Origin of the sequence: Pseudomonas sp. NPDC087639, assembly GCF_044743385.1 — a bacterium.
Lineage (GTDB): Bacteria > Pseudomonadota > Gammaproteobacteria > Pseudomonadales > Pseudomonadaceae > Aquipseudomonas.
Map to the genome: position 1 here is coordinate 1 of NZ_JBIUWI010000049.1, position 44,778 is coordinate 44,778.

Annotated in this window: 40 protein-coding genes, 1 other RNA gene and 1 pseudogene; 21 read left to right on the forward strand and 21 right to left on the reverse strand. The window is 59.2% G+C overall.

Annotation, left to right across the window (positions count from 1 at the left end; translation table 11 throughout):
• Nucleotides 1–187: 187 nt before the first annotated feature.
• From recC to ACIOVB_RS19425, 6 genes are all read left to right on the forward strand, one after another.
• A complete protein-coding gene (gene recC, locus ACIOVB_RS19400) occupies nt 188–3,640 on the forward strand; it encodes an exodeoxyribonuclease V subunit gamma (RefSeq protein ID WP_401270430.1) in 3,453 nt (1,150 codons plus the stop codon).
• The gene (gene recB / locus ACIOVB_RS19405; protein WP_401270432.1) at nt 3,637–7,326 is read left to right on the forward strand and encodes an exodeoxyribonuclease V subunit beta; all 3,690 of its coding nucleotides are present in this window, start codon (nt 3,637–3,639) and stop codon (nt 7,324–7,326) included. The genes recC and recB overlap by 4 nt, the downstream gene beginning before the upstream one ends.
• Nucleotides 7,323–9,428 carry an exodeoxyribonuclease V subunit alpha gene (gene recD / locus ACIOVB_RS19410; protein ID WP_401270435.1) on the forward strand — a complete coding sequence of 702 codons (2,106 nt, stop codon included), beginning with the start codon at nt 7,323–7,325 and terminating at the stop codon, nt 9,426–9,428. Before recB ends, recD begins: the two co-directional genes overlap by 4 nt.
• Nucleotides 9,429–9,550: 122 nt before the next feature.
• Nucleotides 9,551–10,126, forward strand: coding sequence for a YfiR family protein (locus ACIOVB_RS19415; protein ID WP_187681267.1), 576 nt, complete (start codon nt 9,551–9,553; stop codon nt 10,124–10,126).
• Complete coding sequence (locus ACIOVB_RS19420) at nt 10,123–11,391, forward strand: diguanylate cyclase domain-containing protein (protein WP_401270438.1); 1,269 nt, start codon at nt 10,123–10,125, stop codon at nt 11,389–11,391. The genes ACIOVB_RS19415 and ACIOVB_RS19420 overlap by 4 nt, the downstream gene beginning before the upstream one ends.
• Nucleotides 11,391–11,891, forward strand: a complete 501-nt coding sequence (locus ACIOVB_RS19425; RefSeq protein ID WP_187681269.1) for an OmpA family protein — start codon at nt 11,391–11,393, stop codon at nt 11,889–11,891. The genes ACIOVB_RS19420 and ACIOVB_RS19425 overlap by 1 nt, the downstream gene beginning before the upstream one ends.
• On the opposite strand, the gene ACIOVB_RS19430 is transcribed toward ACIOVB_RS19425, so the two are convergent.
• Nucleotides 11,888–12,835: a LysR family transcriptional regulator gene (locus ACIOVB_RS19430; protein WP_187681270.1), complete on the reverse strand. Its 948-nt coding sequence runs from the start codon at nt 12,833–12,835 to the stop codon at nt 11,888–11,890. The two genes, ACIOVB_RS19425 and ACIOVB_RS19430, sit on opposite strands and share 4 nt — an antisense overlap.
• A 149-nt stretch (nt 12,836–12,984) precedes the next feature.
• On the opposite strand from ACIOVB_RS19430, the gene ACIOVB_RS19435 reads away from it, so the two are divergent.
• Together ACIOVB_RS19435 and mmsB are read left to right on the forward strand one after the other, a co-directional pair.
• Nucleotides 12,985–14,511, forward strand: coding sequence for a CoA-acylating methylmalonate-semialdehyde dehydrogenase (locus ACIOVB_RS19435; protein ID WP_187681271.1), 1,527 nt, complete (start codon nt 12,985–12,987; stop codon nt 14,509–14,511).
• A 10-nt stretch (nt 14,512–14,521) separates the two neighbouring features.
• The gene (mmsB, locus tag ACIOVB_RS19440) at nt 14,522–15,424 is read left to right on the forward strand and encodes a 3-hydroxyisobutyrate dehydrogenase (protein WP_401270443.1); all 903 of its coding nucleotides are present in this window, start codon (nt 14,522–14,524) and stop codon (nt 15,422–15,424) included.
• Nucleotides 15,425–15,587: 163 nt separating this feature from the next.
• Here mmsB and ACIOVB_RS19445 read toward each other — a convergent pair whose 3' ends face one another.
• From ACIOVB_RS19445 to ACIOVB_RS19460, 4 genes are all read right to left on the reverse strand, one after another.
• Nucleotides 15,588–15,938 carry a cupin domain-containing protein gene (locus tag ACIOVB_RS19445; RefSeq protein ID WP_016770579.1) on the reverse strand — a complete coding sequence of 117 codons (351 nt, stop codon included), beginning with the start codon at nt 15,936–15,938 and terminating at the stop codon, nt 15,588–15,590.
• A gap of 106 nt (nt 15,939–16,044) precedes the next feature.
• Nucleotides 16,045–16,416: a MerR family transcriptional regulator gene (locus tag ACIOVB_RS19450; RefSeq protein WP_401270446.1), complete on the reverse strand. Its 372-nt coding sequence runs from the start codon at nt 16,414–16,416 to the stop codon at nt 16,045–16,047.
• Nucleotides 16,417–16,463: 47 nt separating this feature from the next.
• The gene (locus tag ACIOVB_RS19455) at nt 16,464–17,039 is read right to left on the reverse strand and encodes an NAD(P)H-dependent oxidoreductase (RefSeq protein WP_401270448.1); all 576 of its coding nucleotides are present in this window, start codon (nt 17,037–17,039) and stop codon (nt 16,464–16,466) included.
• A gap of 46 nt (nt 17,040–17,085) precedes the next feature.
• Nucleotides 17,086–17,967: a LysR family transcriptional regulator gene (locus tag ACIOVB_RS19460; RefSeq protein ID WP_401270451.1), complete on the reverse strand. Its 882-nt coding sequence runs from the start codon at nt 17,965–17,967 to the stop codon at nt 17,086–17,088.
• A 213-nt stretch (nt 17,968–18,180) separates the two neighbouring features.
• On the opposite strand from ACIOVB_RS19460, the gene ACIOVB_RS19465 reads away from it, so the two are divergent.
• Nucleotides 18,181–18,945 carry a sulfite exporter TauE/SafE family protein gene (locus ACIOVB_RS19465; protein WP_401270453.1) on the forward strand — a complete coding sequence of 255 codons (765 nt, stop codon included), beginning with the start codon at nt 18,181–18,183 and terminating at the stop codon, nt 18,943–18,945.
• Here the strand turns inward: ACIOVB_RS19465 and ACIOVB_RS19470 are convergent.
• A complete protein-coding gene (locus tag ACIOVB_RS19470) occupies nt 18,935–19,249 on the reverse strand; it encodes a putative quinol monooxygenase (protein WP_401270455.1) in 315 nt (104 codons plus the stop codon). The genes ACIOVB_RS19465 and ACIOVB_RS19470 overlap by 11 nt on opposite strands.
• A 182-nt stretch (nt 19,250–19,431) precedes the next feature.
• On the opposite strand from ACIOVB_RS19470, the gene ACIOVB_RS19475 reads away from it, so the two are divergent.
• The 3 genes from ACIOVB_RS19475 (at nt 19,432) to ACIOVB_RS19485 (ending at nt 22,122) form a co-directional block, all read left to right on the forward strand.
• Nucleotides 19,432–20,022 carry an NAD(P)H-dependent oxidoreductase gene (locus ACIOVB_RS19475; RefSeq protein WP_401270458.1) on the forward strand — a complete coding sequence of 197 codons (591 nt, stop codon included), beginning with the start codon at nt 19,432–19,434 and terminating at the stop codon, nt 20,020–20,022.
• A 191-nt stretch (nt 20,023–20,213) separates the two neighbouring features.
• Nucleotides 20,214–21,125 (forward strand): LysR substrate-binding domain-containing protein, encoded by a 912-nt coding sequence (locus ACIOVB_RS19480; protein ID WP_187676617.1) that lies wholly within the window; start codon nt 20,214–20,216, stop codon nt 21,123–21,125.
• A 103-nt stretch (nt 21,126–21,228) separates the two neighbouring features.
• On the forward strand, nt 21,229–22,122 hold the full coding sequence (locus tag ACIOVB_RS19485; protein WP_401270461.1) for an NAD-dependent epimerase/dehydratase family protein: 894 nt from the start codon (nt 21,229–21,231) through the stop codon (nt 22,120–22,122).
• A 375-nt stretch (nt 22,123–22,497) separates the two neighbouring features.
• Here the strand turns inward: ACIOVB_RS19485 and ACIOVB_RS19490 are convergent, their stop codons facing one another.
• Nucleotides 22,498–22,659: a hypothetical protein gene (locus ACIOVB_RS19490; protein ID WP_401270464.1), complete on the reverse strand. Its 162-nt coding sequence runs from the start codon at nt 22,657–22,659 to the stop codon at nt 22,498–22,500.
• Nucleotides 22,660–23,135: 476 nt separating this feature from the next.
• On the opposite strand from ACIOVB_RS19490, the gene ACIOVB_RS19495 reads away from it, so the two are divergent.
• The 4 genes from ACIOVB_RS19495 (at nt 23,136) to ACIOVB_RS19510 (ending at nt 27,306) form a co-directional block, all read left to right on the forward strand.
• Nucleotides 23,136–24,485, forward strand: a complete 1,350-nt coding sequence (locus tag ACIOVB_RS19495; protein ID WP_401270467.1) for a GntP family permease — start codon at nt 23,136–23,138, stop codon at nt 24,483–24,485.
• A 15-nt stretch (nt 24,486–24,500) separates the two neighbouring features.
• Nucleotides 24,501–25,361 (forward strand): MurR/RpiR family transcriptional regulator, encoded by an 861-nt coding sequence (locus tag ACIOVB_RS19500; RefSeq protein ID WP_187676621.1) that lies wholly within the window; start codon nt 24,501–24,503, stop codon nt 25,359–25,361.
• A gap of 1 nt (nt 25,362) precedes the next feature.
• Nucleotides 25,363–26,820 (forward strand): amidohydrolase family protein, encoded by a 1,458-nt coding sequence (locus tag ACIOVB_RS19505; protein WP_401270470.1) that lies wholly within the window; start codon nt 25,363–25,365, stop codon nt 26,818–26,820.
• Between the two features lie 117 nt (nt 26,821–26,937).
• Nucleotides 26,938–27,306: a glyoxalase superfamily protein gene (locus ACIOVB_RS19510; protein ID WP_187676623.1), complete on the forward strand. Its 369-nt coding sequence runs from the start codon at nt 26,938–26,940 to the stop codon at nt 27,304–27,306.
• A 227-nt stretch (nt 27,307–27,533) separates the two neighbouring features.
• Here the strand turns inward: ACIOVB_RS19510 and ACIOVB_RS19515 are convergent, their stop codons facing one another.
• Together ACIOVB_RS19515 and ACIOVB_RS19520 are read right to left on the reverse strand one after the other, a co-directional pair.
• Nucleotides 27,534–27,899: a DUF6124 family protein gene (locus tag ACIOVB_RS19515; protein WP_187676624.1), complete on the reverse strand. Its 366-nt coding sequence runs from the start codon at nt 27,897–27,899 to the stop codon at nt 27,534–27,536.
• A gap of 415 nt (nt 27,900–28,314) precedes the next feature.
• Complete coding sequence (locus ACIOVB_RS19520; RefSeq protein ID WP_401270475.1) at nt 28,315–29,331, reverse strand: AraC family transcriptional regulator; 1,017 nt, start codon at nt 29,329–29,331, stop codon at nt 28,315–28,317.
• A gap of 193 nt (nt 29,332–29,524) precedes the next feature.
• On the opposite strand from ACIOVB_RS19520, the gene ACIOVB_RS19525 reads away from it, so the two are divergent.
• Nucleotides 29,525–29,770 (forward strand): FitA-like ribbon-helix-helix domain-containing protein, encoded by a 246-nt coding sequence (locus ACIOVB_RS19525; protein WP_401270478.1) that lies wholly within the window; start codon nt 29,525–29,527, stop codon nt 29,768–29,770.
• Nucleotides 29,767–30,186 carry a type II toxin-antitoxin system VapC family toxin gene (locus tag ACIOVB_RS19530; protein WP_401270481.1) on the forward strand — a complete coding sequence of 140 codons (420 nt, stop codon included), beginning with the start codon at nt 29,767–29,769 and terminating at the stop codon, nt 30,184–30,186. Before ACIOVB_RS19525 ends, ACIOVB_RS19530 begins: the two co-directional genes overlap by 4 nt.
• Nucleotides 30,187–30,276: 90 nt before the next feature.
• Here the strand turns inward: ACIOVB_RS19530 and ACIOVB_RS19535 are convergent, their stop codons facing one another.
• On the reverse strand, nt 30,277–31,140 hold the full coding sequence (locus tag ACIOVB_RS19535) for a methyl-accepting chemotaxis protein (protein WP_401270513.1): 864 nt from the start codon (nt 31,138–31,140) through the stop codon (nt 30,277–30,279).
• Nucleotides 31,135–32,196, reverse strand: a pseudogene (locus ACIOVB_RS19540) (methyl-accepting chemotaxis protein); the annotation flags it as partial. The gene ACIOVB_RS19535 and the pseudogene ACIOVB_RS19540, both read right to left, overlap by 6 nt.
• Before the next feature lie 244 nt (nt 32,197–32,440).
• Here ACIOVB_RS19540 and ACIOVB_RS19545 point away from each other — a divergent pair.
• Entirely contained in the window at nt 32,441–33,112 is a 672-nt protein-coding gene (locus tag ACIOVB_RS19545) for a histidine phosphatase family protein (protein WP_401270484.1), read from the forward strand.
• Complete coding sequence (locus ACIOVB_RS19550) at nt 33,109–33,948, forward strand: phosphatase PAP2 family protein (RefSeq protein ID WP_401270486.1); 840 nt, start codon at nt 33,109–33,111, stop codon at nt 33,946–33,948. The genes ACIOVB_RS19545 and ACIOVB_RS19550 overlap by 4 nt, the downstream gene beginning before the upstream one ends.
• Here the strand turns inward: ACIOVB_RS19550 and ACIOVB_RS19555 are convergent.
• The 4 genes from ACIOVB_RS19555 to ACIOVB_RS19570 form a co-directional block, all read right to left on the reverse strand.
• On the reverse strand, nt 33,930–35,369 hold the full coding sequence (locus tag ACIOVB_RS19555) for an ArnT family glycosyltransferase (RefSeq protein ID WP_401270489.1): 1,440 nt from the start codon (nt 35,367–35,369) through the stop codon (nt 33,930–33,932). The two genes, ACIOVB_RS19550 and ACIOVB_RS19555, sit on opposite strands and share 19 nt — an antisense overlap.
• Before the next feature lie 69 nt (nt 35,370–35,438).
• Nucleotides 35,439–36,026 carry a ribosomal protein S5-alanine N-acetyltransferase gene (rimJ, locus tag ACIOVB_RS19560; protein WP_401270491.1) on the reverse strand — a complete coding sequence of 196 codons (588 nt, stop codon included), beginning with the start codon at nt 36,024–36,026 and terminating at the stop codon, nt 35,439–35,441.
• A 246-nt stretch (nt 36,027–36,272) separates the two neighbouring features.
• The gene (locus tag ACIOVB_RS19565) at nt 36,273–36,644 is read right to left on the reverse strand and encodes a DUF6124 family protein (protein WP_401270494.1); all 372 of its coding nucleotides are present in this window, start codon (nt 36,642–36,644) and stop codon (nt 36,273–36,275) included.
• Nucleotides 36,645–36,841: 197 nt separating this feature from the next.
• Nucleotides 36,842–37,768, reverse strand: a complete 927-nt coding sequence (locus ACIOVB_RS19570; RefSeq protein WP_187676634.1) for a hypothetical protein — start codon at nt 37,766–37,768, stop codon at nt 36,842–36,844.
• A gap of 241 nt (nt 37,769–38,009) precedes the next feature.
• Here ACIOVB_RS19570 and ACIOVB_RS19575 point away from each other — a divergent pair, with 241 nt between their 5' ends.
• Nucleotides 38,010–39,050 (forward strand): DMT family transporter, encoded by a 1,041-nt coding sequence (locus tag ACIOVB_RS19575; protein WP_401270497.1) that lies wholly within the window; start codon nt 38,010–38,012, stop codon nt 39,048–39,050.
• A 108-nt stretch (nt 39,051–39,158) separates the two neighbouring features.
• Here the strand turns inward: ACIOVB_RS19575 and ssrA are convergent.
• From ssrA to ACIOVB_RS19605, 6 genes are all read right to left on the reverse strand, one after another.
• Nucleotides 39,159–39,550: a transfer-messenger RNA gene (gene ssrA, locus ACIOVB_RS19580) on the reverse strand.
• Between the two features lie 96 nt (nt 39,551–39,646).
• A complete protein-coding gene (locus ACIOVB_RS19585) occupies nt 39,647–39,922 on the reverse strand; it encodes a hypothetical protein (RefSeq protein WP_401270500.1) in 276 nt (91 codons plus the stop codon).
• Between the two features lie 206 nt (nt 39,923–40,128).
• Nucleotides 40,129–40,410 (reverse strand): hypothetical protein, encoded by a 282-nt coding sequence (locus ACIOVB_RS19590; RefSeq protein ID WP_401270503.1) that lies wholly within the window; start codon nt 40,408–40,410, stop codon nt 40,129–40,131.
• 130 nt (nt 40,411–40,540) lie between these two features.
• Nucleotides 40,541–43,351 (reverse strand): FAD-binding and (Fe-S)-binding domain-containing protein, encoded by a 2,811-nt coding sequence (locus ACIOVB_RS19595; RefSeq protein WP_401270506.1) that lies wholly within the window; start codon nt 43,349–43,351, stop codon nt 40,541–40,543.
• A complete protein-coding gene (locus ACIOVB_RS19600; RefSeq protein ID WP_401270508.1) occupies nt 43,348–44,019 on the reverse strand; it encodes a lactate utilization protein C in 672 nt (223 codons plus the stop codon). Before ACIOVB_RS19600 ends, ACIOVB_RS19595 begins: the two co-directional genes overlap by 4 nt.
• Nucleotides 44,019–44,778, reverse strand: a 760-nt coding sequence (locus ACIOVB_RS19605; protein ID WP_401270510.1) for a lactate utilisation protein LutB domain-containing protein, incomplete at its 5' end; no start/stop codon positions are given. The genes ACIOVB_RS19600 and ACIOVB_RS19605, both read right to left, overlap by 1 nt.

A 44,778-nucleotide genomic window follows, 5' to 3' on the forward strand; every position in this document is an offset into this window, starting at 1 on the left:
TTTCCCCATGTGAGAGTAGGTCATCGTCAAGATTAAATTCCGAAACCCCAATTGCGAAAGCAATTGGGGTTTTGTTTTGCCCGCAGGAAAGTTCGTACAGCAATCACAGACGCCGTCCGGCTGTCATCACCTGCCGACAATGCTAAGGTTCTGACCTAGCTTTTGTACTTTTCTCCAAGGAAGTCTTATGCCGGACGCCCAGTCCCTCAACGCTGCATTCATGGTGGTTCAGAGCAATAGCCTGGACGAACTGCGCAGCCTGGTGGTCAGCATCATGCGGCGCTATCCACTGGCTCCCTTGGAAAATGAAATTGCCCTGGTACAGAGTAACGGCATCGCCCAGTGGCTTAAATTGGCCTTGGCCGAGGACCCTGAAGAAGACGACCTTGGGGGTTGCGGTATCGCTGCGGCGATTGATGTGCAATTGCCCGGTAGTTTCATGTGGCAGCTCTACCGCATGGTTTTGGGCCGAGATGAAATTCCGGCCAAATCCCTGCTCGATAAAGCCCCGCTGACCTGGCGCCTCATGAGGCTGCTACCTCAGGTTATCGACCGCGCGCATTTCGAACCTTTGCAACGTTTCCTGACTCACGACACTGACCTGCGCAAGCGATATCAATTATCCGAGCGCCTGGCGGATCTGTTCGACCAATACCAGGTGTATAGAGCTGACTGGCTTGAAGATTGGGCTGAAGGTCGACATCAACTGCGTAACGTCAGAGGCGAAGTAAAGCCACTATCGCCCACCAGTTGCTGGCAGGCTGAGCTCTGGCGTGCGTTGTTGGAAGATGTGGGTGCCCAAGGTATGGCTCAGAGCCGCGCCGGTGTTCATCAGCGTTTTATCGAGCGCATCGGTAACCTCGCAGAAGCGCCAGCGGGGCTGCCTTCACGAGTGATCGTTTTCGGGATTTCCTCATTGCCGGCCCAAGTGCTTGAAGCGTTGGCCGGACTCGCGCGTTTCAGTCAGGTTCTGCTGTGTGTCCATAACCCATGCCGCCATCACTGGGCCGACATCGTCGCTGACAAGGATTTGCTGCGTCACCAGTACAAGCGCCAATCGCGCAAGAGCGGTATGCCCGTAGTACTTGATCCCGAAACCCTGCATCAACATGCTCACCCTCTCCTCGCAGCATGGGGAAAACAAGGTCGCGACTACATCAACCTGCTCGACAGCTATGACGACCCCAACAGCTATCGCGCAGCCTTTCGCGACGGACGCATCGACCTGTTCAGCGAAACCCAGCCACATAATCTGCTCAATCAACTTCAGGACGACATCCTGGAACTGCGCCCACTCGATGAGACTCGCGAGCATTGGCCCGCGGTGGATCTGGCACACGACAAGTCGATCCGTTTTCATATTGCCCACAGCGCTCAACGCGAGGTGGAAATCCTTCACGACCAACTACTGGCGCGGTTCAGTGTCAATCCGGATCTACGCCCTCGCGACGTGATTGTGATGGTGCCGGACATCGACAGCTATGCACCTCATATCCGTGCGGTTTTTGGTCAGCTTGATCGCTATGACCCACGCTTCATCCCATTCACCTTAGCGGATCAGGGACAGCGCGGGCGTGATCCATTACTGATTGCGGTCGAGCACCTTCTCAAACTGCCGGACAGTCGTTTCCCCGTCAGTGAAATCCTCGACCTGCTTGACGTTCCCGCATTGCGCGCCCGTTTTGGAGTGGAAGAGCGCGACTTGCCGACGCTACACCGCTGGATTGAAGGCGCCGGTGTGCGCTGGGGCATGAACGCCCAGCAACGTGCCGGGCTAGGTTTGCCGGACGAGTTGGAGCAGAACAGCTGGCACTTCGGCCTGCGTCGAATGCTCCTTGGTTACGCGGTCGGTAGCTCAACAGACTGCGCGGGTATCGAGCCCTACGATGAAATCGGGGGGCTGGATGCCGCGTTGATTGGGCCCTTGGTAGCTTTGCTCGATGCGCTGGAACTCGCCCATCAGGAACTCACACAACCGGCTCAACCCAAAGAGTGGGGGCATCGCTTGCAGGCGTTGATGCAGCTGTTCTTCAAAGCCAGCAACGAGCACGACGATTACTTGCTCACTCAGCTTGAAGAGCTTCGCGAAACCTGGCTGGAGACCTGTGGGGCTGTAGGACTTGAAGATGATCTTCCGCTTACCGTCGTTCGTGAAGCCTGGCTCGCCGGACTGGATCAGGGCCGTTTGTCTCAGCGCTTTCTTGCCGGCGCGGTGAACTTTTGTACGCTGATGCCCATGCGTGCCATTCCATTCAAGCTTGTCTGTTTGCTGGGGATGAATGATGGCGATTATCCCCGCGCGCAACCACCACTCGACTTCGATCTGATGGGCAGCGACTACCGGCCGGGGGATCGTTCACGGCGCGAGGATGATCGCTATCTTTTGCTCGAAGCCCTCCTGTCTGCACGTAACCAGCTCTACATCAGTTGGGTTGGCCGCAGCATTCGTGACAATAGCGAGCGACCTGCTTCGGTGCTGATCGGCCAGTTACGCGATCATCTCGCCAGCGGCTGGCGATCAATCGACGAAAGCCAGGATCTGTTAAGCGCCATGACGGAAGAACACCCGCTGCAGCCCTTCAGTGCGCGCTATTTCCACGAAGGCGATCAGTTGTTCAGCTATGCCAGCGAATGGCAGGTTTTGCATCAAAGCCACGAGAAACAAAACGAGGCGGAATTGCTCGCGCCCCACGTCCAGGAGGAGCCATTGAGTCTCACCCTGTTGCAGGACTTCTTGCGTAACCCGGTTCGGCACTTTTTCACTCAGAGACTCAAAGTGTACTTTGAAGCCGCGCAAGCGCCGCAGGCCGATGAAGAGCCTTTTGTACTGGACGCTCTGCAACGATATACGCTCAGCGACAGCTTGCTCGAAGCGGCGCTCAGGCAACCGGACAATGTTGATCAGGCACTGGAAGCCCAGGCCCGACGTCTGCAAAACAGTGGGTTATTGCCAATGGCAGGGTTTGGCGAGTGCCTTCAACGGGAGCTGATCGAACCGTTACCCGACCTGCTGCAACGCTATCAGCAACTCCTGACCCTGTGGCCGACGCCGTTGACCAGTGCGACCCCGATCAGCCTCGAGTTGCAGGGCTTGCGTCTTGAAGGCTGGCTCTCGGCTTTGCATCAGCGCGCTGACGGAGGTCTGTTGTCGGTCACGACCATTCCCAACAGCATCGGCTCGATCAAAAGCCGCAAATGGCATCGACTCACAAAGCCCTGGGTCAATCACCTCGCGGCCTGCGCCAGCGGTCTCTCGCTGACCACGGCGTTGGTGGCCAGTGACGACACGTTGCTGCTTGAACCCATGGAGCAGGGGAGAGCCATTCGTTTCCTCGGGGATCTTCTACTCGCCTGGCAAGCGGGCATGCGCCAGCCTCTGCCGATCGCAGTGAAGACCGCTTTTGCCTGGCTGTCCCAGACCGACCCAGTCAAGGCCGAGGCCGCTGCCCGTAAAACCTACGAAGGCGATGGACAGACCAGTGAAGGCGAGCGCCGCGAAAGTCCTGCACTGTCCCGACAATTCACCGACTTCGTTGCATTACTCTCGGACGAGACCTTTTCAGGTTGGTGCGACGCCTTGTATCGTCCTCTGTTTGAAGCGCCCTGGCAGTCATTGTCCAGTGAAGGGGCGCGCTCATGAGCACGAAGACACCACTTGCGCTGGCATTCCCTCTGCGGGGCAGCCAGTTGATCGAAGCCAGTGCCGGCACTGGCAAAACCTTCACTATTTCTGCGCTCTACCTGCGGCTGATCCTTGGCCATGGTGGCGAGTCAAACGGCTTCGCCCGCGAACTGTTGCCGCCTCAGATTCTAGTGGTGACGTTCACCGATGCAGCGACCAAAGAACTGCGTGAGCGGATTCGCACACGCCTTGCCGAGGCCGCGCGATTCTTCCGTGACGAAACGCCAGCCCCTGATGCACTGATCGCTGAACTACGCGATCTATTCGACCCTCAGCAATGGCCCGGTTGCGCCAATCGTCTGGATATCGCTGCGCAATGGATGGACGAAGCAGCCGTCTCCACCATTCACAGTTGGTGTCAGCGCATGCTGCGCGAGCATGCTTTCGATAGCGGCAGCTTGTTCACCCAATCCCTGGAAACCGACCACAGCGATTTGCTCGGCGAAGTGCTGCGCGACTACTGGCGCCTGTTCTGTTACCCGATGCAAGGTGACGCCTTGAATTGGGTTCGCAGCAATTGGGGTGGGCCTGCGGCGTTATTACCTCGGGTGCGCGGTTTGTTCGCCAGTGAGCGCGACAGCGATGAAGGCAAAGCTCCGGCAGAGCTGATCGAAGAGTGCTTGCAAGAGCGCCGCGCAGCTTTGATCGAACTGAAAATGCCATGGCGGCAATGGGCCGATGAGTTGCTCGCGATCTGTCATCAGGGCGTTGCCAGTAAAACCGTCGACGGTCGCAAGATGCAGGCACGGTACTTTGAACCGTGGTTCGAAAAGCTCAGGACCTGGGCCGAAGACGAGTCATTGGAGCAACTGGACATTGGCACCGGATTCACGCGACTGACGCCCGACGGGATGGCCGAAGCCTGGAAAGGCCAAGCCCCGAGTCATCCGGGACTCGACGCGATGCCGGGGCTAAAGTCGAGCCTCGATTCTTTGCCAACCCCCGATGCGGCGGTGTTGCAGCACGCCGCCAAATGGGTAGGGGCGCGCTTCGAAGAAGAGAAACGTCGCCGCGCCGAGATGGGCTTCGACGACATGCTGCTGCGCCTGGATGCGGCGCTGCAATCGGAGGGCGGCGAACGTCTCGCAACGCTGATCCGCGAGCAATTCCCGGTCGCGCTGATCGACGAGTTTCAGGACACCGACCCGGTGCAATACCGAATCTTCGAAAGCATCTACCGCATCGAAGAAAACAATCCCGATACTGGTCTGTTTCTGATCGGCGATCCCAAGCAGGCGATTTACGCTTTTCGTGGCGCAGACATCTACACCTATTTACGCGCTCGCCAAGCCACTACCGGTCGTCTGCATACGCTGGGCACCAACTTCCGTTCCAGCCATGGCATGGTGACAGCGGTCAACCATGTATTCGAGCGCGCTGAGTCCCGAGAGCAGGGACGCGGTGCGTTTTTGTTCCGGGAAAAAAGTGGTGAAAACCCTGTACCGTTTCAACCGGTGGAATCTCAGGGTCGTAAAGAAAAACTGCAGATCGCCGGGCAGGACGTCGCGGCGCTGAATGTCTGGCACTTGTCCACCGATCAACCCCTGTCAGGCGCGGTCTACCGTCAACAGTTGGCAGCTTCCTGCGCGAGCGAAATCACCGCTCTGCTCAATGGCGGGCAAACCGGTAGCGCCGGGTTCATTCAGGATGGCAAAGCCTTCAGAGGCCTGCGACCGTCCGACATTGCGATCCTCGTACGTGACGGAAAAGAGGCCCAGGCTGTTCGCGGGGAACTCGCCAACCGCGGTGTGCGCAGCGTTTATCTGTCCGACAAGGATTCGGTTTTCGCGGCTCAGGAAGCTCACGACTTGTTGTCCTGGCTCAAGGCCTGCGCCGAGCCTGATGTCGAGCGTTCCCTGAAAGCGGCGCTGGCCTGTATCACCCTGAACCTGCCGTTGGCAGAGCTCGAACGCCTGAACCAGGATGAGCTGGTCTGGGAAACTCGCGTCATGCAGTTCCGGGGCTATCGCGAGCTTTGGCGCAAGCAAGGCGTACTGCCGATGTTGCGGCGCCTGCTGCATGACTTCCACTTGCCGCAGAACTTGATCGCACGTAGCGATGGTGAGCGTGTGCTGACCAACCTTTTGCATCTGTCGGAACTGATGCAGCAAGCCGCCGCCGAACTGGATGGTGAGCAAGCGTTGATCCGTCATCTGGCCGAGCTTCTGGCGTTGTCCGGTCAGGCAGGCGAAGAGCAGATTCTGCGCCTGGAAAGCGACGAACAACTGGTCAAAGTCGTGACCATCCACAAGTCGAAAGGCCTCGAATATCCGTTGGTGTTTTTGCCCTTCATCTGCTCGGCAAAACCGGTGGACGGTAGTCGATTGCCGCTGCATTACCACGACGCTTCGGGCAAGGCTGAAGTGAGCTTGAAGCCAACCCCCGAGCTGATTGCGCAAGCGGACGATGAGCGTCTGGCCGAGGATTTACGCTTGCTCTACGTCGCCCTGACCCGAGCGCAACATGCTTGCTGGCTCGGGGTGACGGATCTCAAACGGGGCAACAACAATAGCTCCGTTCTGAATCTTTCTGCGCTGGGTTACTTGCTGGGTGGTGGCGACTCCTTGAAGGAGTCCATCGGACTGAGTCGTTGGCTGCAAGATCTGCAACAAGACTGCACGGCCATCAGCATGGGTGAAATGCCGCAACCCACCGATGAGCATTACCAGCCACCGCGCAATGACTCGGTCCTCAGTGCCACTCTGTTACCCAAGCGCAAGGCCAGCGAAAACTGGTGGATCGCGTCATACAGCGCATTGCGCATCAGCGACGTATTGAGTGTCGGCAGTGATGAAGCGCCGGACAGTCCTCAGGCCCAGAAACTGTTCGATGACGAACGTCTCGACCCCGATGCTCCGCGAGAAATCATTGCCGGTGGTGCCGATATCCATCGCTTCCCCCGTGGCCCAAATCCGGGAACGTTTCTCCATGGTTTGCTGGAGTGGGCGGGTGACGATGGTTTCGCCGTTACCCGTGAGGCATTGGAGGACGCGATTGCCCGGCGTTGTAATTTGCGCGGCTGGGAGGGCTGGATAATTACCCTGACTGACTGGCTGCAACACTTGCTCAAATCCCCGCTACTGGTTGGTGGCGGGCAAGCACCGGTCATTCTTGAGCAACTGAAACAGTACCGGGTCGAAATGGAATTCTGGTTCGCCAGCCATAAAGTCGACGTACTCAAACTCGACGAGCTGGTGCGCCAGTACACCCACAATGGCGTGGCGCGGGTGGCGGCCGAACCGGTGCAGCTCAATGGCATGTTCAAAGGCTTCATCGACCTGACCTTCGAGCACGACGGTCGCTATTACGTGGCCGACTACAAATCCAACTGGCTGGGTGCCGATGACCTGGCCTACACCGAACAGGCCATGGAGCAGTCGATCCTCGAAAACCGCTACGACCTGCAATACGTGTTGTACCTGTTGGCGTTGCATCGCCAGCTCAAGGCACGATTGCCCGACTACGATTACGACCGGCATGTCGGTGGCGCGCTGTACCTGTTCCTGCGCGGTACTCGCGCGGACAGTCGCGGCGTTTACTTTGCCCGTCCGCCCCGTGAGCTGATCGAGCGTCTTGACCGGATGTTTCAAGGCAAACCCGAACCCAAAGCCGAACCCGCATGGGAACAGGGAGTCTTGCTATGAGCCGCACCTTTGACGATCTGTTACCGACGCCGCTGACTGCGGACAGCCTGTCTTCACTCTCGCCACTGACGCGCTCCGATGATCTGCTGTTGCTGCTCACCCGGTGGGTCGAGCGAGGCTGGCTGCGTGCGCTGGACAAAGCATTCGTCGCGTTTCTTCACGAGCTAGACCCCGATACTGATCCATTGGTGTTGCTCGCCGCCGCACTGACCAGCCATCAACTCGGTCATGGCCATGTATGCCTGGACCTGTTCGAAACCCTCAAAGCGCCGGATTTCGCCCTGTCGCTACCGCCCGAAGGCGATGTACAAGGCGGGGTGCTGTTGCTGCCTTCGCAATTGCTGGAGGCACTCGACGGTGCACACTGGTGCAAAGCGCTGGCAGGCAGCCCGTTAGTTGCATTGTCGGCTGATAGCAGTGATTCCGCACAGCAACGTCCACTGGTGTTGTCCGGCAAACGGCTCTACCTGAGACGCTATTGGACCTATGAGCGCCGCATCGATACGGCATTGCGCCAACGCCTTTCTCAGGGCGAAGCGACGCCAATCGATCTACCGCAACGGCTGAACGGATTGTTCGGAGTGGCCAAAACCGACGATGTGATCGACTGGCAGAAACTCGCCTGCGCCATCGCGACACGCGGAGCCTTCAGCATTGTCACTGGCGGCCCGGGCACCGGCAAAACCACCACGGTGGTGCGTTTGCTGGCATTGCTTCAGGCGCCAGCGGTGGAGGCGGGGCATCCGTTGCGAATTCGTCTGGCGGCGCCGACTGGCAAAGCGGCGGCGCGGTTGACCGAGTCCATCAGTCAGCAAGTGCAATCGCTGAAAGTCGCTGAAGACGTGCGGGCCAAAATCCCCTGCGACGTGACCACGGTGCACCGCTTGCTCGGTAGCCGTCCCGGCACCCGACACTTCCGCCACCATGCCGGCAATCGCTTGCCACTGGATGTGCTGGTGGTCGATGAGGCCTCGATGATTGACCTGGAAATGATGGCCAATCTGCTTGATGCCTTACCGGCCCATGCGCGATTGGTGTTGCTGGGTGACAAGGATCAACTGGCTTCCGTAGAGGCCGGAGCGGTGCTGGGAGATCTGTGCCGCGACGCCGAAAGCGGTTGGTATAGCCCTCAGACGCGGCAGTGGCTTGAGTCGGTTAGCGGTGAAACCTTGCAGGGCAGTGGTTTGCATGAAGACGTCGACGGCACCCATCCGCTTGCGCAACAAGTGGTGATGTTGCGCCACTCCCGGCGATTCGGCGAAGGCAGTGGTATCGGCCAACTCGCGCGGCGGGTCAATCAGCAGTTGCCGGATGAGGCGCGTCAGTTGCTGGCGGCAGGGCACTATGACGATGTGTATTCGTTGCCGCTCAAGGGCGAGGAAGATCACAAACTCGAACGCCTTCTGCTTGAGGGCCATGACGATGGCCCGCAAGGTTATCGGCATTATCTGAGTGTTTTGCACAATCAGCGCCCACCGCTTGGCAGGCCGCTCGAGCATCCGGACTGGGTCGATTGGGCCCGTGAAGTCTTGCAAGCGTTCGACACCTTCCAGTTGCTGTGCGCCGTGCGCAAGGGCCCGTGGGGTGTTGAAGGTCTGAACCAGCGCATCACGGCCGCACTGCTCAAGGCTCGCCTGATCGAAAGCGACCAGCAATGGTACGAGGGCCGCCCGGTGTTGATGACCCGCAACGACTACGGTCTGGGTTTGATGAACGGCGATATCGGTATTGCCTTGAAACTCCCCGAGCGCGAAGGGCCTGACGCTGGCAAACCGGTGTTGCGCGTGGCCTTCCCGCGTAACGATGGTCAGGGCGGCGTGCGCTTCGTGTTGCCGAGTCGGCTCAACGACGTCGAAACCGTGTACGCCATGACCGTGCACAAATCCCAGGGCTCGGAGTTCGCCCATACCGCGTTGATCCTGCCGGACGCGCTGAATCCCGTGCTGACCAAGGAGTTGATCTACACCGGTATCACCCGGGCCAAGCACTGGTTCACCTTGATCGAGCCGCGCGCCGGGGTCTTTGAAGAGGCGGTACAGCGCAAGGTGAAGCGTCTTAGCGGGCTTATGCTGGAACTGGAAGAGGGCGCTGAGGTTCGGTGAGGATGAATGCTGCGATTTGCGGCGATTACTGACCGGCCAGTCAGGAGTCGCTGTCTCGCTGGTGATTCAGCGCTGTGCTATCGTTGCGGCATCATTTCGTTACGATCCAAGAGAATCCCTGCATGAAGGTGGCTGTCTGGGCGACAGATCGCGTGGTTGGCTGCAAGCACGCAGTGCTTGTCGGTCTGCTCTGGTTGTTGACGGGGGCAGCCGTCGCACAATCGCCAACGCCGACGGGCATGGCCGAGCAACGTGCCCAGTCTGTCACCAAAGTCGTGCTTGGTATTCTCAGCTACGCGCGTTGGCCGGTGGAGCCTGCGCAGTTGCGCCTGTGCATCGTCGGCCCTACCGAATACACCGACGACTTGGTCAAAGGCACTACACAAGCCACTGGCCGGGCGGTCATCGTGCGACGACTGTTGGCGGATAATCCGGCCATCATCAGCGAATGCGATGCGGTTTACATCGGCAAACTCACGGCGGATGAGCGCAGTCGCCTGTTTACCTCATTGATTGGCCATCCGGTGCTGAGCATCAGTGAAAGCGACGATCAGTGCACGGTTGGCAGTCTGTTCTGCCTGCGGGTTGGCGACGATCAGGTGTCTTTCGAAGTCAATCTCGACTCCGTTGCCCGCAGCGGTGTGCGCATTCACCCAAGCGTGCTGCAGTTGTCGCGCCGCAAACCGGCGGCGCCATGAAACTGTTCAGTTCCAAAATCCGCCCCACGCTGGGCTCGGTCATCGGTCGCGGGCATTTGATTGTTGCGCTGGTGGCCGTGGCTATGGCCAGTGTCTCGTTGACCCTGCTGGGGGTTCTGGCGCTACGGGTTTACGCCGATCACAACTTGCACCTGATCGCCCGCTCGATCAGTTACACCGTCGAAGCGGCAGTAGTGTTCAACGACAAGTCTGCTGCAACTGAAGCACTGGCGGTGATCGCCTCCACCGAGGAGGTGGCCGATGCCCAAGTGCTCGATGCTAAGGGCCAGTTGCTCGCACGTTGGCAGCGACCGGAAAACGGTCTGTTCTCCGAGCTGGAAATGCAGGTCACCCGCACCCTTCTGGAGAAACCGGTCAGCCTGCCGATCGTGCACCAGGATCGCGAAATCGGGCGCGTCCTGCTCACCGGTCACGGCGGCAGTCTGATGCGCTTTCTGCTCAGCGGTCTGGCGGGAATCATCCTCTGTACTGCGATCAGTGCCTGGGTCGCGCTCTATCTGGCGCGTCGGCAACTGCGCGGCATTACTGGCCCGCTGCGCAGCCTGGCTGCTGTGGCTCACGCTGCTCGCAGCGACCGAGCGCTGGACAGTCGCGTGCCGCCCGCGAAGATCGCTGAACTCGACAACCTCGGCAACGACTTCAACGCCTTGCTCGATGAGCTCGAGTCTTGGCAAACCCATTTGCAAAACGAAAACGAAACGCTCGCTCACCAGGCCAGTCACGACAGCCTGACCGGGCTGCCGAACCGCGCCTTTTTCGAGGGCCGATTGATTCGCGCGCTGCGTAATGCCAGCAAACTCAACGAGCGGGTGGCGGTGCTGTTTCTCGACAGTGATCGGTTCAAAGGCATCAATGATAATTTCGGTCATGCCGCCGGTGACGCGGTGTTGGTGGCGATCGCCAGTCGGGTGCGCGCGCAACTGCGCGAGGAAGATCTGGTGGCGCGATTGGGTGGTGACGAGTTCGCCGTCTTGCTCACACCGCTGCACAAGGTCGAAGACGCCGAACGCATCGCCGACAAGATTCTGGCCAGCATGGACATGCCCATCGTGCTACCGGACGAGTCAAGTGTCATGACGTCGCTCAGTATCGGCATTGCGGTTTACCCCGATCATGGCGCTACGCCGGGTGGCTTGCTCAATGCTGCCGATGCGGCGATGTATCAAGCCAAACGCTTGTCGCGCGGCGCCCAATTCACGGCCGGGTCGGAGCACCCGGTCGATCCCGTGCAATCCAGGAGCTGATGCCCGTGTTCACACTTCCAACTCGATTTTTTTCCGCTTTGCTGTTGATGGCCGCACTGGCCCTGACCGGTTGCCAGACCGCACCGCAAAAAGGCCTGACCCCGGCGCAAGTCACCGTGCTCAAACAACAAGGCTTTGAGCTGACCGACGAGGGCTGGGAGTTTGGCCTGTCCGGCAAAGTACTGTTTGGCAGCGATGTCGAAAGCCTGAACAACCAGAGCACCGAGATCGTCGAACGTATCGGCAAGGCGTTGTTGGGCGTCGGCATCGAGCGCGTGCGGGTCGATGGCCACACCGATGCCTCGGGCAAGGAAACCTACAATCAGCAACTGTCGCTGCGCCGAGCCAAAAGTGTCGCCAAAGTGCTGGGCACGGTCGGCATGAAGCAAGAGAACATTCAACTGCAAGGTCTGGGCAGCAGCGAACCTGTGGCCTCCAACGACACCCCGGAGGGCCGCACGGAAAACCGCCGAGTGTCGATTGTGGTCAGTGCCGATTAATCGGCGAACTGCATCTCGCGGGTCTGCCCCATCAACAGACCCTGATTGCGCTCAGTCACCTCACGGATGTAATCCCACAACAGGGTGATCCGCTTGAGCTTGCGCAGATCCTCCCGGCAGTACATCCAGAACTGTCGGGTGATGTCGATTTCATCTGGCAGCACTGGCAGCAGGCGCGGATCCTGCGCGGCGAGGAAGCACGGCAGAATCGCCAGTGAGCGCCCTTGCTGCGCCGCGACGAATTGCGCGATCACGCTGGTGCTGCGCAAATGTGCGTTGGCGCCGGGCAGCACGTTTGCCAGGTACAGCAGCTCCGAACTGAACGCCAAGTCATCCACGTAACTGATGAATTGATGCTTGCTCAAATCCGCCGGGCGGCGGATCGGTGGGTGTTTGTCGAGGTAGTCCTGGGTCGCGTACAGCTGCAACCGGTAGTCGCAGAGTTTGCAGCACACGTATGGCCCGTGCTCCGGGCGCTCCAGGGCAATGACAATATCGGCCTCGCGCTTGGACAGGCTGATGAAGTGCGGCAGCGGCAGGATGTCCACTGAGATCGCCGGGTAAGCGTCGACGAAATGGCTTAACTGCGGGGTGATGAAAAAGCTGCCGAACCCTTCGGTGCAGCCCATGCGCACATGCCCGGACAGCGCCACGCCGGAGCCTGACACCTGCTCGCAGGCCATATGCAGCGTGCTTTCGATCGACTCGGCATAACCCAGCAAGCGCTGGCCTTCGGTGGTCAAGACGAAGCCGCTGGTGCGCGACTTTTCGAACAGCAATGTACCCAGCGCCGCTTCCAGCGAACTGATCCGCCGCGACACCGTGGTGTAGTCGACGGCCAGCCGTTTGGCGGCGGTGCTGGCCTTGCGGGTGCGGGCGACTTCGAGGAAAAACTTGAGGTCGTCCCAGTTCAGTGAACCTAGAGAGGTGATGTTTTTTTGCATGATGGACGGGCTTATATGTGCGTTCTTATTAGAAGTTTGCACATCTATACTCCAAAAACAGTCCGACAACCAATTCGTGACACACGCCTCATCTCAAGGCGAACCTTTCGCCTTGGCTCCTACGATAAAAAAAAATTTCGGAGACCAGCATGAACGCATCGCTTACGCCCAACGAAACCACGGTCCAGAAGGTCAAGCTGCTGATCAACGGCGAATGGGTCGAGTCGCAGACCACCGAGTGGCACGACATCGTCAACCCGGCGACCCAACAAGTGCTGGCCAAAGTCCCGTTCGCCACTGCCGCTGAAGTCGACGCCGCCGTAAGCGCCGCGCAGCGCGCCTTCCAGACCTGGAAACTGACCCCGATCGGCGCACGCATGCGCATCATGCTCAAGCTGCAAGCGCTGATCCGCGAGCATTCCAAGCGCATCGCCGTGGTGCTGAGCGCCGAGCAGGGCAAAACCATTGCCGACGCCGAGGGCGATATTTTCCGTGGCCTAGAAGTGGTCGAGCACGCTTGCTCCATCGGCAGCCTGCAAATGGGCGAGTTCGCCGAGAACGTGGCGGGCGGCGTTGATACCTACACCCTGCGTCAGCCGATCGGTGTCTGCGCCGGCATCACACCGTTCAACTTCCCGGCGATGATTCCGCTGTGGATGTTCCCGATGGCCATCGCCTGCGGCAACACCTTCGTATTGAAGCCTTCGGAGCAGGATCCGTTGTCGACCATGCTGCTGGTAGAGCTTGCGATTGAGGCCGGTGTTCCGGCCGGCGTGCTCAACGTGGTGCATGGCGGTAAAGATGTGGTTGATGGCCTGTGCACGCACAAGGACATCAAGGCTATTTCGTTCGTCGGTTCGACCGCTGTCGGCACTCATGTCTACGACCTGGCCGGCAAGCACGGCAAACGCGTGCAATCGATGATGGGCGCGAAGAACCACGCCGTGGTGCTGCCGGATGCCAACCGCGAGCAAGCGCTGAACGCCCTGGTCGGTGCCGGTTTCGGTGCTGCCGGGCAACGCTGCATGGCCACTTCGGTTGTGGTGCTGGTCGGTGCGGCGAAACAATGGCTGCCGGATCTGAAAGCGCTGGCGCAGAAACTCAAGGTCAACGCCGGCAGCGAGCCGGGCACTGATGTTGGCCCGGTGATTTCGAAAAAGGCCAAGGCGCGGATTCTCGACCTGATCGAAAGCGGCATCAAGGAAGGCGCCAAGCTTGAGCTCGACGGTCGCGAGATCAGCGTGCCGGGTTACGAGCAAGGCAACTTCGTCGGCCCGACCCTGTTCTCCGGGGTGACGACTGACATGCAGATCTACACCCAGGAAATCTTCGGTCCGGTGCTGGTGGTGCTGGAAGTTGACACCCTCGATCAGGCCATTGCGCTGGTCAACGCCAACCCGTTCGGCAACGGCACTGGCCTGTTCACCCAAAGCGGTGCGGCGGCGCGTAAATTCCAGACTGAAATCGACGTCGGTCAGGTCGGCATCAACATCCCTATTCCAGTACCCGTGCCGTTCTTCAGCTTCACCGGTTCCCGTGGTTCGAAACTCGGCGACCTCGGCCCGTACGGCAAGCAAGTGGTGCAGTTCTACACGCAGACCAAAACGGTCACGGCGCGCTGGTTCGATGACGACAGCGTCAACGACGGCGTGAACACCACCATCAACCTGCGCTGAGGAACGTGCCATGAAAATCGCATTTATCGGTCTGGGCAACATGGGCGCGCCGATGGCGCGCAACCTGATCAAGGCCGGCCATTCGCTGAATCTGGTCGACCTGAACAAAACCGTGCTGGCGGAACTGGAGCAACTGGGCGGTACCATCCGCGCTTCGGCCCGCGAGGCTGCCGAGGACGCCGAACTGGTGATCACCATGCTCCCGGCCGCCGTGCATGTGCGCAGCGTCTGGCTCGGTGAGGAGGGTGTCTTGGCCGGTATCGGCAAAGGCGTGCCGGCAGTCGATTGCAGCACCATCGATCCGCAGACCGCTCGCGATGTGGCGGCGGCCGCTGCGAAACAAGGCGTGGCCATGGCCGATGCACCGGTCTCCGGCGGCACGGGTGGCGCGACCGCAGGGACACTGACCTTCATGGTCGGCGCCACCCCGGAACTGTTCGCTACCCTGCAACCGGTGCTGGCGCAGATGGGCCGCAACATTGTCCATTGTGGCGAAGTCGGCACCGGGCAGATCGCCAAGATCTGCAACAACCTGCTGCTGGCGATTTCGATGGTCGGCGTCAGTGAAGCCATGGCGTTGGGCGATGCGCTGGGGATCGACACCTCGGTGCTGGCCGGGATCATCAACAGCTCCACCGGTCGCTGCTGGAGTTCGGAAATGTACAACCCATGGCCGGGCATCGTCGAAACGGCGCCGGCCTCGCGCGGGTATACCGGCGGGTTTGGTGCGGAGTTGATGCTTAAGGATCTGGGCCTGGCCACGGAAGCGGCACGTCAGGCGCATCAACCGGTGGTGCTTGGCGCGGTGGCGCAGCAGTTGTATCAAGCGATGAGCCAGCGTGGGGACGGCGGGAAAGACTTCTCGGCGATCATCAACAGCTATCGCAAGCCTGCAATTGAAGGGCAGCGCTGAACAAACTGTGGGAGCGAGCCTGCTCGCGATGATGGCGGTCGCTGCAACAAGGAAGTGACTGACCGTCCGCTTTCGCGAGCAGGCTCGCTCCCACAAGGGCATTGCGTGTATCTGATATTGTTTGCCGGGAAATCACGTCGGGTGATCTCCCGGCTTTTTTGCATCAGGCGAACACGAAATATTTGCGCACGGTCTCGACCACTTCCCACGTGCCTTTCATGCCCGGCTCGACCACAAAGATATCGCCGGCGCGCAGATGAATCGGTGCCATGCCATCCGGCGTGATCACGCAGTAGCCTTCCTGGAAATGGCAGTACTCCCACTTCACGTAATCCACGCGCCACTTGCCCGGGGTGCAAATCCACGTGCCCATGATCTTGCTGCCGTCTTCGCTGGTGTAGGCGTTGAGGTTGACGGTGTGCGGGTCGCCTTCGAGTTTTTCCCATTTGCAGGCGTCGAGTACCGGCAGTGGGTGGGTGTCGCGCAGAACGGTGATAGGGGCGGTCGCGGTCATGAGAACTCCGGGCGTTTGGCTGTGAACTGAAGTCGCACCCTATAGCGCCCGGTCGCGGGTCAGTTGTCTGTGCTCGACATCGAGCTGCTCAGAAACGCGCTGACTGTTATAGCTTTTCCAACGGGCAACTGACCCTTGCCTGTTCGAGGCTGGATTCGAACACTTCAAGTTGCGCGTATTGCCGGGTGAGTTCGCTCAGGGCCGCGCTGATTTCGCGTTTCTTCATTTCGATAGCTTGTCGGGCTCGCTCCCACGGCATCGCCTCACCGTGATGCTCGGCGAAAATCACCTGCAACTCCTTGAGCCGGAAACCCATGTCTTTGGCGCATTTGATGAAGATCAGCAGTTCGACACTCTGTTGATCGTAGAGGCGGTAGTTGCCCTGTCGCCGGGGCGTGGGCAACAGACCAATCGACTCATAGTGACGGATGCTTTTGATGGTGGTGCCGGAGCGTTGCGCGGCTTGGCCGATGTACATAAAAGTCCTTTTTCAGTGTGTAACTGTGCGGCGCATTATCAGCACACTCAGCGACTCGCGATAGCCTGCACCTGTCGCAACCAGGCGTGTCGCTGCTGATCGCTTGAGCCCAGCACCGGGCCGAACGTGAGCGTGCGCAGTGGTTTGATGCCGCAGAAATCAAGGGTGGTTTTGCGTACCTGATGCAGCCCCGGCATGCGATAAAACCAGCGGTAATACCAGGGCGGCGTGTCCATGGTCACCAGCAAATCCGCAGTGCGCCCCTTCAGCAATTTGTCGGGGAAGGCTTTGCCTTTGCGGTATTTGAAGGCGAAACCCGGCAGCAACACCCGATCAAAAAAGCCTTTGAGCAGTGCCGGTATGCCGCCCCACCAAATCGGGTAAACCAGGGTCAGATGTTCGGCCCAGAGGATGTCGGACTGTGCTGCGCGCAAGTCATCTTCCAGCGCCTGAATCTGCTGATAACCCTCGCGCAACACGGGGTCGAAGTTCAGTTCCCCCAGCCGCAACTGGCGCACTTCATGTCCGGCATCGAGTGCCGATTGTGCGTACCCATCGGCGAGTGCGGCGCACAAGCTTGACGTCGAAGGATGGCCGAGAATCAGCAGAATGCGTTTGCCCATGGTCACTGTCCTTGCTGATGAAAAAGCCAAGGATGAAGTCTGCCCCTTAGGGGAGAGTCAAGGCGTGCAGCAGGGCTTTGGCGTAATTGGGCAGGGCGCTGAAATCCCTGGCGCACAACATCAACCTGCGACGCGCCCACAGCTCATCGAGGGCGATGCTTTTGAATGACTGCGGCTTTGCGCGCTCAACGGCGGCCAGCGGCACGATGGCCAACCCGGCGCCACGGGCGACCATGCGGATCACGCCATCGAAACCATCCGCGCGGATGCGGATCTGCATGCGAGTGCCGCTGTGCAGGGCCTGTTCTTCGAGGTAGATCGCCAAGGCGCTGTCGGCGCTCAGTCCTACGAAGTCATGGTGCAGGGTGTCGCTGAAACTGACCTCTGCAGCGTCGGACAAGGGGTGGTCGAGGGGCAGAATCAGCACCAGTGGATCGTCGCGAAACGGCTGGGTCTGTAAGTCGCTGGTGTCCACCGCGTCGGAAACAATCCCGAGATCCGCCGCGCCCTGGCGCAAGGCGTGAGTAATGCGCGCGCTCGGCAACTCTTGCAGATCAATGTCGAGGTTGGGATGACTGCGCAAGAAGTCCTCCAGCACTTCCGGCAGGTATTCGGTGATCGCGGTGGTGTTGCACAACAAACGCACCTGACCTTTGACGCCTTGGGCGTATTCGGCCAAATCCTGCTGCATGCGTTCGGCCTGTTGCAGGAGGATGCGGGCGTGCTGTGCCAGGGCTTTGCCGGCCGCTGTCGGGGTGACGCCGCGACGGCCGCGCTCCAGGAAATCGGTGCCCAATGAGGCTTCCATGGCGCGTATGCGTGCGCTGGCGGCGGCGAGGGACAGATGGCTGCGGGCGGCGCCGGCGGTGATATTGCCGGTGTCGAGGATGTGCAGGTAGAGGCGCAGGTCGGTGAGGTCGAAGTGCATGGGTAGCCTCTGGAGTGGTGGTGTCCGGGCTGGCCCCATCGCGAGCAGGCTCACTCCTACATTGGATCAGAGGCGAACACAGAACCTGTAGGAGTGAGCCTGCTCGCGATGAGGCCCGAAGCTTCAAAGAAAATGCCAGCCTCTTGTATGGATAGAGGCAACCTCAGTATATGGCAGATTTTCAACCGCCCTCGACCGGCGCACATTAGCGCCATGAATACACTCGCAGATTTCTACCAAAACCTCGGTCTCGCCCTGTCTGTATTGGTGATCGTCACTTTCGTCCTGGCCGGCCTGGTCAAAGGCGTGATCGGCCTCGGCCTGCCCGCCGTCGCCATGGGCCTGCTTGGTCTGGCTATGGCACCGTCACAGGCTGCGGCGTTGCTGATCATTCCGGCCACACTGACCAATCTCTGGCAACTGGCATTCGGCGGTCACTTGAAAGGGCTGATCGAACGCTTGTGGCCCATGCTGTTGATGATCTTCCTCGGTACCGGCGTCGGCACGTTGTGGATCGGCATGGCGGGTGGGCATTGGGTCGGGCGCGGACTCGGCGCGGCGCTTTTGCTATACGCGTTGAGCGGATTATTCCTGCCAACGCTGCACATCAAGCCGCGTCATGAACCGTGGCTTGGCCCGGTCTGCGGTGTCATCACTGGCGTCATCACGTCGGCCACCGGCGTATTTGTCATCCCGGCTGTGCCGTATATGCAGGCGCTCAATTTAAGTCGCGATGAACTGGTGCAGGCGCTCGGTTTGTCCTTCACCGTTTCGACCCTGGCACTGGCCGCCGGACTGCTCTGGCGCGGCGCCCTTGGCGGCGGCGAATTGAGTGCGTCGCTGTTGGCGTTTATCCCGGCGGTGCTTGGTATGTTGCTCGGCCAATGGCTGCGTCAGCGGATCAGCGCCGTGCTGTTCAAGCGCGTGTTCTTTATCGGTCTGGGCACGCTCGGCGCCCATTTGCTGATCAGCGGTTAGCCGATGCTTCGCTGAGCATGTCGATCAGGCGAATATCGAAATCGCGCTCCAGAAAGTCCATGCGCTGATCGTAAAACTGCTTCATGTGCGGCAGCGTTGAATGCACATCGAGATGCGCCTGGGATTCCCAGATCTCGTAAAAGATGAACAGCGTCGGATCTTCTTTATCGCGCAGCATGTGGTACTCGATGCAGCCCGGCTCGGCGCGGCTTGGCTCAACGTAGGTACGGAACAGCGCCTCGAAAGCCTCGGCTTTTTCCGGGCGGGTCTTGGCGTGCAGGATGAAACCCAGACGTTCAGTCATCACAAACTCCTCAAATTCTGATGGCTGCGAATGCTACGGCAACAATCCGCAATGGATTCGTGCGTTTTGCTCAAATGTATTTTGCGCAACCCTGGCTTATTCCGCGCGAGGCAGATCGTTAATCTGCCGCCATTCGATTTTCCCTTCTCCCTCCAGCCCAATGGCTGCGCCGAGGCTTTCTCATGAAAAAAGTTTTGTTGCTCAATGGCGGTAAAAAATTTGCCCACTCCGACGGTCGCTACAACGCCACCCTGCACGAAGCCGCGCTGAGCGTGCTGGATCGCGGCGGTCTCGACGTCAAGACCACCTTCATCGACGAGGGGTATGACGTCGCCGAAGAAGTGGCCAAATTCCTCTGGGCCGACGTGATCATTTATCAGATGCCGGGCTGGTGGATGGGCGCGCCGTGGACGGTGAAAAAGTACCTCGACGAAGTCTTCACCGAAGGCCACGGCAGCCTCTACGCCAGCGATGGCCGCACCCGTTCCGATGCGTCGCAGAAGTACGGCAGCGGCGGCCTGATTCAGGGCAAGCAATACATGCTGTCGCTGACCTGGAACGCGCCGCAGCAAGCCTTCGATGACCCGACCGATTTCTTCGAAGCCAAAGGCGTCGACGCCGTGTACTTCCCGTTTCACAAGGCCAACGAATTTTTAGGCATGACTGCTTTGCCGACGTTCCTCTGCGTAGACGTGATGAAACGCCCGAACATCGAAAACGATGTGGCGCGGTATGAGCAGCACCTGAAAGAGGTGTTCGCTCTCAAGGCTTGAGGTGCTTTCCTCTGGCAAATGGATTTATCTGTGGTGAGGGGATTTATCCCCGATGGGTCGCACAGCGGCCCCGCTCTTGATCCTGATAAAGAAGGGGACTGCTGCGCAGTCCATCGGGGATAAATCCCCTCGCCACAAAGGTGTTCTCTCTCCACAATGAATTTGTGCCGACGATCAATTAAGGGACACCCGTGAAAGCCAGATCCGATGAGTTGCAGATTTTCGTCTGCGTGATCGAATGCGGTTCGATTTCCGCCGCCGCCGAGCAGGTCGGGCAGACGCCATCGGCTGTCAGCCGGACGTTGTCGCGGCTGGAGGCCAAGCTCGACACCACGCTGATCAACCGCACCACGCGGCGTATGGATCTGACCGAGGAGGGCAAGTATTTCTTCGAGCAGGCCAAGCTGATTCTCGATCAGATGGATCAACTCGAAGAACGGCTGTCCTCACGCCAGCAAACCCCGTCCGGACGCCTGCGGATCAACGCCGCGTCGCCGTTCATGCTTCATGCGGTCGTGCCGTATATCGACGAATTCCGCCGGCTCTACCCGGACATCCAGCTCGAACTCAACAGCAATGACCTGATCATTGATCTGCTGGAACAAAGCACCGACGTCGCCATCCGCATCGGCACCCTGGCTGATTCGACGCTGCACGCGCGTTCGCTCGGTTGCAGTCCGCTGCTGATCGTCGCCAGTCCCGCGTATCTGGAAAAACATGGCGCGCCGCAACAAGTGGCGGACTTGAGCGAACACACCTTGCTCGGCTTCACCCAGAACGAAGGCCTCAACCAATGGCCGCTGCGTTACGTGCACGGTGACCGTTGGCCGATCACCCCGGCGATCAGCGCCTCCAGCGGCGAGACCGTGCGGCACCTGGCGTTGGAGGGGCAGGGCATCGCGTGCCTGTCGCACTTCATGACGATTGAGGACATCCGCGCCGGGCGTTTGAAAGTGGTGCTGGCGGAATTCAACAGCGGCTATCGCCAGCCGATCAACGCCGTGTACTACCGTAACTCACAACTGGCGCTGCGCATTCAGTGCTTCCTCGACTTCATCCAGAGCAAACTCGCTGCCTACGCCAGCGCCGATTTCAAGGGCTGATTCGTGACCTCTGCGCAAGAGTGAATTGGGCGAGGACGGGTTTTTCCACAGGGCTCGTCGGTCGATACTCGTCCCATCACTTATTCACGCAGGGAGTTTCTCCATGAACGTATTTGTTACCGGCGCTGCCGGTTTTATCGGCGGCTCCATCGCCACCGGTCTGGTTCAGGCCGGGCATAACGTCACTGGCTTGGTGCGTAGCACTGAGCAGGCTGATGAACTGAAAGCTCTGGGCATCACTCCGGTGATCGGCACCCTCGACGACAAAACGCTGCTCGCCGAACAGGCCCGCGCCGCCGACGCGGTGATCAACGCCGCCAGCAGCGACCATCGCGGCGCGGTCGAAGCCTTGCTCGACGCCTTGCGCGGTTCCAACAAAGTATTCCTGCACACCAGCGGTTCGAGCATCGTCGGCGATGCGTCGGGCGGTAAGTCCAGCGACGTCATCTACTACGAAGACAACCTGCCGGAACCGACCGTCGACAAAGCCGCCCGCGTGGCGATCGACAACCTGATCCTCGCAGCGGCGAAGGATGGGGTGAACTCTGCGGTGATCTGCAACACCCTGATCTACGGCCACAGCCTGGGCGTCAACCGCGACAGCGTGCAGTTGCCGCGCTTGCTTAAACAAGCACGCAAAAGCGGCGTGGTGCGCCATGTCGGCACGGGTCAGAACATCTGGTCCAACGTACACATCGAAGATGTTGTTGCGCTGTACCTGCTGGCGCTGACCAAAAACGTCCCGGGCACGTTCTACTTCGTTGAAAGCGGCGAAGCGTCGTTCATCGACATGACCACTGCCATGGCGCAAGCGCTGAATCTGGACCAGCCACAAGACTGGCCACTGAAAGACGCCGAAGCCGAATGGGGCTACGAAATGGCCAACTACGGCCTCGGCTCCAACAGCCGTGTACGTGGCAAACATGCCCGCGAATTGCTGGGCTGGGCGCCGAAGAGTACGTCGGTGGTTGAATGGATTCGTAACGAAATGGTGTGATGGGCGTTTAAGCCCCGCCGGGCTTCGCCTTCAACCTTTAGAACGGCTGCCATCGGGCAGCCGTTTTTATTTCAGGCTTTGCTCTTGCGTGACGCCAGACCTATGGTGCTCTGAAAATTGCCGGTTCAGCAGGTACAAGGATGATTAACCGTTACGACGCAGAAGGGGCACAGAGCAGCTTTCAGCCAGGCTCTAATGAGCAAGTGCTGAGCAATAAACTGGGAATTACAAGGCCGTGCAGGCAGGTTACGTACCGCTGGACTACAGCAGTTGGGAACGAAATAAAGAGGCTTATTTTTCTGCGATCCACCAAGGTCTGAACTGCAACTACGAACCTATGGAGTATTGGGTAAGACAGGCGTTGTGGACTTGACGTTACTTGGCCAGGGATATGTGCAGGAACTTGCTGGATTTGACTTTGAGCTTGTGTTCAAGCGCCTCGACACTCTGACCTGTCTCGATGGCTGTTGAGCTCGCGATTGTTCGGATCAGCGTTTCGGCAGTGATTTTTTTTCTGGTGCGGCGCGCAGTTGTCATGTCGCAGGCTCGATAGAGAACAACAGGCGAGTATAGCGCTTGCCTCAATTTTCCGAATACCCCTTAAACCTGTGGGAGCTGCCTTGCCAGCGACAGCGGTCGACCAGTCAGCATCTATGTTGAACGTGCCGCCGCCATCGCTGGCAAGCCAGCTCCCACAGGTGTCTGCATTCTGGTTGAAGGAATGCGAACAATTGTGGGAGCGAGCCTGCTCGCGAAAGCGGTGCTTCAGTCGACAGAAATGTTGATGTGAGACCATCTTCGCGAGCAGGCTCGCTCCCACCTTGGTTTCTCGTCTACCGGAAAGTGATGTAAATCCCGCCCCTCGATTTTCATTAATCGCGACACGGCATATCTATTAGCGACACCTCTTACCTCTCCACGAAAATTACTTTCATGTGGTTTGAAAACTCGATCTCGAAATGATTTATGAGTTTCACAACCCATTCGAACGTGACCCTTTCGAGGAGTACCGCATGACGCCTTCCTTCGGCTATTGGCTGCTGGTCTATGCCGCCGTCGCCATCATCGCTTTGATCGTGCTGATCGCCCGTTACCGGCTCAACCCGTTCATTGTCATCACCCTGATTTCCATCGGTCTGGCGCTGGTGGCGGGTATGCCGCCATCCGGTGTGGTGGGCGCGTATGAGGCCGGGGTGGGCAAGACGCTGGGGCACATTGCGCTGGTGGTCGCGCTGGGCACGATGCTCGGCAAGATGATGGCCGAGTCCGGCGGTGCCGAGCAGATGGCGCGCACGTTGATCGACAAATTCGGCGAGAAAAACGCGCACTGGGCGATGGTCTGCATCGCGTTTCTGGTAGGGCTGCCGCTGTTCTTCGAAGTCGGTTTCGTGTTGCTGGTGCCGATTGCCTTCACCGTGGCGCGGCGGGTCGGCGTGTCGATTCTGATGGTCGGCCTGCCGATGGTTGCAGGCTTGTCGGTGGTGCACGCGCTGGTGCCGCCGCACCCGGCGGCGATGCTCGCGGTGCAGGTCTATCAGGCGTCGGTCGGGCAGACGCTGCTGTATGCGATTGCCATCGGCATTCCGACGGCGATTATCGCCGGTCCCCTGTACGCCAAATTCATCGTCCCGCGTATTCAGTTGCCGGCGGATAACCCGCTGGAGAAACAATTCCTTGACCGCGAACCCCGCGACAAACTGCCGGGTTTCGGCATCACCATGGCGACCATTCTGTTGCCCGTGGTGTTGATGCTGATTGGCGGTTGGGCCAACCTGATTTCCACGCCGGGCAGCGGTTTCAATCAATTCCTGTTGTTCATCGGCAACTCGGTGATTGCGCTGTTGCTGGCAACGTTACTGAGCTTCTGGACGCTGGGGATTGCCCAGGGTTTCAACCGCGAATCGATCCTCAAATTCACCAACGAATGCCTGGCACCGACCGCCAGCATCACCTTGTTGGTCGGCGCCGGCGGCGGCTTGAACCGGATTCTGGTGGACGCAGGCGTGACCGATCAGATTGTCGGCCTCGCCCACGAATTCCACCTGTCGCCGCTGATCATGGGCTGGCTGTTTGCGGCGCTGATGCGCGTTGCCACTGGCTCGGCAACCGTGGCGATGACCACCGCGTCTGGCGTGGTCGCGCCCGTCGCCATCGGTCTGGGTTATCCACATCCTGAATTGTTGGTGCTGGCGACCGGCGCCGGGTCGGTTATCTTTTCCCACGTCAACGACGGCGGCTTCTGGTTGATCAAGGAATACTTCAACATGACGGTCGCGCAGACGTTCAAGACCTGGACCGTGCTTGAGACCTTGATCTCGCTGGTCGCTTTCGGTCTGACCGTCGGCCTTTCCTACCTGCTGTAACCGGAGCCCGCCGCCATGGACATCCTCTACCAGATCCGCGCCCGCCAGGATTCCTTCAGCGCCGGCGAAGGCCGCATCGCCCGACTGATGCTCGACGACGTTGGCTTTGCCGCCTCCGCCAGCCTCGAAGATCTGGCGCAACGGGCCGAAGTCAGCACCGCCACACTGTCGCGATTTGCCCGCACCGTCGGCTGTCGTGACCTGCGCGATCTGCGCCTGCAACTGGCCCAGGCCAGCGGCGTCGGCAGTCGCTTTCTAGACCCGGCGGGCACGCCTGAGCAGTCGGCGTTTTACGGGCAGATTGTCGGCGATATCGAAACCACACTGCGTCAGCATCTCGCTGGATTCGACGAATCACGCTTCGCCGACGCGGTGAAATTGCTCGGCCAGGCGCGGATGATTCACGCGTTTGGCATGGGCGGTTGCTCGACCCTGTGCAGTGATGAATTGCAGGTGCGGCTGGTGCGCCTCGGCTACCCGATTGCGGTGTGTCACGACGCGGTGATGATGCGCGTCACCGCCGCCAGCTTGAATGCCGAGCAAGTCGTCATCGTCTGCTCGCTGACCGGGATCACCCCCGAACTGCTGGAAACCGTCGAACTGGCGCGCAATTACGGCGCCCGCATTCTTGCCATCACCCGCGCCGACTCGCCACTGGCCGAACTGGCCGACATCGTCCTGCCGCTGCAAGGCGCAGAAACCTCGTTCATCTACAAACCGACGGCGGCGCGCTACGGCATGTTGCTCGCCATCGACGTGCTCGCCACCGAGTTGGCGCTGGTCAATCCTGAAGACAATCAAGAGCGTCTGCGGCGGATCAAACTCGCCCTCGACGAATACCGTGGCGGCGACGATCACCTGCCACTGGGAGACTGACATGCAATACGACACGCTGATTCGCAATGCCCTGATCATCGACGGCAGCAACACGCCCGGTTACCGCGCCGACGTGGCGATTCTCAATGGTCGCATCGAGCGAATCGGCGACTTGCACGACGCCACCGCCAGCGAACAAATCGACGCCGCCGGCCGCGTGCTGGCGCCGGGTTTTATCGACGTACACACCCATGACGACACCGTGGTCATCCGCCAACCCGAGATGCTGCCCAAGCTCAGCCAAGGCGTGACCACTGTGATTGTCGGCAACTGCGGAATCAGCGCCTCACCGGTCAGTTTGAAAGGCAATCCGCCGGACCCGATGAACCTGCTCGGCACTGCCGCAGCGTTCGTTTATCCACGCTTCAGCGATTACCGCGCGGCGGTCGAAGCGGCCAATACCACGTTGAACGTGGCCGCGTTGATTGGGCACACGGCACTGCGCAGCAATCACCTCGACGATTTGTTTCGCACCGCAACGGCGGAAGAAATCAGCGCCATGCGCGAGCAGTTACGCGAAAGCCTTGAGGCCGGTGCGCTTGGGTTATCCACAGGCCTGGCCTACGCCAGCGCCTACAACGCTTCCACCGATGAAGTCATGCAACTGACCGAAGAGCTCACGGCATTCGGCGCCGTTTACACCACCCATCTACGCAGCGAATTTGCACCAGTGCTGGAGGCAATGGACGAGGCGTTTCGCATCGGAAAACACGCACAGTCACCGGTGATCATTTCCCACCTCAAGTGTGCCGGAGTCGGTAACTGGGGGCGCAGTCCGCAGCTATTGGCATCCCTTGAAGAAGCGGCGAAAACCCATCCGGTCGGCTGCGACTGCTATCCGTATGCAGCGAGTTCATCGACGCTGGATCTGAAGCAAGTCACCGACGCCCACCGCATCACCATCACCTGGTCGACGCCGCATCCGGAAGTCAGCGGCCGCGACCTGATCGACATCGCCGCCGAATGGAACCTGCCGCTGCTCGACGCCGCCAAACGCCTGCAACCGGCGGGTGCGGTGTATTACGGCATGGACGAGGCCGATGTAAGAAGAATCCTCGCGCATCCGTTGTCGATGGTCGGCTCTGACGGACTACCGGAAGACCCGTTCCCGCATCCACGTTTGTGGGGCGCTTTCCCACGGGTGCTCGGACATTTCAGTCGCGACGTCGGGCTGTTTCCGCTGCACACTGCCGTGCACAAGATGACCGGTCTGTCGGCCGCGCGATTCGGGCTGAAGGAAAGGGGTGAGATTCGTGAAGGACACTGGGCCGATCTGGTGTTGTTTGATCCGGCGACCGTGCGTGATGTGGCGGATTTCAATGACCCGCAACGCGCCGCCCAAGGCATCGACGGCGTTTGGGTCAACGGCGTTTTGAGTTACCGCGATGGTCAGGCAAGCGGTCGAAGGGAAGGGCGTTTTCTTGCGCGGCAGGGCGATTTGCGTGATGGCTTTTGTTAACGTTTCGCGCAGTGCGTCACAGTGGTGGCACATTGCGATTAAAGAAAGCCATCAACAAGCCGAATTGCTGACATCCGCCCAGCTACACTCTTGGGCCAATCAGTCAGGGAGCACCCCATGAGCTTCGGCAAAACCACCCCGATCCTGCGGATTTTCGATGAAGCCAAAGCCGTAGAATTCTACGTCGACTTCCTCGGGTTCAAGATCGACTGGCAGCATCGTTTCGAAGCGAACTACCCGTTGTATCTGCAGGTGTCGCGGGGTGAGTGTGTGCTGCACTTGTCCGAGCACCATGGTGATGCGACGCCGGGGTCGGCATTGCGGATTGAGACCGATGAGCTGGAGGCGTTTCAGCAGCAATTGGTGGCCAAGGACTACAAGTTCTCGCACCCGCAGATTCAGGCGATGCCATGGGGCAGCCAGGACATGACCATTGCTGATCCGTTTGGCAATCGGTTGGTGTTTACCAATGCGATCAGCGTCTGAGCTGGAAAAACCCCTCACCCTAGCCCTCTCCCGGAGGGAGAGGGGACTGATTGGGGGATGCTTGAGAAGTACGCCGACCTGAAAGTGATTGACCGAATCCATAATCGACCGGGGCGTTCAGGTCGATGTACAGCGCAAGACACCTCGGTCGGCCCCCTCTCCCTCCGGGAGAGGGCTGGGGTGAGGGCCGCTGCCAAACCCGTTCTGCCTGACAGCGGGTTTTTTCGTTACTCGGTCGGCACTAACTTATCCAGCACTCGATTGACCGCCAACTCGGCCAGCATCACCACCTGAGCGATGCCTTGCAGGGTCTTGCGGTGCGTGCCTTCAACCATTGCCACATGGTTGTGCAGCAAAACGATGGCCGAGCCGAGGGTTTCACTGGCGTCCGCGATCAGGGATTCGGTGTTGGCCTCGGGGTGTGCCATGTACAGGGCGTTGGGTTTGTAGGGCGCAGCCATGATGGCGGCGGTCGGTGGGCCGAGATAGTGGTCGAGGGCACGTTCGGCGGCGTCGTGGAATTTCTTTGAATCGGGCGATTCGTAAGGAGAGCCCGGGTCGGTGACCGGCGGGTTAGGCGTTGGTTTGAACATAAGCTGTGTTCCCTTCATTGAGCCCCAACCCTTTGCTACTAAACGAAGGGGTGGCAGCTGTACGCAGGTTAGTAGACCGGGGAACTCAGCTTAAGCCGGCGCGCCGAAGCGCCCTACGTACAGCCACCATAAAACTCAGGTACGCAAGCACCTGTGATGAATGTACGACCAAGCGAATTACCTCGGGCTACTAAACCCGATCACTGGAAATCAGTGACGGACTCAAGTTACCGATGGGCTACGGGGCGCACAAGCCGGCGGATTCTGGCGTAGGCGTAGGCAGCGGCGCAAGGATTTGTAGGCTTTCGGGCGTAACACTGAGTGTCTTTAAACGGCTAGGGTGGAATGGGTTTATTGCGCTACAGAGATTGAGGATTTGCCTGTCGGAATTCGGGCGGCGAAGAGGCCCGAACAGTCACCCTCGATGCATCTGCCGAAACTCGCCGGGCGGCATCCCGCGCCGACTCTTGAACGTGCGATGAAACGAGCGCGGTTCGGTAAACCCCAGATACTGCGCAATGTCCTGGATGGGCAGATTGCTGTTGAGCAAGTAATGCTCAGCCAGTTCCTGACGCAGATCGTCAAGAATCTGCTGATACGACGTCCCCGCCTGCTGCAATTGACGCTGCAACGTACGCACTGACACTTTGAGCTGCCCGGCCACTTGCTCCTTGCGCGGCAAACCCTCCTTGAGCAACTGACGCAGGATGTTTTTCACTCGCTGCGCAAGCGACGCGTCCTCCAGCGTCGCCATCAACCCCATCGCATGCTCCTCCAGCGTGCGCAGCAATTGCGCATCGGCCTGGCGCAACGGCAATTGCAGATACGCCATCGGCACAATCAGCGCCGAATAAGGCTGATCGAACAAAACCGGACAACCGAAAAACGCTTCGTACTGCGCCAACGTCGTCTCGGCCGGGCGCGAATGTTCCAGCCAGACAGCGGCAGGCGACACCTGCGTATCAGCAATCCAGCGCGCATAGTGCAACCACGAACCGAGCACGTTTTCCACCAGATGCCGGCGAATCCGCGGGCGCTGATAGCGGCAGCTCCAGATCAGATGCACATGGCCGTCCTGCACCTCGGCGCGACTCACGCCCATGTCGCCCACCAGTTTTTCGAACGGCATGATCCGGCTCATGGCATCGCCCAGCGTCGCGCAGTTCATGGTGATGTAACCCAACACGCTCCAGGAATTGGGCAACACAAATTTCGCCGCGTTAAGCCCGAACAACGGATCACCCGAGTGTGCGCAGAAATAATCGAGCAACTTTTCATGGGCCTCACCCGGCAAGCGCAGGGTGTTGTCGCTCAACTGCTGCGGCTGCAACCCGGCCGCCGCTAACGCCGGCTCAATGGCCATGCCCAAATGCTCGGCGTGGCGCAGGTATTTGAGCAGCGGCGGAACAGAGGTGAAGCCGAGCGATTGCATGATCGTCATTCCTGGATCAAGGCGCGCGTGAGCGGATGAGTGCCTTGAAAGGTAGTTGCAAACCATGGCTGAAGTAAATTCCCGGCGTGGAATCCGGTGAGGCTGCTATGCGCCGCCGGGAAGATTGCCGGATTTGAGCATGATGGGATGTGCTAGCCTGCAATCAATGATTTCATTGATTGCAGGGGGCGTCATGGCCAGCATCACGATTCGAAACCTCGACGAGAAGCTCAAGGAGCAGTTGCGCATCACCGCTGCTCATAACGGGCACTCCATGGAAGAAGAGGCTCGCCTGATTCTGGGCAGAGCGTTGGCGACTGTTGATCGCGCCGGTGGACTTGGCAGCCGGATACGCAACAGATTCAGCGATGTGGACGCAGTGGAGCTGGAACTACCAAAGCGTTCAGAGAAAGCCACCGGGGTGGATTTTTCTGAATGATAGTGCTCGATACCAACGTTCTTTCAGAGTTTATGCGAGCCGAGCCTGCAGCTCGGGTGCTTGATTGGGTGGATGCGCAGCCAGCGATGGATCTGGCAATCAGCGCCGTCACCGTGGCAGAAATCCTCCACGGCATCGCACGCCTGCCTTCTGGCAAGCGCAAACAAAAACTTGAGGCGCATGCCATGGCCATGTTCGAAGAGGACTTCGCCGGGCGCATTTTGCCGTTCGATGCTCACGCCGCCGTCGAATACGCGACACTGGTTGCTGATTGCGAAGCTAAGGGCCGCGCGGTGTCGATGGCTGATGCGCAAATAGCCGCCATCTGCCGAGCGCATGGCGCATCGATTGCCACTCGTAATGTGAAGGATTTTGCGTTCAGCGGTGTTGAAGTCATCGATCCGTGGGCTAGCTGACGGCTTCTGTTGCTGTTCAATAGCGCTCACAAAAAAGCCCGCTATCACACCCAATGGGTTTGGTAGCGGGCTTTTCAGTTGCCGGCCAAGTCAGACGCGGAAGTGGCTCACCATCTGCTGCAACTGACCACCCAACCGCGCCAGTTCAACACTGGACGCTGCGGTTTCATCGCTGGCGGCGGCGGTTTGTTCAGACACGTCGCGCACGTTGATGATGCTGCGGCTGATCTCTTCGGCCACGGCGCTTTGCTGTTCGGCAGCGGCGGCGATCTGCTGGTTCATCGACTGGATGTTCGACACCGTGCGAGTGATGTTTTCCAGGGAGACGCCGGCCTTGCGGGTCAGGGCGACGCTGCTGTCGGTCAGGGCGCGGCTGTTGTTCATCACGGCCGAGACTTGCTGGGTGCCGTTTTGCAGACCGGCGACCAGGCCTTCGATTTCTTCGGTGGATTTCTGGGTACGCTGGGCCAGGCCACGGACTTCGTCGGCGACCACGGCAAAACCACGCCCGGCTTCACCGGCACGCGCCGCTTCAATGGCCGCGTTGAGCGCGAGCAGGTTGGTCTGTTCAGCAACAGCCTTGATCACGTCCATGACGCTGCCGATCTTGTCGCTTTCCTGTTGCAGCACGCTCATGGCTTCGGTGGAACGCGCCACTTCGCTGGCCAGACGCTCGATCTGGGCAATGGCTTCATTCACAACCTTGTCGCCTTCACGGGCTTCGCCGTCAGCTGCCGCTGCGGCTTGCGAGGCTTCTTCGGCGTTGCGCGCGACTTCCTGCACGGTGGCGGTCATCTCGTGCATGGCGGTGGCGACCTGATCGGTCTCGACCTTCTGGCTGTTCACGCCGGCACTGGTCTGTTCGGTCACGGCCGACAGTTCTTCAGCCGCGCTGGCGATCTGGGTGACGCCGTCGCGGATGCCGCTGATCAGGTCGCGCAGGGTCACGCCCATGCGGGCGATGCCTTGTTGCAGCACGCCGAGTTCGTCGCGGCGGGTCACGGTGACATTCTGGGTCAGGTCACCGCTGGCGATGCGCTCGACCACGGCCAGGGTTTCTTGCAGCGGACGGGTGATCTGACGGGTGATGATCACGGCGGCAATCACACCGACCAGCAGGGCCAGCAGGGTGCTGATCAACTGGAAGGTGCGCGCCTGGGCGCTTTCGATGTCACGACGGTCAAGCTGGATCTGGTACAGCTGCTCGCTCAGGCTCACGATGGTGGTGCCCTGATCGGTCATTTCCTTACGTGCCTGCACGGCTTCGCTGTTGGCGTTTTTGTACGCCATCAATGCGCTGCGATAGTTGGTCAATGCCGTTTCCAACTGACGCAGAGCGTCTTGCTGGGTATCGGCGAAGCGCACGTTCAGTTGCTTGAGGCTGGCGATTGCCACGTCGATCTGGCCGATGGCTTTCTGCTCGGTTTCGGCATTGGTGCTGGCGGTGTAGCCGCGCACTTCATAGCGCGCGAGGATGAATGCTTCCTTGGCGGCGGTGATGGCCTGGAACTGTTCGAAACGCTGCTCGCTCAAGTCCATCTGCTGGACGCGCTTGCTGATCGACTCGATCAGGTTGTAAGCGGCGTCGGCGTTGGTACCCATGACGTCGCGGGCGCTGTTACCGGTGCGGTAGGCGTTGCGCATTTTGTTCAGGGACGTCTGGTACTCGGCGATGGTCGCCGCCTGCGCCTTGAGCAGTTTGACGTTTTCCGGGCTCTTGAATTTGCTGATCAGCGCCTGCTGCTGTGCGGCGAAGCTTTCAAGGGTGGTCTGCACATTCTGCGCGGCGGTTTCGTCGCCGTTGGTCAGCATGTATTGCAGGCGCACCACGCGCAGTTTGGTCAGGCCAGAGTTCAACTGGGTGATGTCGCTCATCCAGTTGCTGCGGTCAATCAGGCCGCCCAGGCTCGTCCAGCCGGTCAGGGCCAGGACGCAGGTCAGTGCCAGGACAAGGCCGAAGCCCAGCCCCAATTTCATGTTCACGCTGATGTTGCCGAACCAGCTATTCATCACAATTCCTCCAGGAACGTTGTGCTTCTTGATCGTCGGTCAGGCTGGAAGATTGTTGTTTTTTTGAGCCAGCAAGGGTGTTAGCAGGTTTGTATCGGCCGCAAACCCGAGAGCTGAAAGGATTTTGTCCGACAGAATTTGTAACAAGCTCATCCCAAGATTTTTTTCACAAGGGTTTCACCGGCTGCCTACGCGGACATCGGTAGCTTCGCCGCATCGAATGACAAGTGATGGCGGCTTTTCTGTGGAATTGAGACTGAGTCTGTTCGGCGTCAAGCGCTCGGTTGACCTGAGTGGTTTTGCGCGCTTTCGCAGCACCTGGGTGGTGCTCGCAGCATCGATACTGGTGCTGCCGCTGACCTTATGGCTGCTGGCTCCGGCGGCGGTACCGGATCTGGCCCACGGCAATGTCGCCGGTGCGCAGGCGTTGGCGGCAGGGTGGGCCAAGGGTGACATGATCGTGCTGGTGCGCCATGTCGAGCGTTGCGATCACTCCAAGGCTGCGTGCTTGAGCGGCCATGACGGCATCACCGACCGCTCGCGCAGTGTCGCGGTAGCCGTTGGCGCGCAGTTCGAGCATTTGGGCCTGAACAACGCTGACATCTATAACAGCCCGGTAATGCGTACCGTGCAGACCGCCGGTTACATGTTCAACCATGCCGCCAGCGGCGAAGACTGGCTGATCAACTGCAAGGGCCGCATGTTGCAGGACGCACTCGCCCACAAGATCCCCGGTCGCAACCTGATTCTGGTGACCCACAGTGAATGCATGGCACAACTGGAAAAAGACCTGAAAGTACCGACATCCAATCTAGGTTATGGCGCTTCACTGTTTGTTTCCGCTGCCAGCCCGGCGGCTCCAAAAATGATCGGCTTTATTGAAGCCTCCGACTGGCGCACGGTGACCATCCGATGAAATCACGTTTTTACGCTTACAACTTCGGTATCCCGCTGGTCTGCGCGGCGCTGGTGTTCCTGATGTTCGACATGACCAAGATCGATATCGCCTTCAGCAATCTGCTATTCGATCCGCTGACCCAGAGCTTCCCGCTCGACAAGATTCACTTCTTTGAAAAGCTCACCCACAAGTGGGCGCGGATCATTCCGAACTGGACTGCCGAAATTGCCCTCATCGGCGCGATGCTGTCGGTGGTCTGGCCGTTGGTCAATCCACAGAAACGTCCGCGACTCGGCGCGTTTCTGGAACGCAGTAAAGTCGCGCCAGTGCTGCGATTTGCCGCTGATCATCGTAGGGATTTTCTGTTTGTTGTCGTTGCTTTCGCGGTGTGTACCGGGGTGATCCATTTCCTCAAATCCCACACCAGCGTTTACTGCCCGATCGAGACAACGTTGTATGGCGGCAAAATGGCCCACATCGAGTGGTACAGCAATTTCCAGCTGTTCCACGAAGCGGGTAGTGGCCGCTGCTGGCCGGGCGGACATGCATCCGGCGGTTTCACCATGCTGGCGTTGTATTTCGTGGGGCGCCGTTACCAGTGGCGTTTTTCCAGTGCGCTGTTGTGGGGCTCGTTGTTGCTTGGTTTCGTCTACGGCACGACGCGGGTTCTGCAGGGGTGGCACTACATGTCCCACACGTTCTGGGCCGGAATCTTTGTGTGGCTGGCATGTTTGCTGACGGCGCTGGCGTTTTATGGGCGGGCACGGTTGCAGTTACCGGTGTTGCACAAGCCTCAGCCGCCTGATTACGCCGCCAAGCCGCTATCTGATGGGCTTCAGTCGCTGACGAAGTAATACGCCTGGCGCCCGACCATCAGGGTCTTGAGCACTTTGAGCGGTGCGGCGGGAATGCTGTCACCGGCCATCACCACTACGTTCGCAGGCGCGGCCGCGAGGAATTCCCTCAGTTGCGCGTCGGTGTCCAAGCCCCTTAGCACCTGTTGGGTGTAGAAAACGCTGGCGCCGCCGACCCGTTCATTGGCTTGAAACAATGCGACCTGATGCCCTTCGGCTTGCAGCTTCTGAATGTGTTCGGTCAGCGGCAGGAACGACAGTTTTTTATCGGCATGGGGCAGCGCCCAATGCGCGGCGGCGAGATAACTGGCGATCACAAGGGTCAGTACACCGGCGCCCAGTGCCTGACGATGACGCGCGATTCTTCCGATAAATCGTTTGGTGCTTTCGTACTCTTTCAATCGCTCGAACAACACGCCCGCATACTCCGCAGCAATCACCGCAGCCGCTGGTGTCATCGACATCAGGTACACCGTGCGCTTGCTTGAGGCCAGGGTGAGCATGATGAATTGCGCAATTATCCACAGGCTGAAAAACAGCAGGTAACGATTGGTCTTCAACTGTTTACGGAAATGCCACAGCCCCAGGTACACCAGAACGTTCCACGGCAGGAACGCTTCGGGCAGTTTGGCCAGGTAGTAATAGAAAGGCTCGTAGTGCCCGGCCTCGACGAACGATCCGCTGAAGCGACCGACGCTGTTGGTCAGCAACACTTCTTTTACCGCTTGCACACCGCCGTGTTGATAAAGAACGACGAGCCAGATCAGCAGTGGAATCAGCCCTGCCAAGGTGAGCAATCCCGGGCGCAGCCAGTCGCCGATCTTCAGACGTCTGTCGATCAGGTTATCGGCCAGCAGATAAGCAAAAATCACCACCCCCGGCATGGCCAGTCCCAGCACACCTTTGCTCAAGGTGGCGATGGCAATCCCGACGACAAACAGCAGCGAATTGCCCGCAGTTGATGCGCGTTGCGCCTGGAAAAACGCCAGCAGCGCTGCCGTCACGCCGAGCGCCAGCAGCGCGTCCTCGCCAACCCCACGCACGTTGCTCCAGTAACTGGCCATCGTCGCCAGCAGAATCCCGGCCGTCCACGCGATGGCTTTCGGCCGTTCAAAGCGGCGCAGCATGCCGTAAAGCAACATTACGCTGAGCAACCCGGCCACCGCCGACGCCAGCCGCACCGCCCACGGCGAAACGCCGAACACGCGCATCGCGCCGGCATCCAGCCACAAACTCAGCGGCGGTTTCTCTAGAAATGGCTCACCGAACAGACGGGGCGTCACCCAGTCATTGTCCAGATGCATCTCCATGGCGATCCCGGCGACGCGGGCTTCGGTGGAGCCTTGCAATTGATGGTTGCCCAGCGCGAAGAAAAACAGCAGGGCAGCAAGTAGAAACAGCGAAGTGGCGGCACGCGACATGGGTTTCAGGCAACCGGAAGGGGCGGGAGGCCTGAGCATAAATCGCCATTGCTGAACAAATTGTGAACATCACCCCAGACGGCGCGACCAACGCTGATCTGGCGCTTCGAATGCCGGATTGACCAGCGCCGTCAGCACATGATCCTGCCAGCGCCCGGCGATGTTCAGATACGCCTTGGCATAGCCTTCCTGTTCGAAGCCCAGTCGCTCCAGCAATCGCGCGCTGCGCTCGTTGCCGGGAACGTAATTGGCCATGATCCGGTGCAGGTTCTGGGTATCGAACATGTAGCCGATGCCAGCCTCCAGGCCTTCCTGCATCAAGCCTTGGCCCTGATGCCCTTCATCAATGTGATAGCCCAGATAACACGCCTGAAACGCCCCGCGAATGATGCCGCTGAAGTTACACGCGCCGATCATCTGCTGGCCGTCCGGCGTCAGCAGGGCGAAATGCATGGCCAGCCCGGCTTCAAAGGCGCTGGCCTGGATGTCGAGGCGGCGGCGAATCTGTGCCGTGGAAAAGTAGTCGGTGGTGCGGATTGGCGACCACGGTGCGAGGTGACGTTGGTTGCGTTGGTAGAAATCACTTTCCAGCTCTGCTTGCTCCGGAGCAAGTATCGCCAGCGTCAGGCGTTGGCAAGGCAAAGTCAGCAGCGGCATCGGGCGCTCCGGTGGGCGAGAAGATTGCTGGCAGGTTCGCGCAATACCCAGGGTTCGGCAAGTGATGGAGAGCGGGGGGACGTTGAACGCCAGACAAAAAAAAGCCCGCGGGAGAGCCGCGGGCGAACCGTAGTTTCTTGAATGAGCGAGTGGACTGTACAGCTTCGGCTGAACAGCGGCAGTGAAGAAAAATTCATCTCGATGGACCGCTTCGATGCCGCTGCCGGCCTGTACAGACTTCGTGGGTCAGTGGCGAACTTCAGGGGTGGGTGACTCAGGCGATCCCTGTTGAGCGACCTGATCCCGTGCCCGGCAGATCACGATTTCGGCCAGCGCACTCAATTGCTTCATGACCACAGCGACATGGCGCTTGGAGCCATCGAATTCGTCGGCAAAGTTTGCACTGATGTCCACAAGGGATTCGAGCAGATCGCTGGCATGCGTGAGCAGGGTCAATGTGTCGACATCGTCGCGCACGCTGAGCATCTGCTTGAGGGGAACGGTGCGGCGGCGTTTGCGTGGGTTCGAACCGGTGGTGCCGGGTTGTTGTTGCGGGCCGGAAATTTGCGCATCGGCAGGTACCGGTCCAACAAGCGTAAGTCGGGTGATTTTTTTCATGACGTGGCTCCGTGGAGTGAACAATCTCTGCGGGGGCGGTCTGTCAAACCGTCCGCTGGAGGGCAGCGAGTCGTGGAGGGTAGCGCCCTGAAAATCGGTTCACCAGTTCATGAAAGTCGACGCGTGTTGAGGGAAATTTCCTAGGACGTGGAATGTAGGAAGCGAAAGTCGCTGGCTAACCACGTCCGGGAGGTTTTTCAGTACTCCGAGACTTTATCCTCGCGCAAGATCCATCCCGCTTCACCCTGTATCAACTTGTATTGAATCTGTCGCATCTTCCCTGTTCGCCCTGCGTTGGCATCCGCGCTGTCGTACACCGGAAAGCGCTGCACCAGCTTATTTTCCACCACCGAGAATGAATCCTCGCCCTGATAGCCCTCGGCTGTTTTCGGGTTGTCGCTGACCGGTGGCAGGTAGATTTCGCTGAGGGATTTTTTGTTGTTGGCCGAGTAGGCGATCAATTCGCCCGGCATGCTGCGCCCGGGAGGGCGTGTGAATACGTAGATCTCGGGGGAGCCGTCGTTATTCAGATCGGCGACTTCGGCGCGCACGATGTTGCCGTTGAGCGGGCGGGTGATCGTCGAGTTATCGATCTCCAGCCCTTTAGGCTCGATGCGCAAGGCGGGTTTGCCGTCGACCTCATCCGCTTTCACATGAAAGTCGATGCCCTGCAACGTCAGGTTCTTGTCGAAGGATTGGCTGTTATCCACAGCGTCGCCATTGGCGAGAACCAGGGAAATTTCGTAATTGGCCACTTCATCGCGCCGTGCCGCATTGCGCATGAGATAGACCTGAACCGTGTATTCGCTATCGGCGGGCAGCGAGCCAGTGAAGTGATGGCCCATGATCGAGCTGTTGAACAGGGCGTAATCAGCGCCTTTGGCGGTGACGTTGAAGTTGGCGGAATTGTTGGAGGTTTTAAAACCTACCGTCAGGATCTGCCCAGCCTTGGCGTTGAGCGTGTACTCGGCCGTTTTATAGCCCTTGATCGACTGTTTGAATTGCACGCTGCCATAGCCGCTTTTGTAGACGACTGGCTGGATCCTTGGAGGGTTCTCGCTGTTGGCTGCGTTGGCAGACAGTGAAACGAGGGCCGCCAGTGCGGCGCCGAGCCAGATATTCATGAGTGTCCTTGGGGTAATGGCCTGGGTGCCTCGAAGGATAGTTCCACAGGCGCGCCCCCGTCCAACCGCACCGTTGCTTAAATCTCGGTGGATTTCAGGGTGTGTTTGACGTGAGTCACACATCCGATTGGCCCGGCGATGAGGCGACAGTCAGTTGCGCATCGGCTGTTCACATAATTCTTACGCAAGCAAAGCTATGATGTTCGGGCATGTGCATTGGGCCAGACAGGGCGGCTCCATTATGAATTTGAATGTTCTCTACGCGTTGGCGGCTGCGGCATTGTTCGGCGCCAGCACGCCACTCGCCAAGCTTTTGGGGGTGGAGACAAACCCCGTCCTGTTGGCCGGGCTGCTCTATCTGGGAAGTGGTCTGGGGCTGGGCGTTGTTCGTGTTGTTCGCGATCGAGCGTGGCAGCGTTCAGGGCTAACGGCAGAGGAGTGGCCATGGCTGATCGGGGCCATTGTCTTTGGCGGTGTACTGGCGCCGACCGCCCTGATGTTCGGTCTGACTCGAACGACCGGGGCCACAGCCTCGCTGATGCTCAATCTTGAGTCGGTGCTGACGGCGGTGCTGGCGTGGGTGGTGTTCAAGGAAAATGCTGATCGCCGGATCGTGCTCGGCATGATCGCGATTGTCCTGGGCGGTGTCGTGCTGGCATGGCCACAAGAGACGGCGACGGCCCATGACTGGACGGGGCCGCTGGCGGTGGCTTTCGCTTGTTTGTGTTGGGCGATCGATAACAATCTGACCCGTAAAGTCTCGGCCTCGGACGCGCTGTTTATCGCCGGCAGCAAAGGTCTGGCGGCCGGTGTGGTCAATTGCTCTCTGGCATTGGTCATCGGCATGCAACTGCCTGCTGCGGGCTCATTGGTCTCAATCATGCTGGTGGGATTTCTCGGCTACGGTGTCAGCCTGGTGCTGTTCGTTCTCGCCCTTCGCGGACTGGGCAGCGCTCGCACGGGCGCGTACTTTTCCACGGCGCCGTTTCTCGGCGCGGTTATCTCGATCATGGTGCTGGGCGAGTCGGTATCGCTGATGTTCGTACTCGCGGCAGCGTTGATGGCCTTCGGTGTGTGGGTTCACCTGATGGAAAACCATACACACGAGCATCAACATGAACCGCTAGAGCACGACCATCGCCATACACATGACGAGCATCACCAGCATGAACATGACTTTGCGTGGGACGGCACCGAGCCGCACAGTCATCCGCATGGGCATTCCCCGATACGCCACAGCCATGCGCATTTTCCCGATGTTCATCATCGGCATCGGCATTGATTAGCTGAAACGAGAGGGGGAGTTTTGATTTTTGGGACGCTGCGAACTGAGTTGTCCAAACCCCAGATGCGACAAAGCCCGCACTGGGCGGGCCTTGTCGTTGAGAGTTGGTGGGCCGGGGGGATTTGAACCCCCGTCCGCCAGTACTCCGCTGTCGGTACTACATGCGTAGCCGTGTCTATTAAGTTAACCCTCAGCGACCCGACGGGCAGGGTGCTTTGGGCGAGTTGTGTAAGTTTTAGCCGCTTCGTCCACAACGTACTGCACGGCGATTCTGTTCTATATGACAATCATTTTGGGTTTACAGACATCCCCTGATGATTGCTGGACCCGAAGGTACCAGAAGGGAAGGCTAAGGCTGCTTACGCAGCGAGAGCGTATTCCCCGTAGGTTTCGTCATTGGCAACTATAAGAAGTTGCAACAGTGGATTTACGAGTTCTGTTACCAACTCGGCATGCACCTAAAGTTTCGCAACCGGCGTCGAATCCTAAACGGCCCCGAACTCATTGCTCAGTACATCTTGGTGAGCAACAAGCCTGCGCAGTGTACGCCAATCGGCGGACGAGGCCAACCCGAAGGTTGGCCTTGTGGTGCGTCATTTATTTGTAGGGCTGCGAACCTGTATTTTCTCGATTAGGTTCGAAGTGATCGAAACGCATTCCTTTTCATCCCCGGCTTTTTGAGCCGCTTCGGCTTTTTCCCGGGCAGCTTTGACGTTGTCGTCGGCATTTTCCGAAATGGCCGGCTGGCTGGTCTCGAAGTCCTTGATGATTTGAAGATTCCCGGCACAAAGGTCTTTGTCTGCCGCAAACACCGGCGACGTCAGCAGGGCACCAGCGATGAACAATCCAGCAATTGCAGAATGCTTCATAGGTATCTCCTAGAACGGTTGGTCTCGGTGCTGCCGGACGATCGGGCGGCTCTGCCGAGGTCGGTACAAGCCTCGTTTGTTTGGGGCTTGATCAATCGACTATAGCTGCGCACAGGAATTCGGTTTTTTTTTACATCTGGCTTGAAAAGGCTAGCTCACCAAACCTGAGCCGATGAAACCGACCAAACGGTTGGTAGGCCCATGGGTCACTTTTTGGTGTCACCGGTCGCATTTTGGATGTCCAGAAGGGTTCGCTGGGTTTCAACAAGGCATTCGTCGGTTTTGCCTTGGGACTTGAGTGCCTGTGCTTTGCTGACACTGGCCGAGACACGCGCATTCAGATCCGGGGACGTCTGGTACTGGGCCTTTGAGTTGTCGATTGTCTGCAAATTCGCATCGCACAGGCTGGAAGGCTTGCTATCGGCGAACGAAATGGAAGCTATCATCGAGGCAGTAACGAACAGACCTAACAGTACAGAACGCTTCATGAGTATCTCCTTGCACTGAGGAATCCAGACTTCGCTGACCGTCAAAGCGGGCCACCGAAAAGAGGACAAGCCCCGAGTGTTCGGGGCTTGTTCTGTGGACTGTCGTCTTGCTCAAGGGTTCTGTTTTTCTTCAGCAGGCCTTTGCCTGAGTCACCCGATCGACCAGGTAAACCAATCCGTGATAGTCGATCCCGCCATGCTGTGTCAGGCCGATTTCGCACGTCCGGCTGGTGGAAATTCCTTCGCTGCAATGCTGCACCGCGTCCTTGAGTGTGCGCAGCGAGTGGCTGTTCAGCTCTGGAGTGGTAAAGCCCTTGTCGCCTGCAAAACCACAGCAGTGAATGCCCTCCGGAATCACCACGTTTTTACTGCACTTGCGCGCCAGATCAATCAGCGCCTGGCTTTCGCCAAGGTGCTGAGTGCTGCAGGTGACGTGTACGGCAATCGGCGCTTCCTGTGGGGTGAAGTCCAATCGATCAAGAAGATGCGTACGGATGAAACGCACCGGGTCGTACAGGTCCAGGCGAACATCTCCCACATCCTGCACCAGTCGCAACGTGCACGGGCTGGTGTCGCAATAGATCGGATCAAGTCCCCCGCGACTCGCATGCAGCAGTGCGCTGATCAACTCCTGACGTTTGTGTTCGGCTTGTTCGGCATAGCCTTTGGAAGCGAAGGGTTGGCCGCAGCAAAGGTTGTCCTGATTGTCCGGGAAGACCACTTGATAACCAGCCTTTTCCAGCAATCCACGGGTTTTGTCGTACAGCGACATCTGCTCTTTATCACCCGCCGCCGGGCCCATGACCCGCGATACGCACGCGGCCAGATAGACCACACGCGGGCGCTCATCCGATACGCTCGGGCTGAAGCGAATGGCTTTCTCCGGCTGCGGCATGGCACTCGTCCAAAGCGGTACCTGACCTTTGGACAGGCGAGTCAGTGTTGCCGAAAGTTTCGCCAGACGCGGCGCACCCAGCAACATCCGCGCACCGTTGGCCACGTGCAGGGTGAAGCGCGCCCCTTGCAGGGTCTTGGCGAAATTTCCTTCAATCCAGTCAGCGGTTTTCTGATGCGTCGCGTGTCGGCCACGGAGCTTTTTCACCAGGTCTCCGGTGTTGATGCCTACAGGACAACGTTGTGCGCACAACCCGGTCGCCGCGCAGGTCTCGATGCCTTGATACTCGTAGGCTTTTTCCAGTTCAGTGGTATCGACGCCTGAACGTTTTTTCGCCTGAATGTCGCGCCAGATCACGATGCGCTGGCGTGGGCTGAGGGTCAGGCCTTTCGACGGGCAGACCGGTTCGCAAAAACCGCACTCGATGCATTTATCGACAATCTCGTCGGCTGCCGGCAGCGGCTTCAGGTGCTTGAGGTGGATCTGCGGATCTTCACTCAGCACTACGTCCGGGTTAAGAATGCCGCTCGGGTCGAGCAGGCGTTTGAGTTGCCACATCAATTGATAGGCATCGCTGCCCCATTCCAGCTCCACGAACGGCGCCATGTTGCGCCCGGTGCCGTGTTCAGCCTTCAGCGAACCGCCGAATTCCACCGCCACCAGTTGCGCGACGTCGTCCATGAACGCTTGATAGCGTGCGACTTCTTCCGGGCTGTTGAAGCCTTGGGTGAAGACGAAATGCAGATTGCCTTCCAGGGCGTGCCCGAAAAGGATCGCTTCGTCGTAGGAATGTTTGTCGAACAGTTCGATCAAGCGGTTTACACCGATGGCCAGTTGCTCGATCGGGAAGGTCACGTCCTCAATGATCACCGTGGTCCCGGTTTTACGCACGGCACCGACGGCGGGGAAGGTGTCCTTGCGGATTGCCCAGAGTCGGGCGTTCTCGACCGGGTCTTCGGTGAAGTCGACCTGTTTTTCCACCGGGAAGCCGCTGAGCGACGTCATGATCTGCGCCAGTTGTTCCTGTAGCAACGTGGAAGACGCCGCGCGGGATTCGATCAGTAACGCACAGGCATTATTCGACAGCTGTTGTACGAAAGAGGGCATGCCCGGTTTGTCCTGCACCGAGCGGAGACTCCGCCGATCCAGCAACTCCACCGCCGACACTGGTTGGCTTTTCAGTACGGTGACGGCGTTGCAGCAGGTCTCCACATCCGGGAATACGATCAGCGCCGAAGCCTTGTTCGGATGATCGATCACCGTGTCGTAAGTCACCGCACTGATGAAGCCAAGGATGCCTTCGGAACCCACCAGCAAGTGGCTCAAGATATCCACAGGGTCGTCGAAATCCACCAAGGCGTTGAGCGACAGGCCGGTGGTATTTTTCAGACGATACTTGTGGCGAATTCTTGCAGCCAGTTCGGCATTGGCGCGGGTCTCGCGGCCCAAAGTCGCCAAGCGTTCCAGTAGATCCGCATGGCTTGCGTGAAACGCCGCAACACTGGCGGCATCTTCCGTATCAAGGCGCGTGCCGTCTGCCAGTACCAGACGAATCCCGGCCAGCGTGTGATAAGTGTTTTGCGCGGTGCCGCAGCACATGCCGCTGGCGTTATTGGCGACGATTCCGCCGATTTTGCAGGCGTTGATCGACGCCGGATCCGGGCCGATCTTGCGCCCGAACGGAGCCAGCCATGCGTTGGCTTGTGCGCCGATCACTCCCGGTTGCAGACGGATTTGCGTGCCTTCGCCGCGTATCTCGCGAGCGTTCCAGTTATCCCCGAGCACGATCAATACGGAGTCGCTGATTGCCTGCCCGGACAGGCTGGTGCCTGCGGCGCGGAAGGTCACCGGGACACGGTCGCGCTGGGCGAGTTGCAGCAGCGCCACCACTTCGTCTTCAGACTCGACGCGGATCACCAGTTGCGGAATCAGTCGATAGAAACTGGCGTCGGTGCCGAAGGCCAATGTCGACAGCGGATCATCGAAGCGGCGATCCGAGGGAATCAGTTGTTGCACATCGCGCAGGAAATTCGCCGGTAACGTCATTGGTCCTCCAGAATCAGAACCACCAGGTCTTTCGGGCCGTGGGCACCGTAGGCCAGCACTTGCTCGATGTCAGCGGTTTTCGACGGGCCCGACACCAGCAAGGCATTGGTCGGCATGCCTTGCGCCCATTCGAATTCCTGCTGCACCTGATAGAAATTGTCGCGGATTTCGCTGGCCTTGAGCAGGGCGAAATGCACTGGCGGCACCAGGCTCATCAGCCGTGGTTCTTCGCGGGTCGGCCAGAGAATCAGGCTGCCAGTGGCGGCAATGGCGCCGAGGGTACCAGTGAGGCTGGCCGGCGTGTCGTTGAACAACTCGGCTTTCCATTCTTCCATCGGCCGGTCGTAGGATTTCAGTGCCGGCAGATCGGCATTGTTCGCCCAGTGTTGTGTGAGGCGTCGCCCGTGGGGCGTTGTTGGTGCGATCAACAGACTCGGCAACTGGCGGTCACGCAGCAATTGCGCGAGCAGCGCTGGCCACTCTTCGCCAGTGCTCAGGTGAATCTCGGTGTGTACCGATTCCATCAATTTGCGCAGTTGTGGAATGCGTTGTTCGGCGCTGTAGGTGTAAGGCTGGGTCACCAGTTCGATATCGAAGTTGTCGGCTATCGGCGTGGCGCCGATCAGGCTTTTACGTAGCTTGCCGAGGATATTTTGCTTGGCGCTCATCAGCGGTCTCCCTGTTTGGCTAGGTGCTCGCGGGCCATGTCATGCAGTGATCGGGCGGCGGGTTTCGGCGCACTGTGGTTCTGCGTCCACGGGCCGACGTTGCTCGGAGTGAGGGCGCGCAGGCGCGTGGCGAAGAAGCCGAATAGCCGATACAGCGTTGGCGAGCTGTTGAGCCTGGCCCAGGCGTTCCAGATGAAGCGTTCCTTGCGCGAATACTTGCTGCCCTGGCCGCGCATCACTTGATGTGGGCTGTCCGGGGCTTTGACGTTCTCTTCGCGTAGGCGACGCAACAAAGCAGGGATAGGAATTTTTACCGGACACACTTCGCCGCAGGCGCCGCACAAGGAGGAAGCGCTCGGGTGATCCGGGACTTTCGCCAGACCGACCATGTGCGGGGTGATGATTTTGCCGATAGGCCCGGGGTAAACCTCGCCATAGGCGTGGCCACCGATTCGGGTGTAGACCGGGCAATGATTCATGCACGCGCCGCAGCGTATGCAGTTCAGGGTCTGACGCAATTCGCTGTCGGCGAAGGCCTGGCTGCGCCCGTTGTCGAGCAGGACCAGATGCACTTCTTGCGGGCCATCGAGTTCATGATCCTTGCGTGGTCCGGAGATCATGTTGACGTAGGTGGTGATCGGGATACCCAGCGCCGAACGGGTCAGCAGCGACAGCAGCGGCACCACGTCGCGCAGGTTTTCCACGACTTTTTCGATACCGGTGACAGCGATGTGCACCGGCGGCACGGTGGTGGTCATG

Bases quoted from the DNA above. Each gene is read 5' to 3' on its own strand.
- ACIOVB_RS19455 (WP_401270448.1), bottom strand. From the start codon at position 17,039: ATGGGCAAACGCATTCTGCTGATTCTCGGCCATCCTTCGACGTCAAGC.
- recD (WP_401270435.1), top strand. From the start codon at position 7,323: ATGAGCCGCACCTTTGACGATCTGTTACCGACGCCGCTGACTGCGGAC.
- ACIOVB_RS19415 (WP_187681267.1), top strand. From the start codon at position 9,551: ATGAAGGTGGCTGTCTGGGCGACAGATCGCGTGGTTGGCTGCAAGCAC.
- ACIOVB_RS19430 (WP_187681270.1), bottom strand. From the start codon at position 12,835: ATGCAAAAAAACATCACCTCTCTAGGTTCACTGAACTGGGACGACCTC.
- ACIOVB_RS19570 (WP_187676634.1), bottom strand. From the start codon at position 37,768: ATGAATATCTGGCTCGGCGCCGCACTGGCGGCCCTCGTTTCACTGTCT.
- ACIOVB_RS19465 (WP_401270453.1), top strand. From the start codon at position 18,181: ATGAATACACTCGCAGATTTCTACCAAAACCTCGGTCTCGCCCTGTCT.
- ACIOVB_RS19600 (WP_401270508.1), bottom strand. From the start codon at position 44,019: ATGAGCGCCAAGCAAAATATCCTCGGCAAGCTACGTAAAAGCCTGATC.
- ACIOVB_RS19510 (WP_187676623.1), top strand. From the start codon at position 26,938: ATGAGCTTCGGCAAAACCACCCCGATCCTGCGGATTTTCGATGAAGCC.
- ACIOVB_RS19575 (WP_401270497.1), top strand. From the start codon at position 38,010: ATGAATTTGAATGTTCTCTACGCGTTGGCGGCTGCGGCATTGTTCGGC.
- ACIOVB_RS19435 (WP_187681271.1), top strand. From the start codon at position 12,985: ATGAACGCATCGCTTACGCCCAACGAAACCACGGTCCAGAAGGTCAAG.
- ACIOVB_RS19475 (WP_401270458.1), top strand. From the start codon at position 19,432: ATGAAAAAAGTTTTGTTGCTCAATGGCGGTAAAAAATTTGCCCACTCC.
- ACIOVB_RS19505 (WP_401270470.1), top strand. From the start codon at position 25,363: ATGCAATACGACACGCTGATTCGCAATGCCCTGATCATCGACGGCAGC.
- ACIOVB_RS19445 (WP_016770579.1), bottom strand. From the start codon at position 15,938: ATGACCGCGACCGCCCCTATCACCGTTCTGCGCGACACCCACCCACTG.
- ACIOVB_RS19595 (WP_401270506.1), bottom strand. From the start codon at position 43,351: ATGACGTTACCGGCGAATTTCCTGCGCGATGTGCAACAACTGATTCCC.
- ACIOVB_RS19460 (WP_401270451.1), bottom strand. From the start codon at position 17,967: ATGCACTTCGACCTCACCGACCTGCGCCTCTACCTGCACATCCTCGAC.
- ACIOVB_RS19525 (WP_401270478.1), top strand. From the start codon at position 29,525: ATGGCCAGCATCACGATTCGAAACCTCGACGAGAAGCTCAAGGAGCAG.
- ACIOVB_RS19590 (WP_401270503.1), bottom strand. From the start codon at position 40,410: ATGAAGCGTTCTGTACTGTTAGGTCTGTTCGTTACTGCCTCGATGATA.
- ACIOVB_RS19470 (WP_401270455.1), bottom strand. From the start codon at position 19,249: ATGACTGAACGTCTGGGTTTCATCCTGCACGCCAAGACCCGCCCGGAA.
- ACIOVB_RS19515 (WP_187676624.1), bottom strand. From the start codon at position 27,899: ATGTTCAAACCAACGCCTAACCCGCCGGTCACCGACCCGGGCTCTCCT.
- rimJ (WP_401270491.1), bottom strand. From the start codon at position 36,026: ATGCCGCTGCTGACTTTGCCTTGCCAACGCCTGACGCTGGCGATACTT.
- recB (WP_401270432.1), top strand. From the start codon at position 3,637: ATGAGCACGAAGACACCACTTGCGCTGGCATTCCCTCTGCGGGGCAGC.
- ACIOVB_RS19420 (WP_401270438.1), top strand. From the start codon at position 10,123: ATGAAACTGTTCAGTTCCAAAATCCGCCCCACGCTGGGCTCGGTCATC.
- ACIOVB_RS19490 (WP_401270464.1), bottom strand. From the start codon at position 22,659: ATGACAACTGCGCGCCGCACCAGAAAAAAAATCACTGCCGAAACGCTG.
- ACIOVB_RS19555 (WP_401270489.1), bottom strand. From the start codon at position 35,369: ATGTCGCGTGCCGCCACTTCGCTGTTTCTACTTGCTGCCCTGCTGTTT.
- ACIOVB_RS19495 (WP_401270467.1), top strand. From the start codon at position 23,136: ATGACGCCTTCCTTCGGCTATTGGCTGCTGGTCTATGCCGCCGTCGCC.
- ACIOVB_RS19530 (WP_401270481.1), top strand. From the start codon at position 29,767: ATGATAGTGCTCGATACCAACGTTCTTTCAGAGTTTATGCGAGCCGAG.
- ACIOVB_RS19485 (WP_401270461.1), top strand. From the start codon at position 21,229: ATGAACGTATTTGTTACCGGCGCTGCCGGTTTTATCGGCGGCTCCATC.
- ACIOVB_RS19450 (WP_401270446.1), bottom strand. From the start codon at position 16,416: ATGTACATCGGCCAAGCCGCGCAACGCTCCGGCACCACCATCAAAAGC.
- ACIOVB_RS19550 (WP_401270486.1), top strand. From the start codon at position 33,109: ATGAAATCACGTTTTTACGCTTACAACTTCGGTATCCCGCTGGTCTGC.
- ACIOVB_RS19535 (WP_401270513.1), bottom strand. From the start codon at position 31,140: ATGGGCGTGACCCTGCGCGACCTGATCAGCGGCATCCGCGACGGCGTC.
- ACIOVB_RS19520 (WP_401270475.1), bottom strand. From the start codon at position 29,331: ATGCAATCGCTCGGCTTCACCTCTGTTCCGCCGCTGCTCAAATACCTG.
- ACIOVB_RS19500 (WP_187676621.1), top strand. From the start codon at position 24,501: ATGGACATCCTCTACCAGATCCGCGCCCGCCAGGATTCCTTCAGCGCC.
- mmsB (WP_401270443.1), top strand. From the start codon at position 14,522: ATGAAAATCGCATTTATCGGTCTGGGCAACATGGGCGCGCCGATGGCG.
- recC (WP_401270430.1), top strand. From the start codon at position 188: ATGCCGGACGCCCAGTCCCTCAACGCTGCATTCATGGTGGTTCAGAGC.
- ACIOVB_RS19585 (WP_401270500.1), bottom strand. From the start codon at position 39,922: ATGAAGCATTCTGCAATTGCTGGATTGTTCATCGCTGGTGCCCTGCTG.
- ACIOVB_RS19565 (WP_401270494.1), bottom strand. From the start codon at position 36,644: ATGAAAAAAATCACCCGACTTACGCTTGTTGGACCGGTACCTGCCGAT.
- ACIOVB_RS19425 (WP_187681269.1), top strand. From the start codon at position 11,391: ATGCCCGTGTTCACACTTCCAACTCGATTTTTTTCCGCTTTGCTGTTG.